Origin of the sequence: Pseudomonas sp. FSL W7-0098 (assembly GCF_005930585.1) — a bacterium.
In the GTDB taxonomy this organism is placed as follows: Bacteria; Pseudomonadota; Gammaproteobacteria; order Pseudomonadales; family Pseudomonadaceae; genus Aquipseudomonas; species Aquipseudomonas bubulae.
Map to the genome: position 1 here is coordinate 113261 of NZ_RXHW01000004.1, position 55575 is coordinate 168835.

The window sequence follows — 55575 nt, forward strand, 5'->3', positions numbered from 1 at the left end:
AGCGCAAACCCGACGCCTGGGCATTCCGTCTTCGATCGCCAGCTTTGCCGCTTCGTTTGGCGCGACCATTGGCCAGAACGGCTGTGCCGGTCTGTACCCGGCCATGCTGGCGGTGATGGTTGCCCCGACCGTGGGCATCAACCCGCTGGACCCTGTGTGGATCGCATCGCTGGTGGCCATCGTGACCTTGAGTTCGGTAGGCGTGGCCGGTGTGGGCGGTGGTGCAACCTTCGCTGCACTGATCGTGTTGCCGGCCATGGGATTGCCGGTGTCGCTGGTGGCATTGCTGATTTCGGTCGAGCCCCTGATCGACATGGGCCGTACGGCACTGAACGTCAGCGGTTCGATGGTGGCAGGCACCGTCACCAGCCAGATCCTGCACCAGACCGACAAGGCCATCCTGGCTGAAGACGATCATGGTGATCTGGCGCACGCCTAAAAGCTTGCCCTAACCCTCTCCCGGAGGGAGAGGGGATTAAAGGCAAAAGCAGATTTGCGTAACACCACAGATCAGCCCCCTCTCCCTCCGGGAGAGGGTTGGGGTGAGGGGCTTTTTGTAACTAAGCCCTTTCCCACACCTCAAAACTGAACGCCGGCTTGCCCTCTGCAGCCTCGTGCAATTCCTCTGATACCCGTTTCCACTGCGCCTGATCGAACTCAGGGAACCACGCATCGCCTTCCGGGCTCAGGCCCACTCGCGTCAGGTACAACCGGTCGGCATCCACCAATCCCTGGGTGTACAACTGCGCGCCGCCAATCAGCATCACTTCACTGACGCCTTGCTCGATTGCCCACGCCTCGGCACGCTCCACAGCCGCCTCAAGGGATGCAAATACCTCGGCACCTTCAAGCTGCAAGCCGGCCTGACGACTGACCACCAGATTAAGCCGGCCCGGCAACGGGCGGCCCAGCGAATCCCAGGTCTTGCGCCCCATGATGATCGGCTTGCCCAGGGTGGTGGCCTTGAAATATTTGAAATCCGCTGGCAAATGCCACGGCATGCTGTTGTCGACGCCAATCACGCGGTTTTCAGCGAGTGCCGCGATCAGGCTAAGGGGGAGTGTTTTTTTCATGGCGCCGAGGATACCAGAGCCACCCGCGCCGACAGTACCCTGCCTGACTAACAGCGGTTATGCTCATGGCTCACTTGAATGGACTGGCCTGTGAATCAACTTTCCCCATTACAACGCCTCTGGCTGACCGAGACCGTGCGCCTGCGCGAAGAACACGCCGGCCCGCTGGACGATCTTGAAGCCAATCGGCGCGCCCGCACCAGCGCCGGCGACCTGCCCACACGCCTGCAAAACCGTGCCCTGTGGCTGGCGGAACGGGATGGCTTGCTCGCCGCCATGCAGCACTGGCTGCAAGGTGCGCGGCTGGCGCTGCTGGTATTGGCCGTACTGACGGTACTCAGCGGCGCCGGGCTGGCCTTTGCCGCCCTGGGCAACGGGCAAACCCCGGTCAATGTGTTCTGGGCGCTGGGCAGCCTGCTTGGCCTCAATTTGATCCTGCTGTTGAGCTGGGCGCTGGGCCTGCTGTTTGCCGGTGAACACGGCGCCAGCCTCGGCCGCCTGTGGCTGTGGCTCAGCGAAAAACTCGCCCGCGACGCCAAGGCCGCACAACTGGCCCCCGCCCTGGTGCTGTTGCTGCAACGGCGCAAGCTCAATCGCTGGGCACTCGGCACGCTGGTCAACGGCCTGTGGTTGCTGGCGATGCTCAGCGCGTTGGTGATGATGCTGCTGCTAATGGCCACCCGCCGTTACGGGTTTATCTGGGAAACCACGATTCTTGGTGCCGATGTGTTTGTCGCCGCCACCCGCGCCCTTGGCGCCCTGCCCAACTGGCTGGGCATGAGCGTACCCACCGTGGAGATGATCCGCATCAGCAACGACACCAACCTCTATGACAATGAACTGGTGCGTCAGGCATGGGCCGTGTGGCTGGTGGGCGTGGTCCTTATTTACGGGGTGATTCCGCGTCTGCTACTGGCGGCATTCTGCCTGTGGCGCTGGAATGCCGGGCGCAACGCACTGCAACTTGACCTTAATCTGCCCGGTTACAGCCAGCTGCGCGAGCGTCTGATGCCCAGCAGCGAGCGCCTGGGCGTAAATGACATAGCCCCCGAGCAGTTGCATAACGTGCAGGCCGGGCACAGCGACCTGCACACCGATGGCGCCTTGATCGTGGCCATCGAGCTGGACGATCAACACCCTTGGCCACCCACGTTGCCGGCTACGGTCAAGGATGCGGGCATTCTCGACAGCCGCGAATCCAGGCAAAAACTGCTCGAACAAATGACCCGTTTCCCCCCGGCGCGCCTGGCCATTGCCTGCGACCCGCGACGCTCGCCGGACCGTGGCAGCCTGGCGCTGATCGGCGAACTGGCCCGCAGTGCCCGCGAAACCCGCATATGGCTACTGCAAGCCCCCCCCGGCCAGGCACTGGACGCTGATCGCCTGGGCGACTGGCACACGGCGCTGGAGAAACTGGGTTTACCGTTCGCCGCCAGCGCCCCCCTGAACTGGCTGGAGACAGGCCATGACTAAGCCACTGACGCTGGCCGTGGTGGGCCATACCAATGTCGGCAAAACCTCGTTGCTGCGGACCCTGACCCGAGATGTCGGTTTTGGTGAAGTGTCCCATCGTCCCAGCACCACGCGCCATGTCGAAGGCGCACGGCTGTCGGTCGACGGCGAGCCGTTGCTGGAGCTGTACGACACGCCGGGGCTGGAAGATGCCATCGCCCTGCTCGACTACCTTGAGCGCCTCGACCACCCCGGCGAACGCCTGGATGGGCCGGCGCGGGTGGCGCGCTTTCTCGAAGGCAGCGAGGCGCGCCAGCGCTTTGAGCAGGAAGCCAAGGTGTTGCGCCAACTGCTGGCCTCGGACGCCGGGCTGTATGTGATCGACGCCCGCGAGCCGGTGCTGGCCAAGTACCGCGACGAACTCAGCGTACTGGCCAGTTGTGGCAAACCGCTGCTGCCGGTGCTCAACTTTGTCAGCAGCCCGCAGCACCGCGAACCCGAGTGGCGCGAAGCCCTGGCCCGTCTGGGCCTGCATGCACTGGTACGCTTCGACAGCGTGGCCCCGCCCGAAGATGGCGAACGCCGTTTATATGAAAGCCTGGCGCTGCTGCTGGAGCATTCGCGGGGCGCGCTGCAACGACTGATTACCGACCAGGAGGCCCAGCGTGAAGCCCGCAAGCACAGCGCCCTGCGCCTGATTGCCGAACTGCTGATCGACTGCGCCGCTTGCCGACGCAGCGTGGCCAGCGAAAAAACCGCCGAACAACAAGCTACCCAGCAGTTGCGCGAAACGATTCGCCAACGCGAGCAACGCTGCGTAGAAGCCATGCTCAAGCTGTACGGTTTTCGCACCAGCGATGCGGCGGCCAGCGACTTGCCGCTGCTCGACGGGCGCTGGGGCGATGACTTGTTCAACCCCGAGACGCTCAAGCATCTGGGCGTGCGGGTCGGTAGCGGGATTGCCGCAGGGGCTGCGGCCGGGGCAGGCGTGGACTTGATGGTGGGCGGCCTGACGCTGGGCGCGGCGGCGCTGGCCGGGGCCATTGCCGGCGGTGCGCTGCAAACCGCGCGCAGCTACGGCAGCCGCTTGCTGGGCAAGTTCAAGGGCCAGCGCGAGTTGACCGTGGACGACAGCGTGTTACGCCTGCTGGCGTTGCGCCAACGGCAATTGCTGCACGCTCTCAATGCTCGCGGGCATGCGGCGGTGGACAGCATCAAGGTCGCCACCCCGCAGGACAAGACCTGGCGCGAAGGCAAACTGCCCGAAGCCCTGAACAAGGCGCGGGCGCACCCGCAATGGTCGTCGCTCAACCCGCATCCGAAGTTGAGCCAGGCTGAGCGTCAGGAACAGATTGAGTTGTTGGCCGGGCAGATCTAAGTACCGGCTTACCCCCCGTGGGAGCGAGCCTGCTCGCGATTGGATCATCACTGATACACCGCGTCGTTTGTTTCGCGAGCAGGCTCGCTCCCACAAGAATGGGTACTTAACCCTCTAACAGGCGGACGGCTTTGGCCTTGAGGATTTGCAGGTCGATAACTGGCACATGCATCTGCTTGGCCTGTTCATCCCATACCCGCATGCGCAGGCTCAACCCGCACAACGGGTCCTGCTCGAAGGCATCCGCCTCGGCCTCGCTCATCACCCCGCCCTGATAACCCAGGGTGCGAATGCTCGCCTCACTCAACAAATCGAAATACCCCGGCTGACGCAAAGTCAGGTAACGCTTGGCCTGTACGTGGTATTCCACCAGTTTGGCCAGCCGCTCGCTAAACCCGGCACGGCGCAGATAATCGGCGCCCACCCGCTCATGGCTGACTACACCGTATCCATCCATGTTCTTCGCATCATTGACGCAAAAGTGCCCGATATCGTGAAAGAACGCGGCCAACACCACTTCATCGTCATAACCTTCATCCAGCGCAAGCTGCGCGGCCTGGGACATATGCTCGATCTGTGACACCGGCTCGCCGATGTAATCATCGGTACCGTATTGCCGGTACAAACCAAAAATGTCTTCAACCACTTGCTGTGCGTGTGTCATCACATCTCCTCCAGCATCCGGGCGATATTGCCCTCGGCCATCGCCGGGCCCACGCTCATGCCCACGCCGGTGTGCATCAGCGCCGCATTCAAGCCGGGCGCCACCTGCAGCCAGGTAAAAGGCCTGGCCCCTTTGGCACCATAGACGCCCTGCCAGCGCTCGACCACCTGCACTTCACAGCCCAGTGTGTCTTCGCACAGTTGCAGCATCCAGTTATCCACCTGTTCGCCGTTGAAGGGTGAGGGATCCTCACTGTAATCATGTGAATCGCCGACGATCAAATCACCATAAGGCGTCGGGCTGATCAGCAGGTGAATGCCGTGCTGCTCCAGATGCGGGCTGTCACGCTGGATTTCGGCCTGCACTGGCGCCGCTTCGGGCAAGTCGGCAAAAGCGCCGTAATGCACACAGCTCAGGCCGGTCAGCAGGGCGTGTTGCAGCCTCAAGTTGACCTTGGGCCGCACGCGCAGCATTTGCAGGCGACAGATCTTCGGGTTGAGCCGGGCCAGTGGCTCGGCCAGCAGGGTCAGGTAATCGTGCCCCGAGCACACAATCACCTGCGAACCCTTGAAACTCCCCGCCGTGGTATGGACCTGACCGGGTTCGACTTCGCGCACCAGGGTCGAAAAATGAAATTCGACGCCCAGCTCACACTGCAAATAGTTGATAAGGGCCGGGATGGCTTCGCGCGAATACACCTGCTGGTCGTCAAGGCCATGCAAAGCGGCGCGATGATGGCTGAACTGGCCACCGTACAGCGCATCCATTTCTGCACCGCGCAATAATTCGGCGCGGTAGCCGAACTCGCGTGCACGACCTTGGCAGAACGCCTCAAGCAAGTGCTCTTCGGCTTCGGTGCGGGCGAACAGGTACGAGCCGTTGCGCTTGAGATCAAAGCCTGCGCGCTGCGCCCAGACTGCCCAAATGTCGCGGCTGGCACGGGCCAGATCGAGCATCACGCCCGGTGGTTGGCCGGTGACCAGCGCCTGGCCGAAATTGCGCACCGAGGCGCCCAGTGGCGTGGCGGTGCGTTCGAAGACGCGTACCTTGAGACCGCGTCTTGCAGCGGCGTAGGCGTGGGACAAGCCCAGAATGCCGGCGCCGACGATAAGGATTGGTTGAGTCATCACGATGTCCTGAAGGGCAACTTCACTTCCCTTGTGGGAGCGGGCTTGCTCGCGATACAAGCGCCGCGGTGCGGCTGTCCAACCGCAGCGATCCAATCGCGGGCAAGCCCGCTCCCACAGGTCTTTTGTGGCTACAAAACTACTGCGCCGCTTTCTCGGACTTGCCGTCATAGCGCTTGCGCCATTCGGCCAGGATGCTGTCGCGGTTCTGCGAGGCCCAGGCGAAGTCGTTCTTGATCAGGCGCTGCTCGTAGTCGGCTGGCAGCTCGGTCTGTGGCTTGGCGATGCCGGGCTGGGCGAGTACCGCGAAGTTCTCTTTATAAAGCTCCATCGCCGCGGGGCTTGCGGAGAAGTCAGCCAGCTTTTTTGCTGCCTCTTCGTGCGGCGTCCCCTTGATTACAGCCGTCGCTTCGATTTCCCAACCCAGGCCTTCTTTAGGCAACACGATATCCAGCGGTGCCCCCTGACGCTTGAGCTGTACGGCCGGGTATTCAAAGGAGATACCGATCGGGAATTCCCCCGCAGCTGCCAGCTTGCAAGGCTTGGAACCTGAATGAACGTACTGGCCGATGTTCTGGTGCAGGTCGTCCATAAATTGCCAGCCCTGTTTCTCGCCGAAGGTCTGCAGCCAGGCGCTCACATCCAGAAAGCCGGTGCCGGACGAGGCCGGGTTGGGCATCACGATTTTGCCCTTGTATTCAGGGTTGGTCAGGTCCTGCCAGCTCACCGGCTTGCTCAGGCCCTGTTTTTCCGCCTCGATGGTGTTGAAGCAAATGGTCGCGGCCCACACGTCCATGCCCACCCAGGCCGGCGGGTTGGCTGCATCGCGGTAGTTGCCGCCGATCTTGGCCAGGTCCCTGGGGGCGTAGCTTTGCAGCATGCCCTGCTGGTCGAGGATCGCCAGGCTGGATGCCGCCAGGCCCCACACCGCATCTGCTTGCGGACGGGCTTTTTCCGCCAGCAGCTTGGCGGTGATGATGCCCGTGGAATCGCGCACCCACTTGATCTCGATGTCCGGGTTGGCCTTTTCAAAGGCCTGCTTGTAGGTCTTGAGCTGTTCGGCTTCCAGGGCCGTGTACACGGTCAGTTCAGTTTTGGCAGCGAACGCATTGAAGCTAAAAGCAGTGAGGACAGCAGCGGCAAGAGCAAGAGGCTTGAACATGGTGCGGTTCCTTTTGGGGTGTAGGGGCAGGGTTGTTGTTATTGCGCGGGCGCACCCTGGCGCCAGGCCTGGGAGCGGCGCAGCAAACCGCGCGAAGCCCATGCCAGCAGCAAGGACATACCCGCCGAAGTGAACAGGATCAGGGTCGACATCGCCGCCGCGCCGCCAACGTTGCCGGCGTCGTCCATGTTCAGCACCGCCACCGCCGCGAGGATGGTGTCGGGGCTGTAAAGGAAGATCGCCGCCGACACGGTGGTCATCGCCGAGACAAACAGGTAGCGCATGATGTCCAGCAGTGCGGGTAGACAGATCGGCACGGTGACGCGCCAGTAATGGCGATAGAGCGGCGCCTTGAGCGACAGTGCGGCGGCTTCGAATTCGCCGTCGAGCTGGCGCAGGGCCGTGGTCGCAGTCATTTGTGCAGTGGTCAAATAATGCGCAATGGTGCAGGCCACCAGCAGGGTCATGGTGCCGTAGAGCACATGCAGCGGGTTGCCCGGCAGGTTGAAAAAGAACACGTAGCCCAGTCCCAGCACCAGCCCCGGCACGGCCATCGGTACAAAGCTGAGCATGCGCAGGGCCAGGTTGAGGCCTTTCTGGCTTCTGGTTTTCTCCATCAGATAGGCGCCGGTGAAGATCACCAGACTGCCAATCACCGCCGTACACAGCGCCATCGTTACACTGTTGCGATAGGCCAGCCAGCCGCCGCCTGCGGTGTCGTTGAACTGGTAGTGGTTGAGCGATAGCGACAGGTTATATGGCCAGAACTTGACCAGCGACGAGTACACCGCCATCCCGAAGACCAGCAACAGGGTGGCGCAAATCAGCAACACAATGGCCAGATAATAGCGGTCACGGCCCTTCGACGGCACGGGTTTGAACACCTGGGCGCGGCCACTCATCGAATCGCCATGCTGGCGGCGCAGCCAGGCATCAACGCCGAAACTGAACAGTGCAGGCAACAGCAGGACCATGCCGATCAAGGCGCCGCGACCGAATTGCTGCTGGCCGACTACGGCCTTGTAGGCTTCAAGCGCCAGCACCTGATAGTCGCCACCCACCACCACGGGCACACCGAAGTCGGTGATGGTCAGGGTGAAGACCAGGCAGAACGCGGCAAACACGGCCTGTTTGGTGCCCGGCCAGGTAATGCTGCGAAAGGCCTTGAAAGGCCCGGCCCCCATGCTCGATGCAGCGTCAAACAAACGTGCATCGGCCAGAGACAAAGCCGACAGCAAAATCATCAAGGCGTGCGGGAAGGTGTAGATGGCCTCACCGAGAACGATGCCCCAGAAGCCGTAGATATTGTCGCTAACCAGCCCACGTAACATGCCCTGGTTACCAAACAGATACACCAGCGCGATGCCCGGCAGCATTGAAGGTGCCATCAGTGGCAGCAACGACAACCCGCGCCAGATGCGTTTGCCGGGGATCATGGTCCTTTGCAGGGCGTAGGCAAACAGATACGCCAGCGGTACGACGATGGCCGCCACGCTGAGGGAAACCTTAAGGCTATTACCCAGCAGCCAGTGAAAGTTGGCGCTGGTGACCAGTTCTCGCGCCGCGACCCAGCCGCCGCCCTGGCCGTCTTCGGCACTAAAGCCGCGCCAGAAGATTGCCAGCAACGGCATCAGCACCGCCACGCTCAACAACAACAGTAACAGCAGCTTGCCGCCGACCACGAAGATACGGTCACCGAGTTCCGCTCTGCTGGCTTGGCGGGACATTTTGCCGGGCAATGGCAGGGCCATTTCAGCGGCCATGTCAGGCAAACACCTGCAGGCTGCCGGGTGGCAGGGCGACAAAAATATCCGGTGTGCCGAGGCGCGGCAGGTCCTGACTGCCGACTTCGGCCGTCAGGGCATGACCCGGCAGGTGGTTGAGTTCGAAGCTCATGCGGCAGCGATTGCCAAGAAAGGTAATTTCCCGAACCCGGGCCGGGAACAGGTTTTCCTGATGCAGTACCGGATTGACGCTGATGGCTTCGGGACGGCAGAACAAACGCCCCGAGGCGGCGCGGCCAGCGTCATCTGCCAGGCGCATGTTCATGCCGCCGACCTGAGCGTGGGTGGCACTGTTGCGCAAAAACGGTAGCCAGTTGCCCTGCCCCACAAATTCGGCGACAAACGGCGTGGCCGGCTTGTCGTAGATTTCTTGCGGGGTGGCGTACTGCTCGACCTTGCCGTTGTTCATCACAGCAATACGGTCGGCCATCAGCATGGCTTCGTCCTGATTGTGGGTGACCATCAGCGTGGTGATGCCCAGGCTGCGCTGCAATTGGCGCAGTTCGGTACATAAATGCTCACGGACGCGGGCATCCAGGGCCGACATTGGCTCGTCGAGTAATAGCAGAGACGGCGATGGCGCCAGGGCACGGGCCAGGGCGACCCGCTGCTGCTGGCCACCGGAAAGCTGACCCGGGAATTTCTTTTCGCTGCCGGTCAGGCCCACCAGCTCCAGCATGTCGCCGACGCGCTTGCGCACCACCTCACGATTGCTGCCAGCCAGGCCGTAGGCAATGTTGGCCTCAACAGTCAGATTTGGGAACAAAGCATAGGACTGAAACAGAATCCCGTAATCACGGGCCTGCGGCGCCAGCTCGGAGACATCGCGATCACCCAGGTACAGTGCGCCGTTGTCCTGATGCTCCAGGCCTGCGATACAACGCAACAGCGTGGTCTTGCCGCAACCGGACGGGCCGAGCAGACACACCAGCTCGCCTGCAGCCACCTCCAGCGAGACGTTATCCAGCGCGGTAAAGGCGCCAAAGCGCTTGCTCACATTGCGCACCTTCATCGGCACGCCGGGCTGGGTAAAAGCGGTTGTGTTCGAGCTGTTCATGGATGCACCTCATCAAGCAGATAAGGGCCATCCTAGAGATGCAATGCGTACAAGATGTGGCAGCAAGGCCAAAGCAGCCGATAGTGGTATTGGTGGATTTGGGTATGGGTGCAGGGTCATTGTGGGAGCGGGCTTGCTCGCGATGGCCTTACCGCGTTTTGCCTGACACACCGCATCGTCTGCATCGCGAGCAAGCCCGCTCCCACAGTGGTTGTGGTCAGGCCGGGGCCATTTCCTGCGCCAGCCCCAGAAACGCCGCCGGCAAACGCGCGGCTTTTCGCTCTTTGAGGCAGTACAGGTACTCATGGATCACTGGCGCATTCTCAAGGGTCAGTACCCGTAACTGCGGGTCATGAGGTACTTCCTGGCGAGCGATGATGCTGATGCCGATATTGCGCAGCACCGCTTCGCGGATCGACTCCCGGCTGCCAATTTCCAGCAGCGGACCAAAACTCACCCCGGCATTGGCCAGCAGGTCTTCGGTCAACTGGCGCGTAGTCGAACCTTGCTCACGCATCAACAAGCAATGCCCGGCCAGCGCACTGAGCGGTACATGCTCTAGCTTGGCCAATGGGTGATTGCGATGCACCGCCAGCACCAGCGGATCGGCACCCAGGACGCGGCGGATCAGGCGCGGGTCTTCCACCAGTTGTGAGGAAGCCGCGATATCGACCCGGTATTCGTCCAGTGCCTCCAGCACCTGCTGGGAGTTGCCGATATCCACCGCCACCTCGATCTGCGGCAAGCGTTCGCGAAAGGCTTTGACCAGATCCAGGATGTAATACGGCGCGGTCGCGGCAATGCGCAGCATGCCGGTGCCCTGGCCGCTGTTGCGCAAAAAGAATTCGATATCGGCTTCTTGCTGCAGCAACGCCTTGACCATCGGCAGCAGGCGTACGCCGTCATCGCTGAGGGTCAGGCGCCGGCCGCCACGGTAAAACAGCTCTACACCGTACTGGCTTTCGAGGTTGCGGATTTGCGTGGTCACAGTCGGCTGGCTCAGCCCGAGCTTTTTGGCGGCCTGAGTAATGCTGCCCAGTTGGGCCACCCGGTAAAACGCTTTCAGCTCGGCACTCAGCACAACAGCCCCTCTTGATCTATTTGCGCAACAGGCGCAAACCGTTGAACACCACCAACAGGCTGACGCCCATGTCGGCAAACACGGCCATCCACATGGTGGCCAAACCGAGGAAGGTTACCGCAAGAAAGATCGCCTTGATGACCAATGCCAAGGCAATGTTCTGTTTCAGGATGCTGGAGGTCTGCCGTGACAGGCGAATAAAAGCCGGTATCTTGCGCAGATCGTCGTCCATCAGGGCAACATCGGCGGTCTCGATCGCGGTATCCGTACCTGCCGCGGCCATGGCAAAGCCGATCTCGGCACGGGCCAGGGCCGGAGCGTCATTAATGCCGTCGCCCACCATGCCTACATGATGGCCCTTGGCATACAGCGCTTCGATCGCCTTGAGCTTGTCTTCCGGGAGCAGGTTGCCCTGGGCTTCGTCGATACCGACCTGGGCGGCAATGGCGTTGGCCGTGTGAGGATTATCGCCGGTCAGCATCAGGGTCTTGATGCCCAACTCATGCAACTCGCGGATCGCTTCACGGCTGGTTTGCTTGACTGTGTCTGCCACGGCGAACAGCGCCAGCGGGCCTGCGCTGTCGCACAGCAAGATCACGGTTTTGCCCTGTTCTTCCAGCGCAAACAGCTCGGTCTCGAGTTCAGGAGAGCACAGGCCCAATTCTTCAACCAGGCGGTGATTGCCCAGGTGGTAGAGCTTGCCGTCGATTTCGCCACGCACTCCGCGTCCCGCCAGCGCGGTGAAGTTATCCACAGCACTCAAAGGCAGATTCTTATCCACAGCAGCATTAGCCACAGCCAGCGACACCGGATGATCGGAACGGCTTGCAAGGCTGGCGGCCAACAGCACCGCGCTGTCAGTGACCAGCGGATCAAGGGGCAGGTAATCGGTTTGCACCGGTTTGCCGTGGGTGATGGTGCCGGTCTTGTCCAGGGCCAGGAAGTCGAGCTTGTGGCCGCCTTCCAGGTACACCCCGCCCTTGACCAAAATCCCCTTGCGGGCCGCAGCCGCCAGGCCGCTGACGATGGTTACCGGCGTCGAAATCACCAGCGCACAAGGGCACGCCACCACCAGTAACACCAGTGCACGGTAGATCCAGTCAAACCATACGCCGCCCATAAACAACGGCGGGATCACCGCCACTGCCAGGGCAAAGGCAAACACCAGCGGGGTATAGATTTTCGCGAAGCTGTCGACGAAACGCTGGGTCGGTGCCCGGGCGCCCTGGGCCTGCTCTACAGCGTGAATGATCCGCGCCAGGGTCGAGTTGTTGGCCGCTGCCGTCACCCGGTATTCCAGGGCGCCGGACTGGTTGATGGTGCCCGCGAAGACTTTGTCGCCCAGCGCTTTCTCGATGGGCAGGCTTTCACCGGTGATCGGCGCCTGATCGACTGTGGAGTTGCCCGCTACCACTTCACCGTCCAGGCCGATACGCTCGCCCGGCCGTACCCTGACCAGGCTGCCCAGGGCGATGTCTTTGACCTCAAGCTCAATCCAGCTGCCATCCGCCTGCTGCACGGTGGCCTTGTCCGGCGCCATTTGCATCAGGCCACTTATGGCATTGCGCGCACGATCGAGGGATTTGGCTTCGATCAGTTCGGCCACGGTAAACAGGAACATCACCATCGCCGCTTCCGGCCATTGGCCGATCAACACGGCCCCCGTCACGGCGATGCTCATCAGTGCATTGATGTTCAGGTTGAGGTTTTTCAGGGCGATCCAGCCCTTTTTATAGGTGGTCAGGCCGCCGCTGAGGATCGACACCAGCGCCACCAGCGCAATCACCCAGGTGGGTGCAGCATCGGTAAAGTGCAGCACTTCAGCCGCCAACGCGCCCACACCGGCCACGGCCAGAGGCCACCAGTGTTTTTTCGCAGGCAGTGCAGGCGGGGCCGCATCCGCACCGGAATTGATGGGCTCGGCGTGCATGCCGAGGGATTTGATTGCGTCGACAATCGGCCCGACGGACGGCAGGTCGTGGGTCACGCCCAATACCCGGTTGATGAGGTTGAATTCCAGTTGCTGCACACCCGCCAGCTTGCCCAGCTTGTTCTGGATCAGGGTCTGCTCGGTGGGGCAGTCCATCGCTTCAATGCGAAAGCTGCTCAGGCGCGCGCCCGCAGTGGCCGCGGCGGCCAGCTTGACGACGCTCGGTCCCGCTGCGCCGGGGCAGCAGCTATGGGCGTGAGCGTGCGTGTCGCCATGCCCATGTTCGTGATCGTGATCGTGATCGTGATCGTGATCATGCTTGTTCGGTGCGTGAATGGAATCGCTCATCAGATTGCGTCCGGGAAAGGTGCCTGTTGCCAAGTAAAGACCCTGTAGCCACTATAGGGTCAAGCATCCTTTTGGAGATCTGCTTGATGAAAATTGGCGAACTGGCGAAATTGACCGACTGTCAGGTCGAAACCATCCGTTATTACGAACGCGAAGGGCTGCTGCCAGAGCCTGCGCGCAGTGAAGGCAACTACCGTTTGTACACCCAGGCCCATGTTGAGCGGCTGACGTTTATCCGCAATTGCCGCAGCCTGGACATGACCCTGGAAGAAATCCGCAGCCTGCTCAACCTGCGTGACAGCCCCCAGGACCAGTGCGAAAGCGTGAATGCGCTGATCGACGAACATATTCATCACGTCAAGGCGCGGGTCGACAGTTTGCTGGCCCTGCAGGCGCAATTGCTCGACCTGCGGCAAAAGTGTGGCGAGGGGCCTGACGGGGAGCATTGCGGGATTTTGCAGCAGCTGGAAGTCAGCGGCTCGGTCAGCCCGCCGGAAGGCGAGCCCAGCCATGTGGGCAGAAGCCACGGGCATTGATTGCAGGGCGCCGATGCAGGCCTTGGCCCTTCAATCGTGCCGGACGCGGAGCGCCTAAAACGCTATTCTGTCCAGGTTTTCCCCTTACAGAATGTGAACTGCCAAATGCCAGACTGGAACCACTACCTACAGCGCATCCTTGAGTTGATGAAGCGCTATCCAGGGCTGATCGCGGCGTTTGGCTTTTGCTCGGGGGTGGGCAGTTTCATTCTGGTGGACCGCCAGCAAGGCATGGCCCGCTGGATTGCGGTGATCCTGCTGGTGAGCTGGGTCTGGTTGATGCTGGAAAACACCTTCACCCGGCTGTTCAGCCGGGTGTTCAAGCGCGAAATACCTGAACCGCTGCTGCGCTATGCCACCCAGATGATCCACCAGGAAAGTTTTTTTTTCGTCCTGCCATTTTTCTTTATCACCACCACCTGGAACAGTGGCCAACTGGTCTTTACCGGACTTCTGGGCGTGTGCGCACTGATCGCCATCACTGACCCGTTGTATTACAAATGGCTGGCCCCCCGGCGCTGGCTGTTTCTGGCCCTGCACACCCTGGCCCTGTTCGCGGCCATGCTGACGGCGTTGCCGATCATCCTCAACCTCACCACCTCCGAGAGCTACAAACTGGCGCTGGGCACCGCCGTGCTGCTGTCCATTCCCAGCCTGGCCGTGAGCCTGCCGCTGAAAACCTGGCGTGGCTGGCTGGTATTGCCCTTGATAGTCCTGGCCCTGGGCGGCACCGGCTGGCTGCTGCGATCCTGGGTGCCACCAGCTACGCTGTGGATGACCGAAGTGGCCGTCACCACCCAGTTGCAGGACCGCACGCCGGGCGAGAGCATCAAGCACATCAGCGTCAGCGAGCTGCGCAGTCGTGGCCTGTACGCCTATACCTCGATCAATGCGCCCCGGGGTTTGAATGAGCGGATTTACCATGTGTGGCAACTCAACGGCCAGGAGGTCGACCGCATCGCCCTGGATATTCATGGCGGGCGCAAAGAGGGTTATCGCGCCTGGACCCACAAGCAGAATTTCCCGCCGGACCCGGTGGGTCGCTGGCAAGTCCGGGTGTTGACCGAGGATGGGCAACTGATCGGCGTTTTGCGCTTCAGGGTTAACCTGGATCAATCTGCGCCTGCGGTTGTTAAGGCAAACTGAAGCACTTTTGCCGGATTGTGCTATTACATAAGGTCTGCGTTCAAACGTACCGAGCTGGGAGCTTAAGACTATTACGGCCATGGCGGGCAATGCCCAACTAGACACTTCCGGTAATCCGGCGCGACTGCTGATCAGCGGCGACTGGACGCTTGCCCATTACACACGCCTCAAGCAGCAGACCGAACAACTGGTCGGCAAGTACGATGCCCAGACCGCCATCAACCTGGACGACGTGTCCAGCATCGATACGGCCGGGGCTTCGCTGCTGGTGGAGCTGCTGGGGGCAGAGCGCGTAAGCCAGTTGACCGATACCGCACAAAAACTCCCCGCCGCCGACCGCGCCTTGCTGCAAACGGTCTATTCCTCGATGCGCGATTTTTGCGTGCCGGTCGCAGCCCAGGAACAGAACGTCGGCATCCTCTTGCTCAGCCGCATCGGCAGCGCGGTCTACAAGCTGTGGCAAGACTCCCTGCAACTGCTGGGGTTTATCGGCCTGATCCTGCAGACCCTGGCGCGCAACCTGTTTCGACCCAAACAATGGCGCATCACCCCGGTGGTGGCGCATATCGAGCAGATCGGTCTTAACGCCGCGCCGATCGTGGTGTTGCTGACCTTTATGGTGGGCGCCGTAGTGGCGTTTCTCGGGGCCACGGTACTGGCCAACTTTGGTGCGGGGATTTTTACCGTTGACCTGGTGGCGTTTTCCTTCCTGCGTGAATTCGGCGTGTTGCTCACCGCCATCCTGCTCGCCGGGCGCACGGCCAGTGCCTTTACCGCACAAATCGGCTCGATGAAGGCCAACGAAGAGATCGACGCGATCCGCACCCTGGGCCTCGATCCGATGGACTTGCTGGTGTTGCCACGGGTGCTGGCGCTGTTGATTTCCCTGCCGCTGCTGACATTCATGGCCATGATGGCGGGCATCCTCGGCGGTGCCGTGGTCTGCGTGGTGTCCCTGGGTATCTCGCCGGACATGTTTATTTCGCTGCTGCACTCGGATATCGGCGTGCAGCACTTTTTGGTGGGCATGGTCAAAGCGCCGTTCTTTGCCTTCCTGATTGCCGCGGTGGGCTGCCTTGAAGGCTTTAAAGTCAGCGGCAGCGCCGAGTCGGTGGGCGCCCACACCACGTCCAGCGTGGTCCAGTCGATCTTTATCGTGATCGTCCTCGACGCCGTGGCCGCGTTGTTCTTTATGGAGATGGGCTGGTGAGTACGTCCCTGCGCAAACCCGGCGAGACCGTGATCGAGGTGCGTGACCTGTGCAACCGCTTTGGTAGCCAGACCGTGCATGAACACCTCGACCTTGATGTGTACAAAGGTGAGATTCTCGGCGTGGTCGGCGGCTCCGGCACCGGCAAATCCGTGCTGCTGCGCAGTATTGTCGGTTTGCGTCGGCCCACTGAAGGGCAGGTCCGGGTGTTTGGCCAGGACTTGATGAGCCTTGATGAACAGGCGCGCTCAATGATCGAGCGGCGCTTTGGTGTGCTGTTTCAGATGGGCGCGCTGTTTTCTTCACTGACGGTAAAAGAGAACATCGCCCTGCCCCTGATCGAGCACGCCGGCCTGAGCCGGCCTGATGCCGAGCACCTGGCGTGCGTCAAGCTGGCGCTGTCGGGGTTGCCCCTGTCGGCAGCAGACAAGTACCCGTCTTCACTGTCCGGTGGCATGGTCAAGCGCGCAGCGCTGGCCCGGGCGCTGGCGCTGGACCCGGACATCCTGTTTCTGGACGAACCCACCGCTGGGCTGGATCCGATCGGCGCGGCGGCCTTTGACCAACTTATCCTGACACTGCGCGATGCGCTGGGGTTAAGCGTGTTCCTGGTCACCCACGATCTCGACACGCTGTACACCATCACTGACCGGGTGGCGGTGCTGTCGCAAAAACGGGTGCTGGTGGCGGCACCCATCACTGAGGTCGAAGACTACGACGACCCGTGGATTCATGACTATTTCCATGGCCCCCGTGGCCGCGCCGCGTACGAAGCGGCAACCCACCTCAAGGAGCAATGACATGGAAACCCGTGCCCATCATGTATTGATCGGCCTGTTCAGCGTCCTGATTGTCGTCGGGGCCATGCTGTTTGGCCTGTGGCTGGCCAAGGCGAGCATGGACAGCACGTTCAAGGATTACGAAGTGGTGTTCAACGAAGCCGTCAGCGGCCTGTCCAAAGGCAGCTCGGTGCAATACAACGGGATCAAGGTCGGCGACGTGATCGAATTGCGCCTGGACGACAAGGACCCGCGCCGGGTACTGGCGCGCATTCGTCTGGCGGCCAACACCCCGGTCAAGGTCGACACCAAGGCCAAGCTGGCGCTGACCGGCGTGACCGGGACTTCGATCATCCAGCTCAGTGGCGGTGACCCCAACAGCCCGCCCCTCAAGGGCAAGGACGGCAAGCTGCCGGAAATCGTGGCTTCGCCCTCGCCCATTGCCCGCCTGCTCACCGACGGCTCTGACGTGATGGCCAACGTCAATATGCTGCTGCATAACGCCAATGCGTTGTTCTCCGAAGACAACGTCAACCGTGTCAGCAAGACCCTGGACAACCTTGAGCAAACCACTACGGCCATTGCCGGTCAGCGCGGCGATATCAGCCAGACATTGAAACAGCTGGCCCAGGTCGGCAAACAGGCCAGCGTCACGCTTGAGCAAACCAACGTGCTGATGCGCAACGCCAACGGCCTGTTGAGCACCGAAGGCAAACAGATGTTCAACAGCGCCGAGCAGGCCATGAACTCGCTGCAGCAGAGCACCGCGACGATCAACAAACTGATCAACAACAATGAGGACTCGCTCAACAGCGGCCTGCAGGGGCTGAATCAGCTCGGCCCTGCAGTCAATGAACTGCGCGAAACCCTTGGCACATTGCGCTCGATCTCGCGGCGCCTGGAATCCAATCCAAGCGGTTACTTGCTGGGCCGCGAGCAGAACAAGGAATTCACCCCATGAAGCGCACCTATCGCCTGGCAGGTTCCATCGCCCTTGCTACTGGTCTGAGCCTGCTCAGCGCCTGCTCGATTTTGCCCAAACCCGAGATAGTCGACGTGTATCGGCTGCCGGCGGCGCAAGCACTTATGGCCGTCAGCCAGAGTACGCCAGTGAAGTGGTCATTGCGTCTGGAAAAGCCGATGACCACTGGCGCGTTGAACAGCCAGAACATCGTGGTGGTGCCTGAGGGCAACCTGATCAGTAACTACAAAGGTGCCCGCTGGAGCGATACGGCCCCGGTGCTGTTGCGCAACCGTCTGCTTGAGGCCTTCTTGCAGGATGGCAGGATCCAGGGCTTGAGCACCGATGACAGCAACTTGCAGTCCGATTACGAACTGGGGGGCGAATTGTTGGCGTTTCAGACCCACTACAACGGCAAAAGCCCGGAAGTGCTGATCCAGTACAACGCCCGCCTGGTACGCAGCAGCGATCAGCGGGTGATTGCTTCCAAACGCTTTGAGACGCGCCAGCCGCTGAGCAACCCGATGGTACCAGGCGTGGTCGCAGGTTTTGGCCAGGCCAGTGATGTGCTGATGCCACAAGTGGTGCAGTGGGTGATGCAGCAGGGGCAGGCGCAGCGTTAAAAAGCCCGAAGCAAGAGCCAAAAGCCCCTCCCCCTAACCCTCTCCCTGCGGAGAGGGTTGAAACCAGGTTCACACCTCCCTTCAATTAAAGACCGCTGTCTTGATACCGGCATTCGTAAATTCTCACTAATCACCCTGCTGTAGGAGCGGGCTTGCTCGCGATGGGATCGACGCGGTGTGTCTGTCAGACCACGTCGTCCGAATCGCGAGCAAGCCCGCTCCCACGGGGTTACGCATGTTCTGGCGGCGGGTTCTTGTTCTCCTTGATCTTGTACGAAGCCACATACAGCGCTGGCAAAAACAACAGCGTGAGCAAGGTGGCCGATAGAATGCCGCCGATCATGGCGTAGGCCATCGGCCCCCAGAACACGTCCCGGGCAATCGGAATCATGCCCAGGCTGGCCGCTGCCGCGGTCAGCAGAATAGGCCGACGACGATGCTGGGTGGCTTGCATCACCGCGTGCCACGGATCGAAGCCGTCGCGTTCGTACTGGTCGATCTGGGTCACCAGGATCACCGAGTTACGCACGATGATGCCCACCAGCGCCAGAATCCCCAGGATCGCTACAAAGCCCATCGGCGTGCCGGTGGGCACCAGCGCCAGCACCACACCGATCAGCCCCAGCGGCGCGACACTGACCACCAGGAACATCTTGTGCACGCTTTGCAGCTGGATCATCAGGAAGGTTGCCATCAAGAACAGCATCAACGGCACGACTTTGGCGATCGGACCCTGGGCCTTGGCGCTCTGCTCTACCGTACCGCCGGTTTGCACGTTGTAGCCTTCTGGCAGGTTGGTGGCGAACTTGTCGACCTCGGGCTTGAGCACCTTGACCAGATCGGTCGGCTGCATCGAGCCACGTACGGAGGCTTTGAGGGTCAGGGTGGGGATCCGGTCACGGCTCCAGATCAGCGGTTGCTCAAGCTCGTAGCGCACCGTGGCAAAGGCCAATAGCGGGATCGAGGTGCCGCTGGGGGTGGTGATCTGCAGGTTGAGCAGGGTTTCCGGGGTACCGCGCTCGTTGCTGTTGGCCCGCCCGACGATATTGATCAGGTAAATGTTGTCCTTGACCTGGCTGACGGCCGCACCGCTGACGATGCTGTTCATCACATGGGCCACGTCTTCGGATGACAGCCCGAACTGGCGGGCCTTGTCCTGGGCAATGTCGATACGCAGCACCTTGCCGGGCTCGTTCCAGTTGAAGATGGTTTCACCGACATTGGGGTTGGCGTCGAGCACCGAGGCCAGGTCGATCGAGTACTTGCGCACCAGGTCGATATTCGGCCCGCTGACCCGATATTGCAGCGGCTGGCCCACCGGCGGGCCCAGTTCCAGGGTGTGCACGAAGCTGCCCACCCCTACAAAGTCCTCGCGCAAGCGTTTGTTGAGCCGTTCGATAAGGGCATCACGGCTTTCCAGGCCTTTGCTGACAATCACCAACTGGGCATAGAAAGGGTTTTGCAGTTGCTGATCGAGCGGCAGGTAGAAACGGATCGCGCCTTCACCGATGTACGAGCTCCAGCGCACGATATCGTCATCGCCCTTGAGCGACTCCTCAAAACGCTGGGTGACCTTGAGCGTCTCCTGGATCGAAGCGTTTTGCGGCAGGTTCAGGTCCACCAGAATCTCGGGGCGGTCAGAGGCCGGGAAAAACTGGTTCTGCACCAGGCCCATGCCGAACACCGCCAGTACAAACATCAGCACTGTCGCGCCAATGGTCGTCCAGCGATAACGCATGCACCACAGCAGCGCGGTGTCGAAGGCCTGGGCCAGGCGCCCGGGTTTCTCGGGCTTGGGTTTGACCTTGGCGCTGAGGATATGCACGCCCAGCACCGGCGCGAACAGCACGGCCACCACCCACGACACCAGCATTGCCACGGCAATCACCGCGAACAGGGTGAAGGTGTACTCCCCCGCCGAGCTGTTGTTAAGGCCGATGGGCACAAAGCCTGCCACGGTCACCAGTGTCCCGGTGAGCATCGGGAACGCCGTGGAATGATAGGCAAAGGTCGCCGCCTGCTCCTTGGTTTCCCCAAGTTCCAGCCGGGTGATCATCATCTCCACCGTGATCATCGCATCGTCCACCAGCAGGCCCAGGGCGATGATCAGCGCACCCAGCGACACGCGCTGCATGGCGATGCCGGTAAATTCCATAAACACGAACACCAGCGCCAGCACCAACGGGATCGAGATCGCCACCACCAGACCGGCGCGCAGGCCCAGGCTGATGAAACTCACCGCCAGTACAATCACCACCGCCTCAAACAGGGCGCTGGTGAAGCCGCTGACAGCTTCCTCGACCACTTGCGCCTGATCGGACACCATATGCACGCCAACACCTACCGGTAACTGCGCGGTCAGGTCGTCGATGCGCTGCTGTAGTTGCTTGCCGAACTCCTGAATGTTGCCACCATCAATCATGGCGATTGCCAGACCAATGGCCGGCTTGCCGTTGTAATGGAACATGGGGGCCGCGGGGTCGACGTAGCCACGGGTGATTTCGGCAATGTCGGCCAGGCGGTAAAAACGGTCGTTGACCCGCAGATTCACGGCGGCCAGATCCTCAACGCTGTGGAACTGCCCCGAGGTGCGTACCGACATGCGCTCCGGCCCGGCCTCGATTACCCCGGCGGGAGTGACGGCGTTCTGCTCTTGCAGGCTTTCCAGAATGTGCTGTTGGTCGAGGCCCAAAGCTGCCAGTTTGCGGGTAGAGAAATCCAGGTAGAAGGTTTCGTCCTGTTCACCGATGGTCATCACCTTGCCGCGATTGGGTACATCGCGAATGCCGGTGCGCACTTGCTCTACATAGTCGCGCAGCTGACGCATGGTGAAGCCGTCGCCGGTGAAGGCGAAAATGGTGCCATAGACATCACCGAACTCATCGTCGAACCCCGGGCCTTGAATGCCCTGGGGGAAGTCGCCGCGAATGTCGCCGATCTTTTTGCGCACCTCATACCAGATATGCGGGATGGCATCGGCTTTGGTGGTGTCCTTGAGGAACACAAACACCGTCGACTCACCGGGCCGGGTGTAACTTTGCACGTAGTCGAGAGAATCCAGCTCCTCAAGCTTTTTCTCGATGCGATCGGTGATTTGCAGGCGGGTTTCGTCGACCGTAGCACCGGGCCATTTGGACTGGATGACCATGGTTTTGATGGCGAAGGACGGGTCTTCAGCGCGCCCCAGATTGATGTATGAAAAAATCCCGGCGACCACCGCGACAAACATCAAATACCAGACAAATGACTGATGCTTCAGAGCCCACTCGGACAGGTTGAACTTCCCATTCATTGCGAGCTTTCCTTATCGAGTCTGACTTTCTGCCCGGGGGTGAGGCTGTACACACCTGCACTGACCACCCTGTCGCCGGTTTTGATACCACCCGACAACAGCACATTGCGGGCGTCGCGGCGCAGTACGCTGACGTCACGCGGGCTGACGGTTTGAGTGGCGCTGTCAATGATCCATACGCGGCTGTGGCCGTCGACTTCCTGCAGGGCAGTGAGCGGCAGCTGGAAGTGCTCGGCTGTCGGGCTGCTGACGGTCACGCTCACCGAGCTGCCAAGACGGAATGCCGCCGGCGTCTGGTCCAGTGTCAGGCGGGTGCGCCGGGTGCGGGTGGCGCTGTCGGCTTGCGGGGCGATTTCGCGGACATGGGCGCGGGTGTTGATAGTCGGGTCGAGCTGGCCGGCGACGAGGAATTCGATACCTTTGGGCAGTGCTTCGGCCAACGGACCCGGGAGGTCGATGACCGCCTCCTTGATTTCAGGGCGGGCCAGTGTGACCACTTCCTGGCCAATGCTCACCACTTGCCCGGCCTCGGCATGCCATTGGGTAATCACGGCATCATGGTCGGCGCGCAGGTTGCAGTAGCTGAGCTGGTCCTGAGCCTGATTGACCGCAGCCTGCGCCTGCTGCATCGAAGCCTGTGTGGTCTTGAGGTCGGCTTGCGCGGTGTCCAGTTGGGCCTGGGCGCCCACACCACGGTCGAACAGCTCTTGCTGACGACGGGCATTGGCCCTGGCGTTGATCAATTGTGCCTGTACCTTGGCCAGATCACCCTGGGCCGCACGCAGCTGATTTTGCTGATCGGTGGGGTCGAGGTTGGCCAGAATGTCACCCTGTTTCACCACCGCACCCACATCGTAATAACGGCGCACGATGCGCCCCGGAACACGAAAGCCCAGGGTGCTTTCATAACGAGCTTCGATACTGCCAGCAAAGCGGCCCAGATCCTGGACCAGCTCGGGCCGGGCAATCACATACAGCGCCGGGCGAACGGGTTCCGGCGGCTGTTTCTCCGAGCAGCCCATCAGCATCGCAGCAGCCAGCGGCATCATCCATAAACGCCTCATAACTGCACCCCTTCGGCCGGTGCGGGAACGATTTCAACTTTCATGCCCGGGTGTAACAACTGCCCCCCTGCAACCACGACTTTTTCTCCATCCTTGAGGCCTTCGCTGACGATCACGCTGCCGGTCAGGTAGCGCCCGACCTTGACCCGTTGCAGGCGTACATTGCTTTGCTCGTCGGCGATCCATACGGCGGGCTCGCTGATGTCCTTGGTCAGGGCCGACCATGGCAGTTCAATGCTGGCGCTGGGCGGCGGGGTCAGGTTGACACTGACAATCGAGCCCAGGTCCATGCTCTTGGGCAAGGCGTCGAGCTGCACCTTGATCTGCAGCGTGCCGCTTTGTGCCGCAACCGTGGGAGTGATTTCACGGATCTGGCCGTTGACCTTGATTGTCGGATCGCTCAGCAGCGTGACCTGTACCGTGGGGTCTTTGGGGGGTTCGATAAACAGCGATTCATACACGTTGAATACGGCATCCCGTGCGCCATCGCGGGCCAGGGTAAAAATCGGCATGGTGGCCTGTACCACCTGCCCGACTTCGGCCTGGCGCGCGGTGATGATGCCCGGTGCCTCGGCCTCCAGGTTGCTGTAACTCAGTTGTTCGCGGGCGTTGGCCAATTGCGCCTGGGCCGCTGCGAGGGCACTTTTGGCGCTCAGTTGGGCGGCATTGGCAGCATCGTATTCGCTTTGGCTGGTGTAGCCCTTTGGCAGCAGCTTTTGCTGACGCACAAACGCCGCGCGGGTTTGCACCACTTGCGCCTGTTGCGCGTTAACGCTGGCCTGGGCGGTCTCGACCTGGATCTTCAGGTCTTTGGGGTCGAGACGGGCCAGCACCTGATGGGCCTGGATATGGTCACCTACATCCACCTTGCGCTCGATAATCTTGCCACCCACCCGGAATGACAGCTGGGTTTCGACCCGGGCCTGAATATCACCGCTGAGCTGGATCGGTGGGGCGAACTCACGGGTACTCACCTGTTGCACATACACCCGGGGGGACAGAGGCTCTTTGGGGCCCTCCTTGCCGCACGCGGTGAGAAGCGCCAACAGGCTCAAGCCCAAAATGCCCGTGTTCAGTGGACCAGCCATGCAAGCTCCTTTGCGTGATGCCGTTTAACATGCGGATACGGTTGATAGCGTAGAACAGTGTTCAGCGTCTGTGGGACTCTATTACCGCCTATCAGTTTCACGAAATGAGGTCACCCCATGCTCACCACCCTGGCCGTGGCCAACTACCGTTCCATCAATCAGTTGGTGGTGCCCCTGGCCCGGCTGAATCTGATCACCGGCCCCAATGGCAGTGGCAAATCCAACCTTTATCGCGCCCTGCGCTTGTTGGCCGAAACCGCCCAGGGGGGTGTGGTCAATGCCCTGGCCCGTGAAGGCGGCCTGAGCTCGACGTTCTGGGCCGGGCCTGAGGTGATCTCCCGCCGCATGAAGCTGGGCGAGGTTGATGTCAACGCCAGCGTGCGCCAGGAAACCAAGCGCCTGCGCCTTGGTTTTGCCGGAGAAGACTTCAGCTACGCCATCGCCCTGGGCTTGCCGATACCTGGACGCACGCAGTTCAACCTCGACCCGCAGATCAAGCATGAGAGCCTCTGGGCAGGGCCTTTTTACCGCCCGGCCAGCGAGCTGGTTGAACGTAAAGGCCCCATGATCCGCGCCCGTGACGGCCGCAACTGGCAGGTGTTGGCACAGCACACGCCGCTTTTCGACAGCCTGTTCGATCAGGTCGGCAGCTTGCAGGCATCCCCTGAAGTGTTGCAGTTGCGCGAGTCCATCCGTGGCTGGCGTTTTTACGATCACTTTCGCACCGACCCCGACGCGCCTGTGCGCCAACCACAACTGGGCACGCGTACGCCGGTGCTGCATCACGATGGCCATGATCTGGCCGCTGCGTTGCAAACAATCCTTGAGGTCGGCAACCCTGAAGCCTTGCATGCCGCGATCAGCGATGCATTCCCTGGCGCACGGCTGGAAATCGAATGTGTGCCCGGCGGGCATTTTTATATCGAGTTTTATCAAGAGGGGCTGTTGCGCCCGTTGTCTGCCGCCGAGCTCTCGGACGGTACCTTGCGCTATCTGCTGCTGGTTGCGGCTTTGCTGACCCCGCGTCCGCCGAGCATGATGGTGCTCAACGAACCGGAAACCAGCCTGCACCCCGACTTGTTGCCCGCGCTGGCGCGGCTGATCATCAGTGCTTCGCAGCACTCGCAGGTGTGGGTGGTATCCCATGCCCGGCGTCTGATCGCCGCCCTGCAACAAGACCCTGAGTGCAACTGCATCGTGCTGGAAAAAAACCTTGGCCAGACAGAAGTGGTCGGCCAACGCATGCTGGACCAGCCCGCCTGGTATTGGCCCGACAAATAAAAACGCCGACGCTATAAAAGCCGTCGGCGTTTTCAGTAGCCTGGCGTGTAATCAGAACGCTGGCAGTACCGCACCTTTGTATTTTTCAGCAATAAAGGCTTTTACTTCAGGGCTGGTCAGGGCCTTGGCCAGCTTCTGGATTGCGACGCTGTCCTTGTTGTCAGGGCGGGCAACCAGGAAGTTCACGTATGGCGAATCAGCACCTTCGATGATCAGCGCGTCAGTGGCCGGGTTCAGGCCTGCTTCCAGCGCGTAGTTGGTGTTGATCATGTCCAGGTCAACCTGGTCCAGCACCCGTGGCAGCAGTGCGGACTCAAGTTCCTTGAACTTGAAGTTGTGCGGGTTCTTGGCGATGTCCTTCGGGGTCGACACAGCGTTGGTCGGGTCTTTGAGTTCGATCAGACCGGCCTTTTGCAGCAGGATCAGGGCACGGCCGCTGTTGCTGCCTTCGTTAGGGATAGCGATGGTTGCGCCGTCTTTAAGCTCGGACAGGTTTTTGACTTTCTTCGAGTAGCCACCGAAGGGTTCAACGTGAACACCGATCACGGTGGTCAGGTTGGTGCCTTTGCCTTTATTGAAGCTTTCCAGGTATGGAACGGTCTGGAAGTAGTTGGCGTCCAGGTGTTTTTCGGCCACTTGCACGTTGGGTTGCACATAATCGGTGAACACTTTGATTTCCAGATCCACGCCTTCTTTGGCGAGGGTTGGTTTGATCAGCTCAAGGATTTCGGCGTGAGGCACCGGCGTAGCGGCAACCACCAGTTTTTCGCCAGCCTGTGCCAGGCCTGCAGTCAAAGCAGCCGCCAATGCGGTAAACAACAGAACCTTTTTCATGCGATACCCTTATGTGTGTGACCGTTCGTATGACGGTTTTCCTGGAAGACGAAGCGGACAATACCGAGTTTCTTTATTCCAGAACAATAATATTTATTCAGCTTCTTATGCCATTTTGTTCACTTGAGTTTTTTTTGGGGAGCGGGCTTGCCCGCGATAGGAACGCCGTGGTGTGACAGATACACCGCGTCGCTGCCATCGCGGGCAGCCCGCTCCCACAGGGTCAAGGCAACAACTGCCTGATCGCCGCCAACTCCTGTGCCGTGGCGCCTTTTATAAACAGCTCGATCTGGCTCAGGGCGTCAGGCAGGTTCAAGTGCTCGGGCTGGATCTCCTCGCCGGTGCTGACCAGTAATGCAAAATGAATCACGTTTTCCAGCTCACGGGTATTGCCCGGCCAGCTGTGGCGCTCAAGTACCCGCTGGGCTCTGTCGCTGATAAACGGCACGGGCAGGTTCAGGCGCTGGCTGTAAATGCCCAGGAAATATTCGGCCAGCGAAAGGATGTCTCCCGGCCGCTCGCGCAACGCGGGCAAGTCCAGCCGCCCTTCGCTGAGGTAGTGATACAGCCGCTCGTGGAATTTTCCGGCAGCCACCGCCTGCGCCAGATCGATACTGGTGGCCGCCACCAGGCGCACGTCCACCGGGCTCGGTTGATGGGCGCCCACACGGGTAACTTCGTGGGTTTCCAGGGCCGCCAGCAGCTTGGTCTGGATTGCCCATGGCAAGTCGCCGATTTCGTCCAGATAAAGAGTCCCGCCATTGGCCGAACCAAACCACCCGGCGCGGCTGCTGGCCGAACTGCTGTGTGTTCCGGCGGCATAGCCAAACAGCTCGGCGTCAGCGTAAGTGGGGCTGATGGCACCGCAATTGACTGACACAAACAGGCCGGTGCGGTCACTGGCGCGGTGGATATGTCGAGCGAGCAGCTCTTTGCCGCTGCCGGTTTCACCACGAATCAGCACGGGCAAGGCGCGCGGCGCGAGCAGCTCCAGATCGTTGCGTAATTGGCGCGAGCGGGGGTCGACAAACACCAGCGCTTTGGCGCGAATGCTCAGCGGGCTTTTTTCCGCGTCAGGAAAGGTCAGCAGCGGCTGACCGAAGGTTTCATGCAGGCTCATGGCAGGCTCCCGCCCGCCGCCGGAGGGTGGGCGCGGGCGTTACAGGAATTCACGCGCGACGCAGGGCGCCGTGCTCGATACGGGTTTGCAGGCGGTATAAAAAGGCGAAGCCTTGCTCCCAGCGCTGGTGTCCGGATTTAACGTTGATATGCCCGGCGCCGCTGATGATGCCGATCTCGGCGCCCCATTGACGGGCAAATTCCATAGCCCGTGGCGCGCTGACAGCACCATCGTTATCCGAGCTGACGATGTGGCTTGGAAAAGGCAACGACCGGGTCGGGATCGGGGCAAAGTTGCGCAAGGCCGGCGCACAGGCCGGGCGCTCGACGTCTGCCGGGGCCACCAGCAACGCGCCGCGCACTTGGTTTAACAGGCTTTCTGGCGCACGCTCGGCCCAATGGGCTACGGTAATGCAACCCAGGCTGTGGGCGATCAGGATCACGGGGGTGCTGTCGGCAGCAATGGCTTCGGCCAGGGCGGCGATCCAGTCTTCGCGGCGGGGCGTCAGCCAGTCGGCCTGCTCCACCCGGGCACTGTTCGGCAAGCTGTTTTGCCAGTGGGTTTGCCAATGATCGTCGGACGAACCTTGCCAGCCCGGCACTATCAAATAGCGAATCGAATCGTTGCCCATGGGTGTGCGCCTCCAGCGGTATGTGTGTTACCGAGTCAGTATAGGGACGGTTTTTAGATTCGCTAAGGAATAAGAAGCTATTTGTTTATAACTAAAAATAAAAACTTGAGGGTTCTGCACCATGAAAAGCCTGGTCGACCATTTGAGCCAATATGCTGCCTATCACCGCGACCCGCACAATATCGCCACGCATTTCGTGGGCATCCCGCTGATCGTGATTGCCGTTGCAACGCTGCTGTCGCGCCCGCAATGGATGGGTATTTCACCGGCAGTGCTGGTGATGCTGGCCAGTGCCGTGTTTTACCTGCGCCTTGAGTTGCGCCTGGGGTTGTTGATGACGCTGCTGCTGGCTTTGACGGTGTGGCTGGGGCACGCGCTGGCGGGGTTGGGCACCGCTGCCTGGCTGGGCTGGGGCATTGGACTGTTTGTGGTGGGCTGGGTGTTCCAGTTTGTCGGGCACTATTACGAGGGGCGCAAGCCGGCGTTTATCGATGACGTCACCGGGCTGATCGTGGGACCGCTGTTCGTGGTGGTGGAACTGGGGTTTTTGCTGGGCTGGCGCGAGGATTTGCGTCGAGAGATGGCGCTGCGCGCCGGTTAGCGCATTGTGGGAGCGGGCTTGCTCGCGATTGGGCCACCGCAGGGTGAAAGAGTCACCGCGTCGTGGCCATCGCGGGCAAGCCCGCTCCCACAAGGGCAGGTCAGTGTTTGAACGCCTGATGCAACTGCGCCAGGGTTTCGAAGTGGTACTTGGGTGCAAACGAGTTCAGCTCTTCAAAGCTGCCAAAGCCATAGCCCACCGCCGCTGCGTCCATGCCGTTGTCGCGGGCACCGATCAGGTCGTGCTTGCGATCACCGATCATCAGGGTTTGCGCCGGGTCCAGTCCTTGTTCGTTGACCAGATGGGCAATCAGCTCAACCTTGTTGGTGCGGGTACCGTCCAGCTCGCTACCGTAGATCACCTTGAAGTGCCTGGCGAAATCAAAGTGGCGGGCAATTTCGCGGGCATAGATATGCGGCTTTGAGGTAGCGATAAACAGTTGGCGGCCCTGTGCAACCAGCTCTTCCAGCAAGGGAGTGACACCCTCGAACACTTCATTTTCGTACAGCCCGGTCACGGCAAAACGCTCGCGGTAAAAGCCCATCGCCTCCCACGCCTTCGCCTCGTCGAAGCCATAACTGGCCATGAACTGTTGCAGCAGCGGCGGGCCGATAAAGTGCTCGAGTTTGCTCAGGTCTGGCTCATCAATGCCCAGTTTGCTCAAACCGAACTGGATCGAGCGGGTGATCCCTTCCCGTGGGTCGGTCAGGGTGCCATCGAGGTCGAACAATACGTTCTGGTAATGCATGCAGGGCTCCAAAAAGGGGGGCTTAAACGGGCTGGGCGTAGCCTTCGGCCAAGTGCTGGTCCTTGAGCTTGACGTAATTGCCGGCACTGTAGGTAAAGAAGGCCTTTTCTTTTTCGGTCAATTCGCGCACTTGCTTCACCGGGCTGCCCACATACAGAAAGCCGCTGGCCAGGCGTTTGCCCGGTGGCACCAGACTGCCCGCGCCGACGATCACGTCGTCTTCAATCACGGCGCCGTCCATCACGATGCTACCCATGCCGATCAGGATGCGGCTGCCCACGTTACAGCCGTGCAACATGACTTTGTGGGCGATGGTCACGTCATCACCGATCAGCAGCGGGAAGCCTTCAGGGTTGAAGGGCCCGGCGTGGGTGATGTGGAGTACGCAACCGTCCTGCACGCTGGTGCGCGCACCGATGCGGATGCGGTGCATATCGCCGCGAATCACGGTCAGTGGCCAGATGGAACTGTCGGCGCCGATTTCGACGTCACCGATCACCACCGCCGAGCGATCGACAAAGGCACGCTCGCCCAAGGTCGGTGTGTGCTGCTGGAATGGACGAATGGACACAAATAGCTTCCTTCTTTAGCCGTAATAGGGCGTTGCAATGCTGCGGTCAGCGTCGATTGTAATTAAGATGAGCCAATGTTTCTTCCAGCCAAGGTGCCAAACGTGAGCGAGAACAACCCTCTATTGCAGCCCTATGACCTGCCGCCGTTCTCGGCGATCCGTCCTGAGCACGTACAGCCGGCCATCGAGCAGATCCTCGCCGACAACCGTGCCGGCATTCAAGCCATCCTCAAGGATCAGGGCCAGAACCCGACATGGGCAGGCCTGGTATTGGCGATGGATGAGTTGAACGACCGGCTGGGCGCGGCCTGGAGCCCGGTCAGCCACCTTAACGCGGTGTGCAACAGCGCAGAGCTGCGTGAAGCCTATGAGGCCTGCCTGCCGGCATTGAGCGCTTACTCCACCGAGATGGGCCAGAACCGCGAACTGTTCCAGGCCTTTGAAGCCCTGGCCCACAGCCCGCAAGTCGGCGACTTCGACCAGGCCCAGAAAACCATTCTTGAGCATTCGCTGCGCGACTTCCGCCTGTCGGGTATCGACCTGCCGGAGGCCGAGCAAAAGCGTTACGCCGAGGTACAAAGCAAGCTTTCCGAGTTGGGCAGCAAGTTCTCCAACCAGTTGCTGGACGCCACCCAGGCCTGGACCAAGCACATCACCGACGAAACAGCACTGGCGGGCCTGACCGACTCGGCCAAGGCGCAAATGGCGGCTGCCGCACAGGCCAAGGGCCTGGACGGCTGGCTGATCAGCCTCGAGTTCCCCAGCTACTTCCCGGTGATGACCTACGCCGAAGACCGCGCCCTGCGCGAAGAAGTCTACGCGGCTTACTGCACCCGCGCCTCGGACCAGGGCCCGAATGCCGGCAAGTTCGACAACGGCCCGGTAATGGAAGAAATTCTCGACCTGCGTCAGGAGCTGGCCAAGCTGCTGGGTTTTGCCAGCTTCGCCGAGCTGAGCCTGGCCACCAAAATGGCCGAGACACCGGATCAGGTGCTGACCTTCCTGCGTGACCTGGCCAAGCGCAGCAAGCCGTTCGCTGCCCGCGACCTTGAGCAACTGCAAGCCTACGCCAGCGAGCAAGGCACCCCTGAGCTGAAAAGCTGGGACACCGGCTTCTTTGGCGAAAAACTGCGTGAGCAGCGCTACAGCGTGTCGCAAGAAGCCCTGCGCGCCTACTTCCCGATCGACAAGGTACTGGGCGGGCTGTTCGCCATTGTCCAGCGCCTGTACGGCATCGAAATTGCCGAAATCAAAGGTTTCGATACCTGGCACCCGGATGTTCGCCTGTTCGAAATCAAGGAAAACGGCCAGCACGTCGGGCGCTTCTTCTTCGACCTCTATGCCCGCGCCAACAAGCGTGGCGGTGCCTGGATGGACGGTGCTCGCGACCGTCGCCGCACCGCAGCCGGCAAGCTGCAAAGCCCGGTGGCCAACCTGGTGTGCAACTTCACTCCAGCCGTTGCGGGCAAGCCTGCACTGCTGACCCACGACGAAGTGACCACCCTGTTCCACGAATTCGGCCACGGCTTGCACCATATGCTGACCGAGATCGAACACGCGGGTGTGTCGGGCATCAACGGCGTAGCCTGGGATGCGGTCGAACTGCCGAGCCAGTTCATGGAGAACTGGTGCTGGGAACCTGAAGGCCTGGCGCTGATTTCCAGCCACTACGAAACCGGCGAAGCACTGCCAAAAGACCTGCTGGATAAAATGCTCGCAGCCAAGAACTTCCAGTCCGGGCTGATGATGATTCGTCAGCTGGAGTTCTCGTTGTTTGACTTCGAACTGCACGCCACCCACGGTGACGGTCGCAGCGTTGCGCAGGTGCTTGACGGCATCCGCGACGAAGTTTCGGTGATGCGTCCGCCTGCCTACAATCGCTTCCCGAACAGCTTTGCGCATATTTTCGCCGGCGGTTACGCCGCGGGTTACTACAGCTACAAGTGGGCAGAAGTGCTGTCGGCCGATGCGTTCTCGCGTTTTGAAGAAGAAGGCGTGTTCAACCCGCACACCGGCAAAGCGTTCCGCCAGGCGATCCTGGCCCGTGGCGGCTCGAAGGCCCCGATGGAGCTGTTCAAGGACTTCCGTGGCCGTGAGCCGTCGATTGACGCCCTGTTGCGTCACAGCGGCCTGACCGAGGACTCGGCAGCATGAGTGATGCACCGGTGAACGTGAGCAAAAAACGCTTTATCGCCGGGGCTGTCTGCCCGGCGTGCAGCGAACCTGACAAGTTGATGATGTGGAACGAAGACGAAGTGCCGCACCGCGAATGCGTGGCCTGCGGTTATTCGGATACGTTGAATGAACAGGGTTTGTCGGTGCCCAAGGAGTTGGGTACGCGGGTCAATACGTCAGCGCTGAAAAAAGCACCGGATCCCAAGGTGCAGGCGGTGCAGTTTTTTCCTAATCCGAAACTGAAAAAGCCCTGAAGATCAACAGCCCCTCACCCTCTCCCTCCGGGAGAGGGTTGGGGTGAGGGCGCTCGTGCTTTTAAGCCTTCTGCCACACCTTGGGCTTGAAGAACAACGTCTCGCCGCGCGCCAGATCGGTCAGGCTGTCATGGTCCTTGACCACTTCCACTTCGATCAACTCGCTCTGCCCTTCAACCTTCAATGTCACCCGGGTGGTTGCACCCAATGGGCGAATGTCACGCACCTCTGCAGCATGATGGTCTTCGATCTCGTGACGCGACAGTGACACTTCATGCGGACGGAACAGCACATGCTGGTCCTCACCGATATGCAGGCGGTTGGAGTCACCCAGGAAGTGATACACAAAGTCGCTGGCCGGGTTTTCATAAACTTCGCCCGGTGAGCCGATCTGCTCGATTACACCCTTGTTCATCACCACGATACGGTCGGCGACTTCCATCGCTTCTTCCTGGTCATGGGTCACGAACACGGAGGTCAGGTTGATATCTTCGTGCAGGCGCGCCAGCCAGCGGCGCAGTTCTTTGCGCACCTTGGCGTCCAACGCACCAAACGGCTCGTCCAGCAGCAGTACCTTGGGTTCTACCGCAAGGGCACGGGCCAGGGCGATACGCTGACGCTGACCGCCTGACAGCTGCTCAGGGTAGCGATCCGACAACCAGTCCAGCTGCACCATGTTCAGCAACTCGTGGACTTTTTCAGCGATGCGGGTTTCGCTCGGGCGTTCCTTTTTCGGCTTCATGCGCAGGCCGAAAGCCACGTTATCGAACACCGTCATATGGCGGAACAAGGCGTAATGCTGGAACACAAAACCGACGTTGCGATCACGCACATCGTGCCCAGAGACGTCTTCACCGTGGAACACGATGTTGCCTTCGTCCGGGGTTTCGAGGCCGGCGATAATGCGCAGCAAAGTGGTCTTGCCGCAGCCCGACGGGCCGAGCAGGGCCACCAGCTCACCGCTATGAATGTCCAGATTGATGCTGTTCAGGGCCTTGAAGGCATTGAAGTTCTTGCTGACGTTACGGACTTCGATCGACATGGTTTATTCCTCCGCGGCGCTGGCGCGCAGGCGGTTAATACGGGATTCGCTCCACTGCTTGAGCAGCAGGATGAAGAGCGCCAGGATCAGCAACAGGGTGGCCACGGCGAAGGCGGCAACGTGGTTGTATTCGTTGTAGAGAATCTCGACGTGCAGCGGCAGGGTGTTGGTCACCCCGCGAATGTGCCCGGAAACCACCGACACCGCACCGAACTCACCCATCGCCCGCGCAGTACACAGCACCACGCCGTAGATCAGGCCCCATTTGATGTTGGGTACGGTCACGTGCCAGAACATTTGCCAGCCGTTGGCGCCCAGCAGGCGTGCGGCCTCCTCTTCCTGAGTGCCCTGCTCCTGCATCAGCGGGATCAGTTCCCGGGCCACAAAGGGCACGGTCACGAAGATGGTGGCCAGCACGATACCCGGCAAGGCGAATACGATCTGGATGTCGTGGTCCTGCAACCACGGACCGAGAAAGCCCTGCGCGCCAAACATCAGCACGTAGACCAGACCGGCGATCACCGGTGAGACCGAAAACGGCAGGTCGATCAGGGTGACCAGGATGCTCTTGCCGCGAAAGCTGTACTTGCTCACGCACCAGGCCGCGCTGACGCCGAAGACCACGTTCAGTGGCACCGAAATCACCACGGCGATAATGGTCAGCTTGAGGGCCGACAGGGCGTCGGGTTCGAGGATGGCGTCGAAAAAAGTACCGACCCCCATTTTCAAACCCTGGGACACCACAATCAGCAGCGGCAGCAGCAGGAACAGGGTGAAAAACAACCAGCCGAAGCCGATCAGCAGGCGCCGCGACAGCGGGCTGCCACGGCGGGCGGCATTGGCCACGGATGAAGCGCTCTGTGTTGAGCTGGACATGGTCAGGCCTCCTTCACGGTTTTTCGATGCGACGCTGAATCAAATTGATGATCAGCAGCAAAATGAAGGAAACCACCAGCATCATCACGCCAATGGCCGTGGCGCCGGTGTAGTCGTACTGGTCCAGCTTGACCATGATCAGCAGCGGCAGGATTTCGGTTTTGAACGGCATGTTACCCGCGATAAAAATCACCGAGCCGTACTCGCCCACACCGCGGGCAAAGGCCAGGGCAAAACCGGTCAACCAGGCGGGCAGCAAGGCTGGCACCAGGATGTAGCGGAACACTTGCAGGGGCTTGGCGCCCAGGCAGGCAGCGGCTTCTTCGATTTCACGGGGGATATCGGCCAGCACTGGCTGCACGGTGCGCACCACAAACGGCAGCGTGACGAACGTCAGTGCCAGGGTGATGCCCATCGGGGTGTAGGCAATCTTGAAACCCAGGTCGTTGGCGAACTGGCCGATCCAGCCGTTGGGGGCGTACAGGGCTGTCAGGGCGATACCGGCCACGGCAGTCGGCAGGGCAAACGGCAGGTCGATCATGGCATCGATGACCTTGCGTCCGGGGAAGGTATAGCGCACCAGCACCCAGGCCAGCACGGTGCCGATCACGCCGTTGATAATGGCGGCGACAAAGGCGGTGCCAAAGCTCAGTTGCAGGGCGGCCAGCACCCGGGGGGCAGTGATAATGGCCCAGAACTGGTCCCAGGTCAGTTGGGCGGCATGCACGAACATCGCAGCCAGCGGGATCAGCACAATCAGACTGAGGTACACCAAGGTGTAGCCCAGTGTCAGCCCGAAGCCGGGTATGACGGGGGAGATACGACGAGACATAAGAGTCCTTGGTTAACGCACGAAGCCCGCAACTCGGTCGCGGGCTCTATGTTCTAGCTTTCAGCGAGGCCAAAGGCCCCACCCCACAGGTTACTGCGCCTGGTAGATCTGGTCGAACACACCACCGTCATTGAAAAATTTCGGCTGCGCAGTTTTCCAGCCACCGAAGTCTTTGTCGATAGTCACAAGCTCCAGTTTCGGAAACTGCTGTGCGTACTTGGCAGCGATTGCTGCGTCACGCGGGCGGTAGAAATTTTTTGCAGCAATTTCCTGGCCGGCCGGGCTGTACAGGTGTTCGAGGTAGGCTTTGGCGATTTCGGCATTGCCCTTTTTATCGGCGTTTTTGTCGACTACAGCCACTGGCGGCTCAGCCAGGATCGACAGGGAAGGTACGACGATGTCGAATTTATCGGTACCGCCATCCTCCTTGAGTGCCAGGAATGCTTCGTTTTCCCAGGCCAGCAACACATCACCCTGACCGTTGTTGACGAAGGTGATGGTCGAACCCCGGGCGCCGGTGTCCAGTACGGGCACATGTTTGAACAGAGTCTTTACATATTCTTTGGCTTTTTCTTCGTTGCCGCCGTTGGCTTTCAGGCCGTAAGCGTAGGCTGCAAGGAAGTTCCAGCGCGCGCCGCCGCTGGTTTTAGGGTTCGGGGTAATGACCGATACGCCGTCCTTGGTCAGGTCGCCCCAGTCCTTGATGCCTTTAGGGTTGCCCTTGCGCACCAGGAACACGATGGTCGAGGTGTACGGGGTGCTGGCGTCCGGCAGGCGGGTTTGCCAGTTTTCCGGCAGCGAGCCCTTGTTCAGCCTGGCGATTTCGTCGATGTCACCGGCCAGGGCCAGGGTTACCACGTCAGCGCGCAGGCCGTCGACCACGCCGCGGGCCTGTTTGCCCGAGCCGCCGTGGGATTGCTGGATTTTGACGTTGTCACCCGGGTGGCTGGCTTTCCAGAACTGGGTGAACTCAGTGTTGTAATCCTGGTACAGCTCGCGGGTTGGATCGTAGGAAACGTTCAACAACTCGTAATCTTTGGCTACAGCGGAGCCAGCAAAAATGGCACTGGCCAGCGCGGCCAAAGCGTAACGGCGTAGGGACATAGGTGAGGCTCCAAAGCATTTTTTAATTTTTATTGAGCGCACTCAGGTGAATGCGCTTGAACGATTCAGGCGTTTTTCTGACTCGGGTTTTGCAGGCGGAATTTCTCTTTGCGTTCGATCTGCACCACTTGCGCGTTATGCACAGTGATTTCCACAGCACCAAAGCGCAGGTCTCGCAGCGCGCTCTGGATTTCCCGCAGGATGGTTGCTTCGTCCTGGCCGTCAACGCTACGCAGAGATGCGCTCATGGTGCTGCTCCTGAAAAATGGGTGCCGAGTGAGGTGCTGGCGTAGGGGCAATAGTAGTGAGGTGTAGATATTCTTAAAAATACTATTTAAGAATGTTTATATAACTGAAAGCTCAAAACAGGCGCTTGAGCACCATGTGTAGCAGCTGCCGAAGGCTGCGTCCGGTTGCGAAGCGACCGTAAATACTGCGCGCGATATTTTTCTGACACAGCGCAGGGCTCGGTTTTACGACCGCGGCGCGGCCGGACGCAGCCTCGTTCCTTCGGCAGCTGCTACGAATTTCCCAGCGGCAAAGTGGGACGCGACTACACTCCAACTGCCTTATAACGACAGGATGTTTTGCAAAGGTGGGAACTGTTGCTGGACAGTCAGCACAAGTGGGATCACCTTAGAGCGGCTGTCGTCTTTTCCTGCATAGTCTGGAGTCTTTATGTCGTTTACCCCTGAGTTGGTTGCCGAACTGGAAGTCCTTGCACTGTTTGACTTGGAAAGTACCCTTGAGGGCCTGAAGATTCATCAACATGCCGCGCCAGAAAAAGTCGCCGCGGCGCAGCGCCTGTTCGAGAAAAAACTGATCGATCAACCCGATGGTGGCTATCTGACAAGCCTGGGACGTGATGCTGCCGAAAGTGTCCAAGTACTGCTGTCGATTCTTGTTGAATCCAAAGAAGTTGCCTGACGCCACGCCCCGCCCTCGGGATCTGAACGATTAATGATTCCGCGGGCACACTTATCTCCGCCCGCACTGAACCAGAGAACTGAGCGACAGGTTCTCCAGCAGTTGCGTGGGCGCTTTTTGCGCGTCAATCAGGGTCGCCTGGCCCGAGCGGTAGAGGGGCTGGCCCCTCGCCAACAAGCGCTACTGAACCTGTTGGCGCTGCTCTTTCATATCAATCACCCGCTCTTGCCCGGTTATGTGTCTGACTGCACTCCCGCCGGGGTGTCGGGTTATAAACCTGACGCACTCGCCCTCGCCTCTGCCCGACATCTGGTTCACGACTTTTCTTGCAGCATGGGCAGCGCTTGCCAGTCACAACCGATCCATGGGCTTTTTTTGATGGGCAGCCTCGGCACATTGGCCCAGACCGCGCAAAGCGATATGGACGTGTGGGTCTGCCTCGCTCCGGACTTGAATGATGCCGCCGTGTCGGCCTTGCGCAAAAAATGCCGACGCCTGGAAGCCTGGGCGACGAGCCAGGGCTGTGAAGCACACTTCTTTTTGATCGATGCACAATTGCGCAACGACGAGGGCGACGAGCCACGACAGAGGTTGCTGCTCGATGAGTTTTATCGCACCGCCATCTGGCTCGCCGGGCGCACACCGATGTGGTGGTGGGTGCCGGTGCATGAGGAAGCGCGGTACGCTGAATTCGCCTGTGGGCTACTGGAAACAGGGGTAATCGACCCTGACGAAACCATTGATCTTGGCCACCTGGCCCATATTGCCCCCGGCGAGTTTCTGGGCGCCGGGCTGTGGCAATTGCTCAAGGGCATTGAGGCGCCCTACAAGTCGCTGCTCAAGCTGCTGCTGATTGAGGTGTACGCCAGCGAGCACCCGCAGGTGAGCTGCCTGAGCCTGGGGTTCAAACAGAGGGTGTACGCCAATCAACTGGACCTGGATGAGATGGACCCCTACGTGGTGGTTTACCGACGTATTGAGCGTTACCTGGAGGGCCGGGGTGAGTTGCAGCGACTGGAACTGGTTCGCCGCAGCCTCTACCTGAAGGTCGGCCACGAGTTGAGCAATGGCGAGGCAGGCATGTTGTGGCAGCGGCGGTTACTCAAGCGCCTGACCCGCGAATGGGGCTGGGATGAGCAGCACCTGGCAATGCTCGACAATCGCTCGCAATGGCAGGCGCAGCAGGTCAGTCATGAGCGTCGGGCCCTGGCCCGGGAGCTGAGCGTCAGCTACCGGTCTTTGCGTCAGTTTGCCCGTGACGAGCAAACGCCTGCGCTGTGACATGACTGATCCGGAAGGTCTTAAGCGCTGAAATCGCTTGCTGCTTTTGGCTGGTATTCCACTTCAAGCAGTTCCAGCTTGAGGGTCTTGCCACCGGGAGCAGGCCAGTTGATGTGCTGGCCAACTTGCAGCCCCAGCAACGCGCTGCCCACAGGGGCCAGAATCGAAATCTTGCCTTCGTCGGCGTTGGCGTCTTTTGGGTATACCAGCGTCAGGCGGTAGTCCTTGCCACTGCTTTCTTCGCGACAATGCACACGGGAATTCATGGTCACGACGCCGGCAGGCACTTCTTCGTGGCCAACGATGGTTTCGGCGCGATCGAGCTCGGCTTGCAGTGCCTCAATGCCAGGAGTCGTTTCTGGCAAGCTGTCGATCAATTGCTCCAGACGCTGTACGTCCAGGCGGGTGAGGATGAGTGGGGTTGGTGTGCTCATGACCTGGCAGACTCCTTTTTTCTGCACGAAAAAGCAAAACCCCGCCGGAATATGGCGGGGTTTTGACGAACCTCGTTAGTGCGAGGCGAACCCGGACACTACCACAGCAAAATAAATACACAAGCAGGGGGGACACTGCCCCCTGATTGCGTACGACGATTATCCGTAGCAGCTGCCGCAGGCTGCGTTCGGCGACGCAGTCGTCGTAAAGTCAGGCTCTGCGGTGTGTCAGTTGAACAAAGGGCTCAGGTTTTGCGATTGCTACGCAATCGAACGCAGCCTGCGGCAGCTGCTACGGGAGCCGCTGCCGCAATTGGGCCTGTTCACAAATCACCCGGCGCCGCTGGTCGTCTGCCGAGCGCCACTCGCGAATATCTTCAACGTGGCGAAAACAGCCCAGGCAGACTTTGTGCTCATCCAGCCGGCAGGTGCTGATGCAGGGGGACGGCACTGCCGGACTGACGTTACTGTAGAGCGGTTTTGCAGGTTTAGCAGAAGCGGTCACTGTCAGATCTCTTCAAATTCCAGCTCGGCGCCTGCGTGTTCCAGTGTCAGGCGCTGAACCATTTCGCTGAGCAGCTCGTCGCTTTTATCGCACTTCCACGAACTGCGTTTTTCATCGTAGTCGAAGTGAAAACCGCCGCTGGGGGCCGCCAGCCAGAGCTGCAGCAGCGGCGCCTGACGGCTGAAGATCAGGGCTTTGCCATTCTCGAACTTGATTGTCAGGATGCCGGCGGAATTCTCTACATCTACATCCAGATCAGAGTCATCAAAGATGTCTTCCAGATTTTCCTGGGTGGCATCGACCAGATCGTGAAAACGGGCTTCAGTCAAACTCATGGTGGAACCTCGTAATATCTAGTCATGCTCGGAGCTCGCAAGATACGGGCGCTCCAGGCCGATTGCAAACCCCATAACAGCCATCTGCCCGCGACCACTGATCATCCACACAGGACGTAACGCTCGGCCGCTCTGCTGCATAGGCAAGCTGGTGGGTGCTCGGTATACTCGGGCGCAATTAATGCTTTTCAAAGGATTTCGCCATGAAGCGCCTGATCTCTTCTATTGCTGCGCTCGTCGCGGTCGCCTGCCTTGTTTCTGCCTGTGGTCAAAAAGGACCGCTGTATCTTCCCGATGACAGCAAATCCCCTGAAGACCAAGCGAAGTCGTCGCAATCGCAATCGCACAAGCACCAATAAGGGAACACCATGGACGCTTTTAATTACCGGGACGGCGAGCTGTTCGCCGAAGGTGTTGCGCTGACGGCCATTGCCGAGCGTTTTGGCACGCCGACGTATGTTTATTCCCGGGCACACATCGAGGCGCAGTACAACGCTTTCGCCGATGCCCTGAACGGCATGCCGCACCTGGTGTGCTTCGCGGTCAAGGCCAACTCCAACCTGGGCGTGCTCAATGTCCTGGCGCGTCTGGGCGCCGGTTTTGACATCGTGTCCCGTGGCGAGCTGGAGCGTGTTCTGGCCGCTGGCGGCACGGCTGACAAGATCGTGTTTTCCGGTGTCGGCAAAACCCGCGATGACATGCGTCGCGCTCTGGAAGTGGGCGTGCACTGTTTCAACGTCGAGTCCACCGAAGAGCTTGAGCGCTTGCAGGTGGTGGCCGCCGAAATGGGCGTTCGCGCCCCGATTTCGCTGCGGGTCAACCCGGACGTCGATGCGGGAACCCACCCGTACATCTCCACCGGTCTGAAAGAAAACAAGTTCGGCATCGCCATCGCTGACGCCGAAGATGTCTACATCCGTGCCGCTCAATTGCCGAACCTGGAAGTGGTCGGTGTCGATTGCCATATCGGCTCCCAACTGACCACCCTCGAACCGTTCATCGACGCTCTCGACCGCCTGCTGGCACTGATCGACCGACTGGGCGATTGCGGCATCTACCTGCGCCATATCGACCTCGGTGGCGGCCTGGGCGTGCGTTACCGCGATGAAGAGCCGCCACTGGCCGGTGATTACATCAAGGCCGTGCGTGAGCGCCTCGACGGGCGTGACCTGGCGCTGGTGTTCGAGCCGGGTCGTTACATCGTGGCCAATGCTGGCGTGCTGCTGACTCAGGTCGAGTACCTCAAGCACACCGAGCACAAGGATTTCGCCATCGTCGATGCGGCGATGAACGATCTGATCCGCCCGGCCCTGTACCAGGCCTGGATGGACGTGACTGCAGTTCGCCCGCGTGACAGCGAAGCCCGCGCCTACGACATCGTCGGCCCGATCTGCGAAACCGGTGACTTCCTGGCCAAGGACCGCCAGCTGGCGCTGGCCGAAGGTGATTTGCTGGCCGTGCATTCGGCCGGTGCCTATGGTTTTGTCATGAGCTCGAACTACAACACCCGTGGCCGCGCCGCCGAAGTACTGGTGGATGGCGATCAGGCGTTTGAAGTGCGTCGTCGCGAGACCGTTGCCGAGTTGTTTGCTGGCGAAAGCCTGCTGCCGGAGTAAACCCATGTTGCTGCGTTTTACCAAAATGCACGGCCTGGGCAATGATTTCATGGTTCTCGACCTGGTCAGCCAGCACGCGCACATCCTGCCCAAGCATGCCAAGCAATGGGGTGACAGGCACACGGGTGTCGGCTTTGATCAGCTATTGATCGTTGAAGCACCGAGTAACCCGGAGGTGGACTTCCGTTACCGGATCTTCAACTCCGACGGTTCCGAAGTGGAGCAATGCGGCAACGGGGCGCGCTGCTTTGCGCGCTTCGTGCTCGACAAGCGCCTGACCACCAAGCGCCAGATCAAGGTCGAAACCAAGAGCGGCATTATCGAACTGAACGTGCGCAGCGATGGGCAAATCAGCGTCGACATGGGGCCGCCGCGCCTGGTTCCGGCAGATATCCCGTTTGTGGCCGACGCCCAGGCGTTGAGCTATGAGCTGGATGTCGATGGCCAGACCGTCGAGTTGGCTGCCGTTTCGATGGGCAACCCCCATGCGGTGCTGCGCGTAGACGATATCAACGCTGCACCGGTGCATGAACTGGGCCCCAAAATTGAACACCATCCGCGCTTTCCCGCACGGGTCAATGTCGGTTTTCTGCACGTGATAGATCGTCAGCGCGGGCAACTGCGCGTCTGGGAACGCGGCGCCGGGGAAACCCAGGCCTGCGGCACCGGCGCCTGTGCAGCGGCCGTGGCAGCCATCAGCCAGGGCTGGATGGACTCACCGCTGATCCTCGATCTGCCTGGTGGCCGGTTGTCCATCGAATGGGCAGGCCCTGGCCACTCTGTGATCATGACCGGCCCGGCCATGCGTGTTTACGAAGGACAAGTCCGTTTATGAGCGAGCGCAACCGATGACCGACAAGACGCAGCCAGCAGCACTCGACGTACCTGTGGATAACTCGCAAGCCGCAACGGTTGCAGCGTATCTGCAGGAGCATCCGGATTTCTTCAGCCAGCGCGAAGAGCTGTTGCTGTCGCTGCGCATTCCGCATCAGCGTGGCGACACCATTTCGCTGGTGGAACGTCAACTGGAGCTGCTGCGCAGTCGCAATATCGAGATGCGTCATCGCTTGTCGCAACTGATGGACGTGGCCCGTGACAACGACCGTCTGTTCGAAAAAACCCGTCGCCTGAACCTGGCCCTGATGGACGCCACCAGCCTCGAAGAGCTGGTGATTGCCGTCGAAGACAGCCTGCGCCAGGACTTCCAGGTGCCCTTTGTCAGCCTGGTGCTGTTTGGTGACAACCCGATGCCGGTCGGCCGTTGGGTCAGCAGCGCCGATGCGCAACGGGCGCTGGGTGGCTTGTTGACTGAAGGCAAGACCGTCAGCGGCAGCTTGCGCGAGCACGAGCTGGACTTCCTGTTTGGCGAAGAGCAGCGCAAGCAAATCGGTTCCACGGCCGTGGTAGCCCTTAATCATCTGGGGTTGCACGGTGTATTGGCGATTGCCAGTCGCGATCCGCAGCACTACAAAAGCTCGGTGGGCACGCTGTTCCTCGGCTATATCGCCGAAGTGCTGGGCCGGGTGCTGCCGCGCTTTACCAACGCGCTGCGCTCGGTGCGCTAGATGGAACGGCAACTGGACGCTTACTGCATTCACCTGCGCAGTGAGCGCCAGGTGTCCCCCCATACGCTTGAGGCCTACCGCCGCGACCTGAACAAGGTGCTGGCGTTTTGCGCCAAGGAATCAATCCCCAGCTGGGCGGCACTGGATATCCAGCGCATGCGCCAACTGGTGTCGCGTCTGCATCAGCAAGGGCAGTCCTCGCGCAGTATTGCCCGTCTGCTGTCGGCGGTACGCGGGCTTTATCACTACCTCAATCGAGAAGGCCTGTGCGACCACGATCCGGCAAACGGCCTGGCCCCGCCAAAAGGCGAACGTCGCCTGCCCAAGACCCTGGATACCGATCGCGCCCTGCAATTGCTGGAGGGTGGTGTCGAGGACGATTTTCTGGCCCAACGCGATCAGGCCATTCTGGAGCTGTTTTACTCGTCGGGCCTGCGCTTGTCGGAGCTGACCGGGCTAAATCTGGAACAGCTGGATCTGGCTGACGGGCTGGTCGAAGTGCTCGGCAAAGGCAGCAAGACCCGCGTGCTGCCCGTCGGCAAGAAGGCCCGGGAGGCGCTTCAGGCCTGGCTGGCAGTGCGGTTGCTGGCCAACCCCAAGGACGACGCCGTATTCGTCAGCCAGCGTGGTACGCGCCTTGGGCCAAGGGCAATTCAAATGCGGGTCAAGGCTGCCGGTGAGCGTGAGCTGGGACAGAATCTGCACCCGCACATGCTGCGCCATTCATTTGCCAGCCATCTGCTGGAGTCCTCCCAGGACTTGCGTGCCGTGCAAGAGTTGCTCGGGCATGCGGACATCAAAACCACGCAAATTTATACTCATCTGGATTTCCAGCATCTGGCATCGGTCTACGACAGCGCCCATCCAAGGGCCAAACGCAGTAAGGACAGTGAATGACGATTGAGCTGATTACCTTCGACCTCGACGACACTCTGTGGGACACCGCCCCGGTGATCGTCAGCGCTGAAGCCGTGTTGCGTAACTGGCTGACGGATAACGCACCAAAATTGGGCGCTGTTGAGGCCGGGCATTTCCAGGCAATTCGCGAGCGGGTATTGAGTGAGGAGCCGCAGCTCAAGCACCGGATCAGTGCCCTGCGTCGGCGCATTCTGTTTCATGCACTGCACGGTGCGGGTTACGCCAACGCTGCGTCTTTGGCCGATGATGCCTTTGAGGTGTTTATTGAGGCGCGTCACGCCCTGGACGTATTCCCCCAGGCCGAGCCGACCCTGATGGTGCTGGCACGGGATTACGCCCTGGGTGTGGTGACCAACGGTAACGCCGATGTGCGAAGAATAGGTTTGGGCCATCACTTCAAGTTTGTGTTGTGCGCTGAAGACATTGGCATTGCCAAACCGGACGCGCGCCTGTTTCACGAAGCGCTGGCGCGCGGTGGCGTGGCAGCAGGGGCGGCGGTGCATGTGGGCGATCACCCCGGTGACGATATTGCCGGAGCGCAATTGGCAGGCCTGCGTGCAGTGTGGTTCAACCCCGGCGGCAAGCACTGGGACGGGGACAAGGCTCCCGATGCGGAAATTGGCTGTTTGAGCGAGTTGCCGCTGGTGTTGAAGCACTTGTAACTGTGGGAGCGGGCTTGCTCGCGATGCAGGCACCGCGGTCGCCAGACAAACCGGAATGTTGCAATCACGATAAGCCCGCGCCACAGGGATGTGAAGTTTTCCAACGCCCACAAAAAAACCCGCAGCGACGGCGGGTTTTTTCTTCAAGCATGCAAGCGGTCCTTATCCTTAGATAGGACGGCTGCCGTACTTGTTGTCAGGCTTTTTGGGCGGGTCAGCCACCACATTGGCCTCAACTTCCTGCACCTTGCCGCCCTTGGACAAAAACTCTTCCATGGCGCGGGCCAGAGCATCACGCTCCTTGTTTTTGGCTTCTACGCTCGGCAGGTCATCAACCGACACAGCGGCCTTTGACTTGCCTTTGGCCGCAGGGGCCGGCGCATCATCGCCACCATCGTCGTCTGCAACATCCTCGGCGGCCGTTTCCAGGCCCTCTTCGGTATCGTCGTCTTCGCCTACTTCGAGGTCATCGTTTTCCAGATCGTCGTCGCTCATGTTCTACCCCATGACATACGTATAGCAGATTAGTTATAGACCAGCTGTGGCGACTGTCGACCACCGCTGGTGAAAAAGTAGCCTTGGGCAAACCGCGGCTTACGCCTCTTCATCGTTGTAAGGTGAAGAGGGTTTGGCGAATACCACCATCATTACGGCATCCGCCTGAATTAACACCTCGCCAGGCGCCCTGTGCCGAATGCTCCAGCACTCGGATCACGGGCCTTGAAAGCGTCGGGAGATCATCCTCGCCTTCGTCGTACTCGAGCATTGTTTTCTGCCCTCGGCGCGCATTCTAGCGTGCTGAAGAAAAAAGCAAAGCGGCTAATAGTCGAGTTGTGTCGCAAGCACGGGTCGCATAAACAAGCGTAGAACTTCGCAACCCCAATAACCTGTAGGGGAAATCATTTCATAGCACCGAATATCGCCTTATTACCGGCAAAAAAAAACCCGGCACGCCGGGTTTTTTTATAGAGGGAACCTTACAGGTTGTAACCACGCTCGTTGTGCTGAGCCAGGTCGAGGCCCACAGCCTCTTCCTCTTCTGTCACGCGCAGCCCCATCACGGCATCCAGTACCTTGAGGATGATGAAGGTGACGATCGCGGTGTAGACCACAGTGAAGGCTACGCCCTTGAACTGGATCCAGACTTGCGCTGCGATGTCGGTCACGGTGCCGAAGCCGCCCAGTGCCGGGGCTGCAAACACGCCGGTGAGGATTGCACCGACGATACCGCCGATACCGTGCACACCGAACGCATCCAGCGAGTCATCGTAGCCCAGCTTGCGCTTGAGGCTGGTGGCGCAGAAGAAGCAGATCACGCCAGCCGACAAGCCGATCACCACCGAGCCCATCGGGCCTACGGTGCCGGCAGCCGGGGTGATTGCCACCAGGCCTGCTACCACGCCCGAGGCGATGCCCAGTGCGCTAGGTTTGCCATGGGTAATCCACTCGGCAAACATCCAGCCCAGGGCTGCGGCTGCGGTGGCGATCTGGGTCACCAGCATGGCCATGCCGGCAGTACCGTTGGCGGCCGCTGCAGAGCCTGCGTTGAAGCCGAACCAGCCGATCCACAGCATGGCAGCGCCCACCAGGGTGTAACCCAGGTTGTGTGGCGCCATCGGGGTGCTTGGGTAGCCTTTGCGCTTGCCGAGCACGATGCACGCTACCAGGCCGGCGATACCGGCGTTGATATGCACCACAGTGCCGCCCGCAAAGTCGAGTACGCCCCAGTCCCACAGCAGGCCGCCGTTGCCGCTCCACACCATGTGCGCAATCGGTGCGTACACCAGGGTGAACCACACGCCCATGAAGATCAGCATGGCGGAGAATTTCATGCGCTCTGCAAAGGCACCGACGATCAGCGCCGGGGTGATGATGGCGAAGGTCATCTGGAAGGTGATGAACACGGCTTCCGGGAACAGCGCGGTGGATGAGGTCAGGCTTTCAGGCGTTACACCCGCCAGGAATGCTTTGCCAAACCCGCCGATAAAGGAATTGAAGTTGGTGACGCCCTGCTCCATGCCCGTGGTGTCGAACGTGATGCTGTAGCCGTAAATGACCCACAGAATGCTGATCAGACCGGTAATGGCGAAGCACTGCATCATCACGGAAAGAATGTTTTTGGAGCGCACCATGCCGCCGTAGAACAGCGCCAGGCCGGGAATGGTCATAAACAGCACCAAGGCTGTAGCAGTCAGCATCCAGGCGGTGTCGCCGGAGTTGAGGACTGGAGCAGCCACTCCGTCTGCCGCCATGGCCAGGCCAGGCATTACGACGGACAACAGGGCTCCGAGCCCTGCGATTTTACGCAGAGTCATAGTGTTTTCTCCTGGGGCGTTGGGTTTGGCGGCTTAGATTGCGTCGGTATCGGTTTCGCCGGTACGGATGCGAATAGCCTGTTCCAGATTGACTACGAAAATCTTGCCGTCACCAATCTTGCCGGTGTTGGCAGCCTTGGTGATCGCTTCGATAACCCGATCAAGATCCTTGTCGTCAATGGCGACATCAATCTTCACCTTTGGCAGAAAATCGACCACATATTCCGCACCGCGATACAGCTCGGTATGGCCCTTCTGACGGCCGAAGCCTTTGACCTCAGTAACGGTAATGCCTTGTACGCCGATCTCAGACAGCGACTCGCGCACGTCATCCAACTTGAACGGCTTGATAATGGCGGTGACTAGCTTCATGAAACTTCTCCCGAATTGGTGGACTTGCCCCAGGAAAACAAACCCGGCTCAAGTCTAAGCGCAGTGTCTGGCTTTGTAACGCATCGTCAGCCTTCTTCAGGCTGTACAACGTGTGTAAATCGCTGGTGACGAAAACACTCCTTGAACCACCTGCCGCACTGCCTTCGTCACAGCTACTGCATCAGTGCATGAGTCATGTTGGTCTTAGCAGAAACCTTGCCATGTCTGGAAAAATCAATAATTACAGCGATTTAGAGGAAGTTGATGGCTTTTGGCCTGATTTCTCGGGGTATTTGTGCTCGATGATGGTGCGCAGCTTGCGGGGGTGGTGCGCGAAAAATGTGCAGAAAGCCCCCGCCAATGGGGGCCTACACCCCGTGATACACTCGTCACCATCAGTTTTAAGGACCTTATCCATGCTCGCGCCCAAAGATTTTCTCGACGCCCTTGGCGGCCATGCCTCCCGCTTGTTCAGTGGCGAAACCGCGCTGCCGCGCAATGAAATCGAAAGCCAGTTCAAAGCCTTGCTGCAAAGCGGTTTCAGCAAGCTTGATCTGGTGAGCCGCGAAGAGTTCGACAGCCAGATGGTGGTTTTGGCGCGCACCCGTGCTCGCCTCGAAAGCCTGGAGGCCAAAGTGGCCGAAATGGAAGCAAGGCTGTTGCCGCCGAGCGAATAACGCTCAAAGGCGGTGCATTCGCCTGTATTAACAAGGATGTTTTTATATGCTGGTGATGAACCCGCTAGTGCCCGAGATGATCGTCTCGGACCTTTCGCGCAGTCTGCATTTTTACTGTGAAGTGCTCGGTTTCAAGATCGAGTACCAACGGCCCGAGCATCTTTTTGCGTTTCTGTCATTCCATGGCAGCCAGTTGATGCTGGAACAGGACGACCTCGAAGAGTCTTCCTGGCGGGTCGGCCCGCTGGAGCAGCCGTTCGGCCGGGGCATGAACCTGTCGATCAAATGCCCGGATGCCGATTGCCTGATCGAGCGCCTGCAAGCCGCTGGCCACACCCTGCGCAAACCCCTGGAAGAACGCTGGTACCGCAGCAATGAAGTGCTGTTTGGCGAGTGCAACTTTTTGGTGCTCGACCCCGATGGCTATTTGTTGCGCTTTGCCGAGGATCTGGGGACCCGAGCGCTGGAGCAGTGAGTCAGGCGCAGTGGTGAATGGGTTGCACCTGTTCGCGAATCGCTGCACCGCGGTCGATTTCTACCGTGCGCAGGTCGTAAGTGGTTTGCAGGTTAAGCCAGAACTCCGGGGTGGTTGCCAGGCAAATTGACAGGCGCACTGCCATATCGGCACTGACGCCACGGCGCTGCAGCACGATATCGTTGACCGTCGGCGCGGACACCCCCAGCGCCCTGGCCAAAGCAGCAGACGAGAGGCTCAGGGGCTCAAGGTATTCTTCCTTGAGAACTTCACCCGGGTGAACCGGGCGCATGCCATTTTTGATCATGATGACCTCAGTGGTAATCAGCTATTTCTACTGCTTCAGGGCCATTGGCGCCCCAGACGAAGCAGATTCGCCATTGTGCGTTGATGCGGATGCTGTGCTGGCCCTTGCGTGTACCGCTGAGAGCCTCGAGCCGGTTGCCAGGTGGTGACGCTAGATCTGTCAGCACGCTTGCAGCGTCCAGCATGGTTAATTTTCATTCAATGACATTGAGAATGTCTGACCATAAGCGCGTCTTGCCATTTCGATACAGACTTTCAGTTCTGTTGCATTTAAAACTTACAATCATGATTAATGAATAACGTTATTGATTAATCATAGGGTCTTATAATTTTTTCGCAATCGCACTTTGGCAGTTCGTTGGCCGTGCTCCCATACCCGTTAACATCCCGTATCCATTCCATGCCTGCCCCTGGCTTGAGATTCGCGCACCATGGTTTTTTTGCGAACTCAAGGAAAGAGTCATGGCTCTGGCGATTGTTTACAGCCGCGCCCAGGTGGGCGTCGAGGCGCCTGCCGTTACGGTCGAGGCGCATCTGGCCAATGGGTTGCCTGCGTTGACGCTGGTTGGTTTGCCCGAAACAGCGGTCAAGGAAAGTAAAGACCGGGTACGCAGCGCAATCATCAACTCCACGCTGGATTTCCCGGCCCGGCGTATCACCCTCAACCTCGCGCCCGCCGACCTGCCCAAGGACGGCGGGCGTTTTGATGTGGCCATTGCCCTGGGCATTTTGGCGGCCAGCGGGCAACTGCCGGCCGTGGCGCTGGAGCAGGTGGAGTGTTTGGGCGAACTGGCGCTATCGGGCGCAATCAGGCCAGTGCAGGGCATATTGCCTGCCGCCCTGGCAGCAAGGGCCGCAGGCCGGGCGCTGGTGGTACCGCAAGCCAATGCCGAAGAAGCCTGCCTGGCCTGCGGGCTGACAGTAATTGCGGCCGAGCACTTGTTGCAGCTGGTGGCCCATTTCGCAGGTCGGGAGGTGATAGAGCCCTATATCCCCAGCGGCTTGCTGCATATCAGCAAACCCTATCCCGACCTGAGCGATGTCCAAGGGCAGCTTTCGGCCAAACGGGCATTGCTGGTCGCTGCTGCTGGCAGTCACAACCTGCTGTTTACCGGGCCGCCGGGCACGGGTAAAACCTTGCTGGCCAGCCGCCTGCCCGGCTTGTTGCCACCGCTCAATGAGCAAGAGGCGCTGGAAGTGGCCGCCATTCAGTCAGTGGCCAGCCAAGTGCCATTGAACTGCTGGCCACAGCGACCGTTTCGCCAACCTCATCATTCGGCCTCGGGGCCGGCGCTGGTGGGCGGCGGCTCCAAACCGCGGCCCGGGGAAATAACCCTGGCCCATCACGGCGTATTGTTTCTGGATGAGCTTCCCGAGTTTGATCGCAAGGTTCTGGAAGTCTTGCGAGAGCCCATGGAAAGCGGCTTTATCGTGATTGCACGGGCGAAAGATCGCATGCGTTTTCCGGCGCGCTTCCAACTGGTTGCGGCGATGAATCCCTGCCCCTGTGGATATCTTGGCGAACCCACTGGCCGCTGCCGCTGTACACCGGAGCAAATCCAGCGCTATCGCAACAAACTTTCCGGCCCGTTGCTCGATCGCATCGACCTGCACCTGACCGTAGCCCGCGAGACCACCTCTCTCAACCCGCCGCTTGCCTCAGGTGACACCACGGCCAACGCCGCCGGGCTTGTGGCTGCAGCGCGTGAGCGCCAACTGCAACGTCAGGGCTGCGCCAATGCCTTTCTCGATCTGCCGGGCGTGCGAACCCAATGCCGCTTGAGCGATATGGATAACAGCTGGCTGGAGGCGGCTTGCGAGCGCATGACCTTGTCACTGCGAGCGGCACACCGACTGCTGAAAGTGGCAAGGACCCTGGCGGACCTGGAGCAGGCACACAATATAGAGCGCAAGCATCTCGCAGAGGCGTTGCAATATCGGCCATTCAGTGGCTGATTATGGCGGTCAGTGCAACTGCTCAACGGTTGGCAGCACCATGGCAGCGACTTCCTGCTGCAAAAAGTCGCTGAGTCGACGCAAACGCTCGCCCCCGGGACGGGTCTTGGGCCAAACCAGATAGTAATTATCGCCGCTGGCCACGGCAGCAGGGAACGGCAGGCTCAGGCGCCCCTGGGCAACGTCTTCGGCCACCATCAACAAATCCCCCATGGAAATGCCGTAGCCCCGGGCGGCGGCAATCATGCCCAGCTCCAGGGTGTCGAAAACTTGCCCGCCCTTGAGTGACACTTGCCCGCCCAGGCCCATGCAGTCGAGCCAACGCCGCCAATCGCGGCGGTCAGGCGTAGGGTGCAGCAGCTCAGTGCTCGCCAGGCGTGTGACGTCCCATGGCGCGTCGCCCTGAATGGCGGGCGCACCGACCGGGATCAGCATCTCCGGGAACAGCAGCGTGGCCTCCCAGTCAGGCGGAAAGTGGCCGTTGCTCAACAGCACAGCACAGTCGAATGGCTCGTGATTGAAATCCACGTGGTCAATGTCCATCCAGGCACTGGTCAGTTGCACCTCATTGCCGCTCTGCAAGTGGCGAAAGCGGCTCAGGCGGGCCAATAACCAGCGCATGGTCAGGGTCGAGGGGGCTTTCATGCGCAAGATGTCATCTTCGGCGCGCAAGGTAGTACAGGCGCGTTCCAGGGCGGCAAAGCCTTCGCGCACTCCCGGCAGCAGCAAGCGCGCGGCTTCGGTGAGTTGCAGGCTGCGCCCGCTGCGCTGAAATAACCGGCAGGCGAAATGCGCTTCCAGGGTTTTGATATGGCGACTGACAGCGCTCTGGGTAATGGACAGCTCTTCTCCCGCCCGGGTGAATGAACTATGGCGAGCTGCAGCCTCAAAGGCGCGCAAGGCGTAAAGCGGAGGAAGGCTACGAGCCATTACTCATATTCCTATAGCTCAAAAGGTGATGGCACAGAAGGCAAGATCAACCATGAGTTTAAATCATGCCAATGATCGTTTTTATCCCTTTGCTTAAAACACTCAACGCGCCGAGAATCAAGCCTTTCAACGCACCTATAGAAATTTCTACAATGACCAAACAGCATCCTGCACGTATCGAACTCTCGGCCATTATGAGGTTGGCCGGGCCGCTGATCGCTTCGCAGCTGGCTCACATGCTGATGGTACTCACCGATACCCTGATGATGGCGCGCTTGAGCCCGGAGGCTCTGGCTGGCGGGAGCCTGGGAGCGGCCAGCTACTCGTTCGTGTCGATTTTCTGCATTGGCGTCATCGCTGCCGTGGGCACGCTGGTGTCGATTCGCCAGGGTGCAGGGGATATCGAAGGGGCGACCCGCCTGACTCAGGCCGGGTTGTGGCTCGCCTGGGCACTGGCGCTGGGCGGCGCGGTAATGCTGTGGAATATCAAACCGCTATTGTTGCTGTTTGGCCAGACGCCCACCAACGTTGAAGCGGCTGGCCAGTTTCTGCTGCTGCTACCGTTTGCCCTGCCCGGCTATATGACTTTTATGGCCCTGCGCGGCTTTACCAGTGCAATGGGCCGGGCCACACCGGTGATGGTGATCAGCCTGATCGGTACCGTGGCCAACTTTGTGCTCAATTACGCGCTGATTACCGGCATGTTCGGCCTGCCAAAACTGGGCTTGATGGGTATCGGCCTGGTCACGGCGATTGTGGCGACCTGCATGGCGCTGGGGTTGGCCTGGCATATCCATCGGCATCCGGCCTACAACGCGTACCCGATCAGCAAGGGCCTGTCGCGGATCAATCTGACTTATCTGCGGGAACTGTGGCGGCTCGGCCTGCCGATTGGCGGGACCTATGCCGTGGAAGTCGGTTTGTTTGCCTTCGCAGCACTGTGCATGGGCACCATGGGCAGCACACAGCTGGCAGCGCACCAGATCGCACTGCAAATCGTATCGGTGGCATTTATGGTACCTGCAGGCATGTCGTATGCGATCACCATGCGTATTGGCCAGCACTATGGTGGTGGTGACTTGCAGCGGGCGCGGCTGGCAGGACGGGTCGGTATCGGTTTTGGTGCATGTGTGATGCTCGGGTTTTCCGTGGTGTTCTGGTTTTGGCCAAGGGATCTGGTGGGGTTGTTCCTCGATTACAACGACCCTGCATTCCGTCCGGTATTTGAGCTGGCCGTCAGCCTGCTGGCGGTAGCGGCATGGTTTGAGCTGTTTGATGGCGCACAAACCATCGCCATGGGCGCGATTCGCGGGCTCAAGGATGCCAAGACCACCTTTCTGGTGGGGCTGTTCTGCTATTGGGTGATTGGCGCGCCAATGGCCTGGATGCTGGCCTTTACCTTCGGTTGGGGCCCGGCAGGTGTCTGGTGGGGGCTGGCGACGGGCCTGGCCTGTGCAGCGATCAGCTTGACCCTGGCGTTCGAGTGGAAGGTACGGCGCATGATCAAGCTGGAGCGCAAGGCGGCGAAAATGGCGGGCGTAGCTGTGTAGCAGCTGCCGAAGGAACGAGGCTGCTACGGAAGTTTTTCTCAAGCCCTAGAGCGCAATTGGCACCTGCTGCCCGGCCCCAAACGTCAAATACTCCACCAGTTCGGCCAGCGGCAGCGGCTTGCTGATGAAGTAGCCCTGCACCTGATCGCAGCCAAAATCACGCAAAAGAGCAAGCTGTTCGGGAGTTTCGACGCCTTCGGCAACCACTTCCAGTTTCAGGTTGTGGGCCAGGTTGATCATGGCGTGGACCAGTTTGCGGTTCTCTTCGCGGCTTTCCATGCCGCCCACAAAGCTTTTGTCGATCTTGAGCAGCGTAATCGGCAGGCTATTGAGGTGCACAAACGATGAAAAACCCGTACCGAAATCATCCAGCGAAAAACGCACACCCAGTCGGCCCAGGGCATCCATGGTCTGTTTGACCAGATCACTGCGCCGCATCACGGCCGTTTCGGTCAGCTCGAACTCCAGCCACTGTGCTTCTACGCCGCGTTCGCTGATCAGGCGGCTGAGGGTCGAAAGCAACTGGCTGTCCTGAAACTGGCGAAACGACAGGTTGACCGCCATGTGCAGCGGCTCAAGCCCGCGTTCGCGCAACGCCTGCATATCCCGCAGGGCACGGGAGATAACCCAGTACCCCAGCGGCACAATCAGCCCGCTTTGCTCGGCCAAAGGCACGAACTCACTCGGAGCCAACAGGCCACGCTCGGCATGGCGCCAGCGCACCAGCGCTTCCAGCCCGACGATCTGCCCCGTGCCAAGATCCAGGCGCGGCTGGTAATGCAGTTCCAGTTCGTCACGGCGCAACGCCCGGCGCAACTCGCTTTCGAGGTCGGCCAGGCTGCGGGCATTGCGATTGATACGCTCGTTGAATACGTGGAAGGTACAGCCCTGGGTGCTTTTGGCCTGTTGCATGGCAATGTGCGCGTGCCACATCAACGGGTCGGCCCCGGCGTTGGCGCGGGCATGGGCAATACCCAGGCTGCAGCCGATCAACAGGCTTTCGCCGTCGACCCAGTAGGGCTCGGCCATCACCTCGGTAATGCGCTCGGCCATCCATTCGGCACGCTCGGGCGCGCGATGGGTATTGATCAACAGGGCGAATTCATCACTGCCAAGACGGGCCAGTTGGTCACCCGCTTCAAGCTGGCTTTTGAGGCGCGCCACTACTTGCAGGATCAGGCGGTCGCCAGCCTGATGGCCCAATGCATCGTTGGCGTGACGAAAGTTGTCCAGGTCCAGATGGCCCAAGGCAATGCCACGGCCGTCACTTTCGGCCAGACGCACGGCCAGCAGGGTCTGGAAGCCTTGCCTGTTGGCAATGCCGGTCAGTGGATCCTCTTCGGCGAGGCGCTGCAAGGTGTGTTCCAGCAGGCCGCGTTCACGCACATGGCGCAGACAGCGGCGCAGTACATCGCCCGTCAGGCTGGCGCCGACCAGCCAGTCGCTGACGCCCGCTGGAGCGCTATCAGGCTCGCTGTCGAGCAGCAAAACCGTGGGCAGGCGGCAGCGGCCCGCTGGGGGCTGCAGGGCCGGGGTCGTCAGGAGCAGCGCATTGCGATCGTTTTCGAACAGATGGCTGACAGACTCCCAGCTCGGCGCGCATATCAGGACGGCCGCACTTCCCATTGGCGCCAGACACTCGCGCAACAACGCTGCCCAAGATGGCTCTTCGGCCAATAGCAGCAAACGCAAGGGTTCGACAGGCGTAGACAAGCTAGCTCCCTAGACTCTGCAAAAATTCGGGCAGTGGGCATTATGACGTGCCGGCAACCAATGGCAATGACACTGGTTATCAAATACTTATTTGCTGCATTAACCCTACGGTAGCTGGAAATACTCTTTACATCCTGTGCGAAAGTAACAAAAGCAGTAAATTTAAAGGATGTGGCATGTCACACCGTCGCACAGAGGCAGCAATATTTGCTCAGCCTGTTAAAATGCCCGCCCTTTTTACAAACGACCCCTGATCTCGTCATGTCCCGACTCAATCCCCGGCAGCAAGAAGCCGTGAGCTACGTCGGCGGCCCTCTATTGGTGCTCGCCGGCGCAGGCTCCGGCAAAACCAGCGTGATTACCCGCAAAATCGCGCACCTGATCCAGAACTGTGGCATCCGTGCCCAATACATCGTCGCCATGACCTTTACCAACAAAGCCGCCCGCGAGATGAAAGAGCGTGTCGGCACCCTGCTTAAAAAGGGTGAAGGCCGCGGCTTGACGGTGTGCACGTTCCACAACCTGGGCCTCAACATCATCCGCAAGGAGCACGCGCGGCTGGGCTATAAGCCCGGCTTCTCGATCTTTGACGAGGCTGACGTCAAGGCGCTGATGGCCGACATCATGCAAAAGGAATATTCGGGCGACGACGGGGTCGACGAAATCAAGAACATGATCGGCTCGTGGAAAAACGACCTGATCCTGCCGCCCCAGGCTCTGGAAAACGCGCGCAACCCCAAGGAGCAGACCGCAGCCATCGTCTACACCCACTACCAGCGCACGCTCAAGGCCTACAACGCGGTGGACTTTGACGACCTGATCCTGCTGCCGGTCAAGCTGTTCGAAGAACATGCCGACATTCTGGAAAAGTGGCAGAACAAGGTGCGTTACCTGCTGGTAGACGAATATCAGGACACCAACGCCAGTCAGTATCTGCTGGTTAAATACCTGATCGGCAAGCGCAACCAGTTCACCGTGGTAGGTGACGACGACCAGTCGATCTACGCCTGGCGCGGCGCTCGCCCGGAAAACCTGATGCTGCTCAAGGATGATTACCCGTCCTTGAAAGTGGTGATGCTGGAGCAAAACTACCGCTCCACCAGCCGTATTCTGCGCTGCGCCAATATCCTGATTGCCAACAACCCCCACGAGTTTGAAAAGCAGTTGTGGAGCGAGATGGGCCACGGCGACGAAGTGCGGGTGATCCGCTGCCG

The 55575-nt window shown here is 60.1% G+C and carries 55 protein-coding genes and 2 pseudogenes (2 of these 57 only partly in view); 26 read left to right on the forward strand and 31 right to left on the reverse strand.

Annotated features, from left to right (window positions below):
* Nucleotides 1–439 carry the final stretch of an L-cystine transporter gene (locus FHL07_RS08615; RefSeq protein ID WP_083369724.1) on the forward strand. Its footprint begins 953 nt before the window's first position, so 439 of the gene's 1392 nt are visible here — the last part of the coding sequence; its start codon lies off the left edge, out of view; it ends in the stop codon at nucleotides 437–439.
* Nucleotides 440–560: 121 nt separating this feature from the next.
* Here the strand turns inward: FHL07_RS08615 and FHL07_RS08620 are convergent, their stop codons facing one another.
* Entirely contained in the window at nucleotides 561–1073 is a 513-nt protein-coding gene (locus tag FHL07_RS08620; RefSeq protein WP_138738379.1) for a dihydrofolate reductase, read from the reverse strand.
* Between the two features lie 90 nt (nucleotides 1074–1163).
* On the opposite strand from FHL07_RS08620, the gene FHL07_RS08625 reads away from it, so the two are divergent.
* Nucleotides 1164–2546: a DUF2868 domain-containing protein gene (locus FHL07_RS08625; RefSeq protein WP_138738380.1), complete on the forward strand. Its 1383-nt coding sequence runs from the start codon at nucleotides 1164–1166 to the stop codon at nucleotides 2544–2546.
* Nucleotides 2539–3903 carry a GTPase/DUF3482 domain-containing protein gene (locus FHL07_RS08630; RefSeq protein ID WP_094999781.1) on the forward strand — a complete coding sequence of 455 codons (1365 nt, stop codon included), beginning with the start codon at nucleotides 2539–2541 and terminating at the stop codon, nucleotides 3901–3903. Before FHL07_RS08625 ends, FHL07_RS08630 begins: the two co-directional genes overlap by 8 nt.
* Before the next feature lie 106 nt (nucleotides 3904–4009).
* Here FHL07_RS08630 and FHL07_RS08635 read toward each other — a convergent pair whose 3' ends face one another.
* From FHL07_RS08635 to FHL07_RS08670, 7 genes are all read right to left on the reverse strand, one after another.
* Nucleotides 4010–4567 (reverse strand): phosphonate degradation HD-domain oxygenase, encoded by a 558-nt coding sequence (locus FHL07_RS08635; RefSeq protein WP_130872170.1) that lies wholly within the window; start codon nucleotides 4565–4567, stop codon nucleotides 4010–4012.
* Nucleotides 4567–5694: a TIGR03364 family FAD-dependent oxidoreductase gene (locus FHL07_RS08640; protein WP_133144084.1), complete on the reverse strand. Its 1128-nt coding sequence runs from the start codon at nucleotides 5692–5694 to the stop codon at nucleotides 4567–4569. The genes FHL07_RS08635 and FHL07_RS08640 overlap by 1 nt, the downstream gene beginning before the upstream one ends.
* A 139-nt stretch (nucleotides 5695–5833) precedes the next feature.
* Complete coding sequence (locus tag FHL07_RS08645; RefSeq protein WP_138738381.1) at nucleotides 5834–6856, reverse strand: putative 2-aminoethylphosphonate ABC transporter substrate-binding protein; 1023 nt, start codon at nucleotides 6854–6856, stop codon at nucleotides 5834–5836.
* Nucleotides 6857–6894: 38 nt separating this feature from the next.
* Nucleotides 6895–8619 (reverse strand): putative 2-aminoethylphosphonate ABC transporter permease subunit, encoded by a 1725-nt coding sequence (locus tag FHL07_RS08650; RefSeq protein ID WP_138738382.1) that lies wholly within the window; start codon nucleotides 8617–8619, stop codon nucleotides 6895–6897.
* Nucleotide 8620: 1 nt separating this feature from the next.
* Nucleotides 8621–9697 carry a putative 2-aminoethylphosphonate ABC transporter ATP-binding protein gene (locus FHL07_RS08655; protein WP_095026828.1) on the reverse strand — a complete coding sequence of 359 codons (1077 nt, stop codon included), beginning with the start codon at nucleotides 9695–9697 and terminating at the stop codon, nucleotides 8621–8623.
* Between the two features lie 217 nt (nucleotides 9698–9914).
* Nucleotides 9915–10778, reverse strand: coding sequence for a LysR family transcriptional regulator (locus FHL07_RS08665; RefSeq protein WP_095017842.1), 864 nt, complete (start codon nucleotides 10776–10778; stop codon nucleotides 9915–9917).
* Nucleotides 10779–10794: 16 nt separating this feature from the next.
* The gene (locus tag FHL07_RS08670) at nucleotides 10795–13056 is read right to left on the reverse strand and encodes a heavy metal translocating P-type ATPase (protein WP_138738383.1); all 2262 of its coding nucleotides are present in this window, start codon (nucleotides 13054–13056) and stop codon (nucleotides 10795–10797) included.
* Between the two features lie 86 nt (nucleotides 13057–13142).
* Between FHL07_RS08670 and cadR the strand changes: the two genes are divergently transcribed.
* The 6 genes from cadR to FHL07_RS08700 all read left to right on the forward strand — a co-directional run bounded on the left by cadR (nucleotide 13143) and on the right by FHL07_RS08700 (nucleotide 18311).
* Entirely contained in the window at nucleotides 13143–13592 is a 450-nt protein-coding gene (cadR, locus tag FHL07_RS08675; RefSeq protein WP_094999775.1) for a Cd(II)/Pb(II)-responsive transcriptional regulator, read from the forward strand.
* A 105-nt stretch (nucleotides 13593–13697) separates the two neighbouring features.
* Nucleotides 13698–14738, forward strand: a complete 1041-nt coding sequence (locus FHL07_RS08680) for a DUF5924 family protein (protein WP_094999774.1) — start codon at nucleotides 13698–13700, stop codon at nucleotides 14736–14738.
* Between the two features lie 79 nt (nucleotides 14739–14817).
* Complete coding sequence (locus FHL07_RS08685; protein ID WP_094999773.1) at nucleotides 14818–15948, forward strand: ABC transporter permease; 1131 nt, start codon at nucleotides 14818–14820, stop codon at nucleotides 15946–15948.
* A gap of 8 nt (nucleotides 15949–15956) precedes the next feature.
* Nucleotides 15957–16748: an ABC transporter ATP-binding protein gene (locus FHL07_RS08690; RefSeq protein ID WP_153326752.1), complete on the forward strand. Its 792-nt coding sequence runs from the start codon at nucleotides 15957–15959 to the stop codon at nucleotides 16746–16748.
* Nucleotide 16749: 1 nt separating this feature from the next.
* A complete protein-coding gene (locus FHL07_RS08695; RefSeq protein ID WP_094999771.1) occupies nucleotides 16750–17688 on the forward strand; it encodes an MlaD family protein in 939 nt (312 codons plus the stop codon).
* Nucleotides 17685–18311, forward strand: coding sequence for an ABC-type transport auxiliary lipoprotein family protein (locus FHL07_RS08700; RefSeq protein ID WP_138738384.1), 627 nt, complete (start codon nucleotides 17685–17687; stop codon nucleotides 18309–18311). The genes FHL07_RS08695 and FHL07_RS08700 overlap by 4 nt, the downstream gene beginning before the upstream one ends.
* Before the next feature lie 229 nt (nucleotides 18312–18540).
* Here the strand turns inward: FHL07_RS08700 and FHL07_RS08705 are convergent, their stop codons facing one another.
* Genes FHL07_RS08705 through FHL07_RS08715 form a run of 3 tightly spaced genes read right to left on the reverse strand, consistent with a single transcriptional unit; the run spans nucleotide 18541 to nucleotide 23755 of the window.
* Nucleotides 18541–21603, reverse strand: coding sequence for an efflux RND transporter permease subunit (locus FHL07_RS08705; RefSeq protein WP_095017844.1), 3063 nt, complete (start codon nucleotides 21601–21603; stop codon nucleotides 18541–18543).
* A complete protein-coding gene (locus tag FHL07_RS08710; protein ID WP_094999768.1) occupies nucleotides 21600–22667 on the reverse strand; it encodes an efflux RND transporter periplasmic adaptor subunit in 1068 nt (355 codons plus the stop codon). Before FHL07_RS08710 ends, FHL07_RS08705 begins: the two co-directional genes overlap by 4 nt.
* Nucleotides 22664–23755, reverse strand: coding sequence for an efflux RND transporter periplasmic adaptor subunit (locus FHL07_RS08715; RefSeq protein WP_138738385.1), 1092 nt, complete (start codon nucleotides 23753–23755; stop codon nucleotides 22664–22666). The genes FHL07_RS08710 and FHL07_RS08715 overlap by 4 nt, the downstream gene beginning before the upstream one ends.
* A gap of 117 nt (nucleotides 23756–23872) precedes the next feature.
* Here FHL07_RS08715 and FHL07_RS08720 point away from each other — a divergent pair, with 117 nt between their 5' ends.
* Nucleotides 23873–25036 carry an AAA family ATPase gene (locus tag FHL07_RS08720; protein ID WP_095017847.1) on the forward strand — a complete coding sequence of 388 codons (1164 nt, stop codon included), beginning with the start codon at nucleotides 23873–23875 and terminating at the stop codon, nucleotides 25034–25036.
* A gap of 51 nt (nucleotides 25037–25087) precedes the next feature.
* Here the strand turns inward: FHL07_RS08720 and FHL07_RS08725 are convergent, their stop codons facing one another.
* The 3 genes from FHL07_RS08725 to FHL07_RS08735 all read right to left on the reverse strand — a co-directional run bounded on the left by FHL07_RS08725 (nucleotide 25088) and on the right by FHL07_RS08735 (nucleotide 27621).
* Nucleotides 25088–25870, reverse strand: coding sequence for a MetQ/NlpA family ABC transporter substrate-binding protein (locus tag FHL07_RS08725; protein WP_138738386.1), 783 nt, complete (start codon nucleotides 25868–25870; stop codon nucleotides 25088–25090).
* A gap of 223 nt (nucleotides 25871–26093) precedes the next feature.
* Nucleotides 26094–26990, reverse strand: a complete 897-nt coding sequence (locus tag FHL07_RS08730; RefSeq protein ID WP_094999764.1) for a sigma 54-interacting transcriptional regulator — start codon at nucleotides 26988–26990, stop codon at nucleotides 26094–26096.
* Nucleotides 26991–27039: 49 nt separating this feature from the next.
* A complete protein-coding gene (locus FHL07_RS08735) occupies nucleotides 27040–27621 on the reverse strand; it encodes an alpha/beta hydrolase (RefSeq protein ID WP_094999763.1) in 582 nt (193 codons plus the stop codon).
* Between the two features lie 121 nt (nucleotides 27622–27742).
* Here FHL07_RS08735 and FHL07_RS08740 point away from each other — a divergent pair, with 121 nt between their 5' ends.
* Nucleotides 27743–28222, forward strand: coding sequence for an Mpo1 family 2-hydroxy fatty acid dioxygenase (locus FHL07_RS08740; protein ID WP_094999762.1), 480 nt, complete (start codon nucleotides 27743–27745; stop codon nucleotides 28220–28222).
* A 100-nt stretch (nucleotides 28223–28322) separates the two neighbouring features.
* Here FHL07_RS08740 and FHL07_RS08745 read toward each other — a convergent pair whose 3' ends face one another.
* The gene (locus FHL07_RS08745; RefSeq protein WP_095024863.1) at nucleotides 28323–28970 is read right to left on the reverse strand and encodes an HAD family hydrolase; all 648 of its coding nucleotides are present in this window, start codon (nucleotides 28968–28970) and stop codon (nucleotides 28323–28325) included.
* Between the two features lie 22 nt (nucleotides 28971–28992).
* Entirely contained in the window at nucleotides 28993–29541 is a 549-nt protein-coding gene (locus tag FHL07_RS08750; protein WP_095017850.1) for a gamma carbonic anhydrase family protein, read from the reverse strand.
* A gap of 75 nt (nucleotides 29542–29616) precedes the next feature.
* Here FHL07_RS08750 and prlC point away from each other — a divergent pair, with 75 nt between their 5' ends.
* Together prlC and FHL07_RS08760 are read left to right on the forward strand one after the other, a co-directional pair.
* The gene (gene prlC / locus FHL07_RS08755; protein ID WP_153326711.1) at nucleotides 29617–31695 is read left to right on the forward strand and encodes an oligopeptidase A; all 2079 of its coding nucleotides are present in this window, start codon (nucleotides 29617–29619) and stop codon (nucleotides 31693–31695) included.
* Nucleotides 31692–31970 carry a YheV family putative zinc ribbon protein gene (locus FHL07_RS08760; protein ID WP_094999759.1) on the forward strand — a complete coding sequence of 93 codons (279 nt, stop codon included), beginning with the start codon at nucleotides 31692–31694 and terminating at the stop codon, nucleotides 31968–31970. The genes prlC and FHL07_RS08760 overlap by 4 nt, the downstream gene beginning before the upstream one ends.
* A gap of 61 nt (nucleotides 31971–32031) precedes the next feature.
* Here the strand turns inward: FHL07_RS08760 and FHL07_RS08765 are convergent, their stop codons facing one another.
* From FHL07_RS08765 to oscA, 5 genes are all read right to left on the reverse strand, one after another.
* Nucleotides 32032–33012 carry a sulfate/molybdate ABC transporter ATP-binding protein gene (locus FHL07_RS08765; RefSeq protein ID WP_094999758.1) on the reverse strand — a complete coding sequence of 327 codons (981 nt, stop codon included), beginning with the start codon at nucleotides 33010–33012 and terminating at the stop codon, nucleotides 32032–32034.
* A 3-nt stretch (nucleotides 33013–33015) separates the two neighbouring features.
* Entirely contained in the window at nucleotides 33016–33888 is an 873-nt protein-coding gene (cysW, locus tag FHL07_RS08770) for a sulfate ABC transporter permease subunit CysW (protein ID WP_094999757.1), read from the reverse strand.
* Nucleotides 33889–33901: 13 nt separating this feature from the next.
* Complete coding sequence (gene cysT / locus FHL07_RS08775) at nucleotides 33902–34720, reverse strand: sulfate ABC transporter permease subunit CysT (protein ID WP_095017851.1); 819 nt, start codon at nucleotides 34718–34720, stop codon at nucleotides 33902–33904.
* 90 nt (nucleotides 34721–34810) lie between these two features.
* On the reverse strand, nucleotides 34811–35824 hold the full coding sequence (locus FHL07_RS08780; RefSeq protein ID WP_095017852.1) for a sulfate ABC transporter substrate-binding protein: 1014 nt from the start codon (nucleotides 35822–35824) through the stop codon (nucleotides 34811–34813).
* Nucleotides 35825–35889: 65 nt separating this feature from the next.
* Nucleotides 35890–36072: a sulfur starvation response protein OscA gene (gene oscA, locus FHL07_RS08785; protein WP_016782652.1), complete on the reverse strand. Its 183-nt coding sequence runs from the start codon at nucleotides 36070–36072 to the stop codon at nucleotides 35890–35892.
* Nucleotides 36073–36502: 430 nt separating this feature from the next.
* Between oscA and FHL07_RS08790 the strand changes: the two genes are divergently transcribed.
* Together FHL07_RS08790 and FHL07_RS08795 are read left to right on the forward strand one after the other, a co-directional pair.
* Nucleotides 36503–36751, forward strand: coding sequence for a TIGR02647 family protein (locus tag FHL07_RS08790; protein WP_094999754.1), 249 nt, complete (start codon nucleotides 36503–36505; stop codon nucleotides 36749–36751).
* Between the two features lie 36 nt (nucleotides 36752–36787).
* Nucleotides 36788–38029: pseudogene (locus FHL07_RS08795) on the forward strand (class I adenylate cyclase); the annotation flags it as partial.
* 23 nt (nucleotides 38030–38052) lie between these two features.
* Here FHL07_RS08795 and rnk read toward each other — a convergent pair.
* The 3 genes from rnk to cyaY all read right to left on the reverse strand — a co-directional run bounded on the left by rnk (nucleotide 38053) and on the right by cyaY (nucleotide 39306).
* Nucleotides 38053–38466 (reverse strand): nucleoside diphosphate kinase regulator, encoded by a 414-nt coding sequence (gene rnk, locus FHL07_RS08800; RefSeq protein WP_019828269.1) that lies wholly within the window; start codon nucleotides 38464–38466, stop codon nucleotides 38053–38055.
* Nucleotides 38467–38758: 292 nt separating this feature from the next.
* The gene (locus FHL07_RS08805; protein WP_153326713.1) at nucleotides 38759–38977 is read right to left on the reverse strand and encodes a DUF1289 domain-containing protein; all 219 of its coding nucleotides are present in this window, start codon (nucleotides 38975–38977) and stop codon (nucleotides 38759–38761) included.
* Nucleotides 38974–39306, reverse strand: a complete 333-nt coding sequence (gene cyaY / locus FHL07_RS08810; protein WP_094999751.1) for an iron donor protein CyaY — start codon at nucleotides 39304–39306, stop codon at nucleotides 38974–38976. Before cyaY ends, FHL07_RS08805 begins: the two co-directional genes overlap by 4 nt.
* Before the next feature lie 203 nt (nucleotides 39307–39509).
* Between cyaY and lptM the strand changes: the two genes are divergently transcribed.
* Genes lptM through FHL07_RS08840 form a run of 6 tightly spaced genes read left to right on the forward strand, consistent with a single transcriptional unit; the run spans nucleotide 39510 to nucleotide 44067 of the window.
* Entirely contained in the window at nucleotides 39510–39665 is a 156-nt protein-coding gene (gene lptM / locus FHL07_RS08815) for an LPS translocon maturation chaperone LptM (protein ID WP_019828266.1), read from the forward strand.
* A gap of 9 nt (nucleotides 39666–39674) precedes the next feature.
* The gene (gene lysA, locus FHL07_RS08820) at nucleotides 39675–40922 is read left to right on the forward strand and encodes a diaminopimelate decarboxylase (RefSeq protein ID WP_094999750.1); all 1248 of its coding nucleotides are present in this window, start codon (nucleotides 39675–39677) and stop codon (nucleotides 40920–40922) included.
* A 4-nt stretch (nucleotides 40923–40926) separates the two neighbouring features.
* Nucleotides 40927–41757 carry a diaminopimelate epimerase gene (gene dapF, locus FHL07_RS08825; RefSeq protein WP_094999749.1) on the forward strand — a complete coding sequence of 277 codons (831 nt, stop codon included), beginning with the start codon at nucleotides 40927–40929 and terminating at the stop codon, nucleotides 41755–41757.
* A gap of 13 nt (nucleotides 41758–41770) precedes the next feature.
* Nucleotides 41771–42487: a DUF484 family protein gene (locus tag FHL07_RS08830; RefSeq protein ID WP_094999748.1), complete on the forward strand. Its 717-nt coding sequence runs from the start codon at nucleotides 41771–41773 to the stop codon at nucleotides 42485–42487.
* Nucleotides 42488–43384, forward strand: a complete 897-nt coding sequence (gene xerC / locus FHL07_RS08835) for a tyrosine recombinase XerC (protein ID WP_094999747.1) — start codon at nucleotides 42488–42490, stop codon at nucleotides 43382–43384.
* On the forward strand, nucleotides 43381–44067 hold the full coding sequence (locus tag FHL07_RS08840) for an HAD family hydrolase (protein WP_094999746.1): 687 nt from the start codon (nucleotides 43381–43383) through the stop codon (nucleotides 44065–44067). The genes xerC and FHL07_RS08840 overlap by 4 nt, the downstream gene beginning before the upstream one ends.
* 168 nt (nucleotides 44068–44235) lie before the next feature.
* Here FHL07_RS08840 and sutA read toward each other — a convergent pair whose 3' ends face one another.
* From sutA to glnK, 3 genes are all read right to left on the reverse strand, one after another.
* Nucleotides 44236–44562, reverse strand: coding sequence for a transcriptional regulator SutA (sutA, locus tag FHL07_RS08845; protein WP_094999745.1), 327 nt, complete (start codon nucleotides 44560–44562; stop codon nucleotides 44236–44238).
* A 482-nt stretch (nucleotides 44563–45044) separates the two neighbouring features.
* Nucleotides 45045–46382: an ammonium transporter gene (locus FHL07_RS08850; protein ID WP_094999744.1), complete on the reverse strand. Its 1338-nt coding sequence runs from the start codon at nucleotides 46380–46382 to the stop codon at nucleotides 45045–45047.
* Between the two features lie 33 nt (nucleotides 46383–46415).
* Nucleotides 46416–46754 carry a P-II family nitrogen regulator gene (glnK, locus tag FHL07_RS08855; RefSeq protein WP_002555808.1) on the reverse strand — a complete coding sequence of 113 codons (339 nt, stop codon included), beginning with the start codon at nucleotides 46752–46754 and terminating at the stop codon, nucleotides 46416–46418.
* 416 nt (nucleotides 46755–47170) lie between these two features.
* Here glnK and FHL07_RS08860 point away from each other — a divergent pair, with 416 nt between their 5' ends.
* Together FHL07_RS08860 and FHL07_RS08865 are read left to right on the forward strand one after the other, a co-directional pair.
* Nucleotides 47171–47431 carry an accessory factor UbiK family protein gene (locus FHL07_RS08860; RefSeq protein WP_094999743.1) on the forward strand — a complete coding sequence of 87 codons (261 nt, stop codon included), beginning with the start codon at nucleotides 47171–47173 and terminating at the stop codon, nucleotides 47429–47431.
* A 46-nt stretch (nucleotides 47432–47477) separates the two neighbouring features.
* The gene (locus FHL07_RS08865; protein WP_095017856.1) at nucleotides 47478–47906 is read left to right on the forward strand and encodes a bleomycin resistance protein; all 429 of its coding nucleotides are present in this window, start codon (nucleotides 47478–47480) and stop codon (nucleotides 47904–47906) included.
* A 1-nt stretch (nucleotide 47907) separates the two neighbouring features.
* On the opposite strand, the gene FHL07_RS08870 is transcribed toward FHL07_RS08865, so the two are convergent.
* The gene (locus FHL07_RS08870) at nucleotides 47908–48213 is read right to left on the reverse strand and encodes a HigA family addiction module antitoxin (RefSeq protein ID WP_138738388.1); all 306 of its coding nucleotides are present in this window, start codon (nucleotides 48211–48213) and stop codon (nucleotides 47908–47910) included.
* A 7-nt stretch (nucleotides 48214–48220) separates the two neighbouring features.
* A pseudogene (locus FHL07_RS23830) lies at nucleotides 48221–48499 on the reverse strand (type II toxin-antitoxin system RelE/ParE family toxin).
* Between the two features lie 175 nt (nucleotides 48500–48674).
* Between FHL07_RS23830 and FHL07_RS08880 the strand changes: the two are divergent.
* Nucleotides 48675–50168 carry a YifB family Mg chelatase-like AAA ATPase gene (locus tag FHL07_RS08880; RefSeq protein ID WP_095020503.1) on the forward strand — a complete coding sequence of 498 codons (1494 nt, stop codon included), beginning with the start codon at nucleotides 48675–48677 and terminating at the stop codon, nucleotides 50166–50168.
* A 9-nt stretch (nucleotides 50169–50177) separates the two neighbouring features.
* Here the strand turns inward: FHL07_RS08880 and FHL07_RS08885 are convergent, their stop codons facing one another.
* Entirely contained in the window at nucleotides 50178–51098 is a 921-nt protein-coding gene (locus FHL07_RS08885; RefSeq protein ID WP_094999739.1) for a LysR substrate-binding domain-containing protein, read from the reverse strand.
* A 152-nt stretch (nucleotides 51099–51250) separates the two neighbouring features.
* Here FHL07_RS08885 and FHL07_RS08890 point away from each other — a divergent pair, with 152 nt between their 5' ends.
* Nucleotides 51251–52648: a NorM family multidrug efflux MATE transporter gene (locus tag FHL07_RS08890; protein WP_138738390.1), complete on the forward strand. Its 1398-nt coding sequence runs from the start codon at nucleotides 51251–51253 to the stop codon at nucleotides 52646–52648.
* 45 nt (nucleotides 52649–52693) lie between these two features.
* On the opposite strand, the gene FHL07_RS08895 is transcribed toward FHL07_RS08890, so the two are convergent.
* Nucleotides 52694–54361, reverse strand: a complete 1668-nt coding sequence (locus FHL07_RS08895; protein ID WP_094999737.1) for a putative bifunctional diguanylate cyclase/phosphodiesterase — start codon at nucleotides 54359–54361, stop codon at nucleotides 52694–52696.
* Between the two features lie 261 nt (nucleotides 54362–54622).
* On the opposite strand from FHL07_RS08895, the gene rep reads away from it, so the two are divergent.
* Nucleotides 54623–55575: the start of a DNA helicase Rep gene (gene rep / locus FHL07_RS08900; protein ID WP_016782673.1), read on the forward strand. 1057 nt of this gene lie beyond the right edge of the window; 953 of the gene's 2010 nt are visible here — the first part of the coding sequence; its start codon is at nucleotides 54623–54625; its stop codon lies beyond the right edge, outside the window.

Bases quoted from the DNA above. Each gene is read 5' to 3' on its own strand.
- rnk (WP_019828269.1), bottom strand. From the start codon at position 38,466: ATGAGCACACCAACCCCACTCATCCTCACCCGCCTGGACGTACAGCGT.
- FHL07_RS08840 (WP_094999746.1), top strand. From the start codon at position 43,381: ATGACGATTGAGCTGATTACCTTCGACCTCGACGACACTCTGTGGGAC.
- FHL07_RS08740 (WP_094999762.1), top strand. From the start codon at position 27,743: ATGAAAAGCCTGGTCGACCATTTGAGCCAATATGCTGCCTATCACCGC.
- FHL07_RS08655 (WP_095026828.1), bottom strand. From the start codon at position 9,697: ATGAACAGCTCGAACACAACCGCTTTTACCCAGCCCGGCGTGCCGATG.
- FHL07_RS08745 (WP_095024863.1), bottom strand. From the start codon at position 28,970: ATGCATTACCAGAACGTATTGTTCGACCTCGATGGCACCCTGACCGAC.
- FHL07_RS08850 (WP_094999744.1), bottom strand. From the start codon at position 46,382: ATGACTCTGCGTAAAATCGCAGGGCTCGGAGCCCTGTTGTCCGTCGTA.
- sutA (WP_094999745.1), bottom strand. From the start codon at position 44,562: ATGAGCGACGACGATCTGGAAAACGATGACCTCGAAGTAGGCGAAGAC.
- FHL07_RS08885 (WP_094999739.1), bottom strand. From the start codon at position 51,098: ATGGCTCGTAGCCTTCCTCCGCTTTACGCCTTGCGCGCCTTTGAGGCT.
- FHL07_RS08695 (WP_094999771.1), top strand. From the start codon at position 16,750: ATGGAAACCCGTGCCCATCATGTATTGATCGGCCTGTTCAGCGTCCTG.
- cyaY (WP_094999751.1), bottom strand. From the start codon at position 39,306: ATGAGTTTGACTGAAGCCCGTTTTCACGATCTGGTCGATGCCACCCAG.
- FHL07_RS08700 (WP_138738384.1), top strand. From the start codon at position 17,685: ATGAAGCGCACCTATCGCCTGGCAGGTTCCATCGCCCTTGCTACTGGT.
- prlC (WP_153326711.1), top strand. From the start codon at position 29,617: ATGTTTCTTCCAGCCAAGGTGCCAAACGTGAGCGAGAACAACCCTCTA.
- FHL07_RS08710 (WP_094999768.1), bottom strand. From the start codon at position 22,667: ATGAGGCGTTTATGGATGATGCCGCTGGCTGCTGCGATGCTGATGGGC.
- FHL07_RS08705 (WP_095017844.1), bottom strand. From the start codon at position 21,603: ATGAATGGGAAGTTCAACCTGTCCGAGTGGGCTCTGAAGCATCAGTCA.
- FHL07_RS08790 (WP_094999754.1), top strand. From the start codon at position 36,503: ATGTCGTTTACCCCTGAGTTGGTTGCCGAACTGGAAGTCCTTGCACTG.
- FHL07_RS08765 (WP_094999758.1), bottom strand. From the start codon at position 33,012: ATGTCGATCGAAGTCCGTAACGTCAGCAAGAACTTCAATGCCTTCAAG.
- FHL07_RS08640 (WP_133144084.1), bottom strand. From the start codon at position 5,694: ATGACTCAACCAATCCTTATCGTCGGCGCCGGCATTCTGGGCTTGTCC.
- FHL07_RS08685 (WP_094999773.1), top strand. From the start codon at position 14,818: ATGGCGGGCAATGCCCAACTAGACACTTCCGGTAATCCGGCGCGACTG.
- FHL07_RS08680 (WP_094999774.1), top strand. From the start codon at position 13,698: ATGCCAGACTGGAACCACTACCTACAGCGCATCCTTGAGTTGATGAAG.
- dapF (WP_094999749.1), top strand. From the start codon at position 40,927: ATGTTGCTGCGTTTTACCAAAATGCACGGCCTGGGCAATGATTTCATG.
- xerC (WP_094999747.1), top strand. From the start codon at position 42,488: ATGGAACGGCAACTGGACGCTTACTGCATTCACCTGCGCAGTGAGCGC.
- FHL07_RS08650 (WP_138738382.1), bottom strand. From the start codon at position 8,619: ATGGCCGCTGAAATGGCCCTGCCATTGCCCGGCAAAATGTCCCGCCAA.
- cysT (WP_095017851.1), bottom strand. From the start codon at position 34,720: ATGTCTCGTCGTATCTCCCCCGTCATACCCGGCTTCGGGCTGACACTG.
- FHL07_RS08645 (WP_138738381.1), bottom strand. From the start codon at position 6,856: ATGTTCAAGCCTCTTGCTCTTGCCGCTGCTGTCCTCACTGCTTTTAGC.
- FHL07_RS08870 (WP_138738388.1), bottom strand. From the start codon at position 48,213: ATGATCAAAAATGGCATGCGCCCGGTTCACCCGGGTGAAGTTCTCAAG.
- FHL07_RS08620 (WP_138738379.1), bottom strand. From the start codon at position 1,073: ATGAAAAAAACACTCCCCCTTAGCCTGATCGCGGCACTCGCTGAAAAC.
- FHL07_RS08860 (WP_094999743.1), top strand. From the start codon at position 47,171: ATGCTCGCGCCCAAAGATTTTCTCGACGCCCTTGGCGGCCATGCCTCC.
- glnK (WP_002555808.1), bottom strand. From the start codon at position 46,754: ATGAAGCTAGTCACCGCCATTATCAAGCCGTTCAAGTTGGATGACGTG.
- FHL07_RS08830 (WP_094999748.1), top strand. From the start codon at position 41,771: ATGACCGACAAGACGCAGCCAGCAGCACTCGACGTACCTGTGGATAAC.
- FHL07_RS08635 (WP_130872170.1), bottom strand. From the start codon at position 4,567: ATGACACACGCACAGCAAGTGGTTGAAGACATTTTTGGTTTGTACCGG.
- FHL07_RS08760 (WP_094999759.1), top strand. From the start codon at position 31,692: ATGAGTGATGCACCGGTGAACGTGAGCAAAAAACGCTTTATCGCCGGG.
- lptM (WP_019828266.1), top strand. From the start codon at position 39,510: ATGAAGCGCCTGATCTCTTCTATTGCTGCGCTCGTCGCGGTCGCCTGC.
- oscA (WP_016782652.1), bottom strand. From the start codon at position 36,072: ATGAGCGCATCTCTGCGTAGCGTTGACGGCCAGGACGAAGCAACCATC.
- FHL07_RS08715 (WP_138738385.1), bottom strand. From the start codon at position 23,755: ATGGCTGGTCCACTGAACACGGGCATTTTGGGCTTGAGCCTGTTGGCG.
- FHL07_RS08735 (WP_094999763.1), bottom strand. From the start codon at position 27,621: ATGGGCAACGATTCGATTCGCTATTTGATAGTGCCGGGCTGGCAAGGT.
- FHL07_RS08890 (WP_138738390.1), top strand. From the start codon at position 51,251: ATGACCAAACAGCATCCTGCACGTATCGAACTCTCGGCCATTATGAGG.
- FHL07_RS08865 (WP_095017856.1), top strand. From the start codon at position 47,478: ATGCTGGTGATGAACCCGCTAGTGCCCGAGATGATCGTCTCGGACCTT.
- FHL07_RS08730 (WP_094999764.1), bottom strand. From the start codon at position 26,990: ATGAGCCTGCATGAAACCTTCGGTCAGCCGCTGCTGACCTTTCCTGAC.
- cysW (WP_094999757.1), bottom strand. From the start codon at position 33,888: ATGTCCAGCTCAACACAGAGCGCTTCATCCGTGGCCAATGCCGCCCGC.
- cadR (WP_094999775.1), top strand. From the start codon at position 13,143: ATGAAAATTGGCGAACTGGCGAAATTGACCGACTGTCAGGTCGAAACC.
- lysA (WP_094999750.1), top strand. From the start codon at position 39,675: ATGGACGCTTTTAATTACCGGGACGGCGAGCTGTTCGCCGAAGGTGTT.
- FHL07_RS08880 (WP_095020503.1), top strand. From the start codon at position 48,675: ATGGCTCTGGCGATTGTTTACAGCCGCGCCCAGGTGGGCGTCGAGGCG.
- FHL07_RS08780 (WP_095017852.1), bottom strand. From the start codon at position 35,824: ATGTCCCTACGCCGTTACGCTTTGGCCGCGCTGGCCAGTGCCATTTTT.
- FHL07_RS08670 (WP_138738383.1), bottom strand. From the start codon at position 13,056: ATGAGCGATTCCATTCACGCACCGAACAAGCATGATCACGATCACGAT.
- FHL07_RS08720 (WP_095017847.1), top strand. From the start codon at position 23,873: ATGCTCACCACCCTGGCCGTGGCCAACTACCGTTCCATCAATCAGTTG.
- FHL07_RS08725 (WP_138738386.1), bottom strand. From the start codon at position 25,870: ATGAAAAAGGTTCTGTTGTTTACCGCATTGGCGGCTGCTTTGACTGCA.
- FHL07_RS08630 (WP_094999781.1), top strand. From the start codon at position 2,539: ATGACTAAGCCACTGACGCTGGCCGTGGTGGGCCATACCAATGTCGGC.